The following is a 42,819-nucleotide window of genomic DNA, read 5'->3' as shown; positions in this document are numbered from 1 at the left end:
CTCGAGGCCACAGTGCAGGTCACCGCCACGTCGGTGACATTCGCGCTGCCTATCGTGCCGCTGCCATTGCTGACGTTGCAGACCTGGCCCGCAGGCTGGGTGCCCACCGTGACCGCATAGCTGGCACCGCCAGTCAGGCCGGTCGGGAAGGTGAACGCACCATCGGCCGCGACCGGCAGCGACTGCGCGCCGGCATTGAGCGAGAGCACCAGGCCCGCGCCGGTGAGACCGCTGACGTTGCCGCCGACGGTGTAAGTCGGTATCGCCGCGCAGCTTACCGCCACGTTGGTGACATTCGCGCTGCCGATCGTGCCGCTGCCATTGCTGACGCTGCAGAGCTGACCTGCGGGCTGGGTGCCCACCGTGACCGCGTAGTTCGCACCGCCAAGCAGACCGGTCGGGAACGTGAACGCGCCATTGGCCGACACCGGCAAGGACTGCGCGCCCGCATTGAGCCAGAGCACGAGGCCCGCGCCCGTGAGGCCACTGACATTGCCGCCCACGGAGTAGGTGGCCGGGCCGCCCGTGCAGGTCACATCGACATTGTTTACCGAAGCGCCATCGAGCGTGCCGTGATAGTTCGCCACGCTGCAGGACTGGGTCGGGCCGGAAGGCTGGCCGACCACGCGCACGTGATACGGGCTGCCATCGACGAGTGGCGGGAAGCTGTAGGGCCCGTTGCTCGACATCGGCACCGGGCTGCCGCCGTTGATCTGCAGGCTCAGGCCCGAGCCGAGCAGACCGCTGATCGTGCCGCCTACCGTATAGGTTGCCGCCGGCGTAGTGACGCAACTCACGTTGATGTTGAGCACGTTGGCCGAAGCGATCGTGCCACTGCCATCGCTGACCGCGCAGATCTGGCCCGGCAGGATCGGTTGGTTGCCGATTGTCACCGCATAGACCGCGCCAGTGGCAAGCGCCATCGGAAATGCATAGGCACCATTGCTCGCGACCGCCATCGGGTTGCCGTTGAGCGTGAGGCTCAAACCGCTGCCGACAAGCCCGCTGACGCTTCCGCCAACCGTGTAGGTACCGGCCGCTGCGGGAATCGTGAAGTTCGCGTCGGAGATGTCGAAGAAGATGTTGCTCGCGCAGGTCACCGCGACGCGCCCGCGCGTGGTTGCGATCATCGGCATGCTGACGCTGGCGCTGCCCGAGTTGGCGACACCACTGGCCAGCACGTACGGGAAGGTGTAGCCGCCATCGGCCGACAGGCTGATGTCGACATTGGCGCAGCTGACCGGGGCGGCGGTGGTGTTGGCGACATCCCAGGTCACCGTCTGCGCACTGCCCTGCGGCCAGCTCACCGCAGTATTGGGCGCGGTCACCTTGAAAGGCCCGGCCGCGCTCACGACGCCCACCGAAATGTCGGCGCTCGAGGAAGTGCCGCGGCCGTTGTGCATGTCGCGCGCGGTGAGGCGGAACTTGAGCGTGCGCGTCGTCGTCGGCAGGGTTTCGCCCTTGAGCGCGGGGCCGCCAAGAACCGTGGACAGACTCGGGAACACGCGCGTGCCGCTGTAGGTCGGCGAGAACGCACGGAAGATCGGACTGCTGCCGTTGTCACCCGCGCTCAGCGGTGCGGCGGCGCCCAGATCCCATTCTTCCCACGAATAGCGCACCGCATCACCGCTGTCGGCGTCGCTGGCCGAGCCGGTCAGCATGAATGGCGTGCGTGACGGAATCGTGTAACCGCTGGGCAGGCTGCCGCTGTCGATCATCGGCAACTGGTTGGCATTGGCAGTGTTGACCGAACAGTTGCCGCCGCCATTGGTGTAGTTGGTGATTTCCTGCAGGCTGATCGCGTGGAAATACGGATCGGAGTTGGGCTGCAGGTCGTCGGCGCCACAGATGCCGGCATAGGCCATGATGGTCGAGCCACTGCCCGGCTCATAGGCGGTCGAGCCATTGCGGTTGCCACCCGAGCAATTGCCGATGGTGCCGTTGAACGGATGGTTGCCACCAAACTGGTGGCCCATCTCGTGGGCGACGTAGTCGACATAGAACGCATCACCGGTCGGATTGCCCATGCCGGTGGTGCCGCGCCCCTTCGATCCTGACTTGCACACCACGCCGAGGCCGGCGACCCCACCGCTGCCGGTGCTGAAGACATGGCCGATATCGTAATTGCCGACGCCGATCACGCCGCTGATCGTCGCAGTCGCGGAATTGAGGAAACTGCCGTCATTGGCAGTGAACGGATCGCCCGAGGCGCTCGCGTACATGAGCAGATCGTTGTTGGGCACCAGCACGAGCTGGATCGACATCTCGTACTCGTAGATCTGGGTAACGCGATTCACCGCGACGATCGTCGCGGCCAGTCCACCCTCGACGGTGCCACCGCCGACCGCGGCGATGTATTGATGGTTGGCGGCCACCGCCGCACGATAGACGCGGCGGGTCACGCCAGTCTGCGTCATCGGCTGCGTGGCGCCCATCGTCTGGGCGAACGAATCAAGGTCACTGCCCTGCGTCCCGCATTGCCCGAAGCTGCGCGCGCTCTCCGGCAAGGCAGAACGGCGGTAACTCAGATAATGCGATCCGCTGCCGAAGATTTCCGGACGAACCACCCAGGTTCCCGCAGCATCGAATACCATCGCCTGCAGGCCCAGAGGAGACACGTCAAGGCGCAGCATGCGTCCCTGCGCATCGCTGCCCTTGAAGCTGCGGATCTCAGGGTACTTGCGCTGGAGTTCTTCGGGCATCGTGCCCGAATCGACCACGAGAAAGTCGGCGAATCCGCCTTCAGGCTGCGGCAATTCGATCGATGCGGCGATGCCCTGCGCATGCGCCTGCTTGAGGTAATCCGCGACCTGCGCCAGATCGAGATCGAGCGCGCGGAATTGACTTGGCTGTGGCGCTTGTTTGGCAAGCCCACGCCCGGCGTCCTCTTGCCAGAACGAACGCGATGGGCCTGCCCATGCGTTGCTCACCCACAGCAGGCACATGGCGGTCATGACCGCCTTGAGAGACGGAGCGATCGATGGATTCATGGCAGGTATTCCTGAAGTGTGTCGTGCGAATCACCCCGAACCGTTCGCGCGGGGCAGCTTCGAAGCCGGCGACTTTAGCCGACGCGGCCATTGATGCGCCATTGATTTCGCTGCGTTTCAGCGGGCAGCGGACGGGTGCGGCAATATAAGTCGATCACCGCATCGCGCGACCTTCCAGCCCGCCTGCTCCATGGCAGCGGCCTCGCTTTCGCTGCCGTAGTGATAGAGGCGCAGGCGCTCGCGCCATTCCCGCGGATACTCGCGTTCGAGGTCGTCGGTGCCACTGTGCGAGGGATTTCCATGCAGGCCGCAATCGTGCGCGATCAGACTGGGCGCGACCGCATGATGGGCGAGCATTTCCGGAATCGGTCGTGTATCGCCCGTCCACGCGAATGAGCCTGAAAGCGCCAGGCCGAATGAGGTATTGGGTGCATGGTGGCGGGTCGGAAACACATCGAACCACAAACCTTCGTGCCAAAAACCACGTGAAACCGGCTGCAACTGGAAGGCCTGCCAGAAATTGACGCCACCTTCGGCGAGCGGTTCGGGGAAATCCGCCACGCGCGCCTGCAGCAAGGGCACCAATTGCGCATGCGCGTAGATGCGCGGCGCCTGGCGTTGCCCGCGCTCGAACCAGGCGCGATAGAACAGCCGCTCGAGCCCGGCGACATGGTCCATGTGGGTGTGGGTGATGAACAGCGCATCGGGCAAGGCTCGGTAGTGCGCCAGATACGCACTCAAGGCCTCGGCGCCGCAGTCGATCATCAGCAGCGGTTCACCATCACGTTCGAGCACGCCACTGGATGAACCCAGTTCGGGGGACTGCGCGCCGCCGACACCGAGAAAATGCAGGGACAGATTCATGCGGGCGCCTTGGGCGTGACCTCGGGTTGCGCCATCTGCGCGTGATACGCCGCCAGCAGCGGATGCCAGAAGCGCCGGTCGAATTCGCTGATGCGCCGCGCACCGAGCTTGTCGAGCGAGCGACGCAGGCGACCGAGGTTGGCACGTTGCCACGCCAGCCGCGGTGGGCGCAGGCGCCCTCGATCGAAGTCGATGAGCCAGACCTTGCCTTCAGCGCCGATCAGGATGTTGTGCGCATTGAGATCGGCATGCCAGACACCGTGCTGATGAAAGCGTGCGAGCGTCGTGCCGATGGACTGTGCCAAGTCGTCATCGATTGCATTGACAGCAAGCCGCTGCGCCAGCGTCTGCGCATGCTCGATGCGCCGCATCAGCAGGTCGGCACGATAGTGCAGCCCCTTGCGATCGATGCGGGCTGCCACCGGCGCTGGCACCGGCAGCCCTGCATCGATCAGCCGTGCAAGCAGATGGAATTCGCGGAATGCGCGGCTGCGTTCATTGCCGGACCACAGGTATGCGTCGCGACTCAAGCGTGCGATCAGCCCGCCGCGATGGTAGTGACGCAGGACACAGGCGCCGACCGGTGTATCGACCAACAGCACGCCGCCACGTCCGCCAGCACCATCGTGCGATGACGCCGACCAATGCGCGCGCTCCAGCCAAGTCGGCTCCGGCACGGGCACAAGTGCGGCATCGAAGATGAATGCGCCGGCTTGCGTGGATTGGACCTGCGCGTGGATCATTCGCTTTCACGTTGCGCGCCCACCGCGCGTATCTCTTCGCCGATGGTAGCAGGCATCGCATGACTCCACGCCCCGAGCAAAACTCGCCCCCCGCCTCGCTGTGCATCCTGCGCACCTCGGCGATTGGCGATGTCACCCACGTGGTGCCGCTGGTGCATACGCTGCAAGCGGCCTGGCCGCAGACGCGCCTGAGCTGGATCATCGGCAAGCTCGAACATCGTCTGCTGGGCGACTTGCCAGGCGTCGAGTTCATAGTCTTCGACAAGGGCAGCGGTCGTCACGGCCATCGCGAGATTCGCCGGCAATTGCAAGGACGGCGCTTCGACGTGCTCTTGCACATGCAGGTTGCGCTGCGTTCGAACCTGCTCAGCCTCGCGGTGAAGTCGCCGCTGCGCATCGGCTACGACCGCGCGCGATCGAAAGACCTGCACGGCCTGTTCGTCAACTGCCGGATCCCGGCGCGCGTCGGCGATCACGTGCTCGACGCCATGGGCAGCTTCGTCGAGCCGCTCGGACTCAAGCAAACAAGCGTGCGCTGGAATCTGCCAATCCCCGATGCCGCACGTGAATTCGCGCAGCACCATCTGCCCGGCGATGCGCCGACCCTGATCGTGTGCCCTGTGTCCAGCCATCGCCTGCGCAACTGGCGCCCCGAACGCTATGCCGCCGCGATCGACCATGCCGCGCTCAGGCTGGGCTGGCGGGTGGCCTTGTGCGGCGGCCCGAGCGCGTTCGAGCGCGAGTTCGGCGACGCCGTGCTCGCCCATGCGCAATCGCGCCCACTCGACCTGATCGGCAAGGACACGCTCAAGCAACTGCTCGCGCTGCTCGAACGCGCCACCCTCGTGCTGTGTCCGGATTCCGGTCCGATGCACATGGCCAACGCGGTCGGCACGCCCGTGCTCGGCCTGCACGCGGCAAGCAATCCCGCGCGTTCAGGACCGTATTCGGATCGGCAGTGGTGTGTGGATCGCTATGACGCCGCGGCACGCAAGTTTCGTGGCAAGCCGGCCGATGCGTTGGCCTGGGGCACGAAACTCGAGTATCCGGACGTGATGGACCTGATCCGCGTCGACGACGTGATCGAGCGGCTCGATCACTTCGCATCCGTTCACAAGCTCGCGGAACGCTGAGGGCCGACCAGACTGCGCCATCAGGCCCGGTAATCGGCGTAGGACTTTTCCTCGACCAGGGTCGAACCAAGCTTGCTGTTGATCGCACGCTTGATCGCCGCGCGCTCGTCGTTGCGGAAATAGACCGAGCGTGCAAGCTCGATGAACTGCGCGTCGAAGGCCTGTGCCTTTTCCTTGAGGCGAATCTCGTCCTCGATTTCCCACAGTGCTTCGTTGACCGCACGCAAGGCCGCACGCTCGGCCGCGATGTCGCCGCGCGAGGCGGGATGCGCGGCCCAGGTCGTGTTGAGCAGATCGAGTTCGGTGCGCACATTGGCGACCTTGGCCGCATCGCCGATGCGCTCGGCCTTGATCTCGAGGATCGTGATCTTGTCGATCAGTTCGCCGTAGGACACCGGCGTGGCAATCGTGCTCATCCGACAGACTCCGAAAATGCACAAGGGGCCGCGGGGCCCCTTGCTGCTGAAACTGGCGGAGAGCTTGGGATGCACTCGGCGCCTCCTGCGCCTCGCCCTGCGGGCGGCTCCGCCGTGCAAATCGGCTCCTGCCGATTTGTCGAACCCACGTACTTGCAAGAACCCAGGTTGGCGGAGAGGGTGGGATTCGAACCCACGTTACGGCATAACCGTAAACCGGATTTCGAATCCGGCGCATTCGACCACTCTGCCACCTCTCCACATTCTCGACCGGCAGCGCAGAGTGCAGCTCTTGCCGGCGCATTGTTCGCATCATCCCTGATGCTCACCCCTCGCTCGCGCTCGGGGCCAGCCCTGAGGGCTGTCCCAATTCGCTCCCGGCGAATTGGTCGACCACTCTGCCACCTCTCCACATTCTCGACCGGCAGCGCAGAGTGCAGCTCTTGCCGGCGCATTGTTCTTGAAACCATCCATCCATGGAGCGCTTCCCATTCGGCATCCTGCCTCATCCTCGCGCCGCGTACGGCGCTCGACCGGCAGCGCAAGGTGCAGCCGGTCGGGGCCGCGCATGATACGTGCCGCGCGGCGTGCAGACAACCTCCGTCTACAGATCGCGGGCCACGCGGAAGCCGACGCGGGCACTGCGGGCATCAGCGGGGGCCGAGGTACGGAACGCCGAGCGTACCTGCAAGGGGTCGCTGCCCCATGAGCCGCCGCGCACCACATGCCGCTCGCAGCCGGGATTGACCCAGGCCGAGCTGTCGCGCGGGGCGCGCGTGTAGTTGTCATGCCAACAGTCCTCGACCCACTCCGACAGATTGCCATCGAGATCAAACAAGCCGAAGGCATTGGCGGGATAGGTGCGGACCGGTGCCGGCCCCCAGTAGCCATCGCTGTAGCGCGGAAAGTAATGCGACCACGCACGCTTGTTCGGCGAGCGATCGCCCTCACCGGTGAGATTGGCGACGATCTTCTCGGGATTGCCATCGCCCCAGGGATAGCGCGTGGTCGAACCGGCGCGCTCGGCATACTCGAATTCGGCTTCGCTGGGCAGGCGGTAGTGCTTGCCGGTGCGTTCGGACAACCACTGCAAATAGGCGATCGCATCGTTCCACGACACGTTGACGACCGGCAAGTCACCGCGCGCCTTGCTGCCGTCGTAGGCATTGCGCCAGCTCATGCCGCGCCGATCGGCAATGCGTCCACTGCCTTCGTCGTAGATCGCCGCGTTGCCGCGACGTTCGGCGTCGGTGACGAAGCGCGTCGCGCCGACGAACTCGGCGAACTCGGCAACCGTGACCTCGCTCTGGCCAAGCGCGAAGCCGGTGTCGATGCGCACGCGGCGTTGCGGTTCTTCGTTGTCGAGATGCCCCTCTTCGTCCGCCGCCGAACCCATCACGAATTGCCCGGTCGGCACCACCACCACAGGCGGCGCATTGCCGGCCATGTCGGCGAAGGGATCGCGGATCACCTGGCCCGGCTTGTAGCTTGCGTACAAGCGCGCGTTGCGCAGCCGCTGTTCGAACCGATCGATGCCGGCCAGATCGGGACTCGTAGCCTGCGCCTTGCGCGCCAGCTGCTCGGCGAGATCGGCATTGCCGGCATCGAGCGCCGAGCGCGCTTGCGCGAGCATCGTCTGGGCACGTTGCCGGCGCAGATCATCGATCCGTGTATGGGTTTCCAGCATTGCCTGCGAACCGGGGCGAATCGAGACCGCGGCCGCAAGCGTGGCATCGGCACCGGCAAAATCATCCTGCGCTGCCTGCGCCAGGGCGCGGTCGAGATGAGGTCGTTCTATCGCCGCAAGGCCGGCATCGGCAAGACGGTTGCCCGGATCGAGCTTGAGCACCTGTCGATAGACGGCGAGCGCGTTTTCGCCCCCGCCCACGCCGCGCCCCTTCTTGACCAGTTCGGCGGCATGCGCGAGCAAGGGCAGCGTCTGCTGCAGACGTTCCACCCGCTCGCGCACGCTGGCGATTTCCCGGTCCGAGTGCGGAAGTTCGTCGTAGACCGACAGAAAGCGCTGCGCGGCCCGTTCATCACCGCGGCCAACCGCAGCGAGCGTCCAGTCGCGCATCGCACCACCGATGCGCTCCAGCGCGACATGCGCCTCGAGGTTCCCCGGCGCGGCAGCCAGCACCTGCTTGTACAGCGCGATCGCTTCGCTCGGCTCGAGCAGGGCGCCGGCACCTTCGGCCTTGCGTGCCTTCTTGAGCAAGGCGGCGACTTCCTTGCTCACCGGCGCCGGCGGACCCATGCGCACGGCATCGGCAAAGCTCGTGCCGACTTCGAGCTCGTTGCCCTCGCCCACTACGGGCGCCGCATCGCCCTGCACGGCGCTCCAATTGGCGGGGCGGCCCGCGCGCGAGGTTTCCACGCCCGCCACGCCCTGCGTGGCCGGCTCGAGTGGCTGCAAATGCAGCGCATCGGGGAAGAAGCGATACAACAGCGCGAAGCCGAGCAGGGCCAGCCCGGCGGCGCCGCCCCAGGTGTGCTGCTTGCGTGTGACTTCGGTCCGCGGCATCGTCAGGGGATTATCGACGCTCGCCGCGCCCGATTGAAGCCGCCGGCGCCGCCCATCAACGAGGAGTTCATCTTGGCCGACTGGATTGCGCGTGACGACGCGCTCACGCAGCTGCTCGCGAACGCACCGGACACTCTTGGACTCGACACCGAATTCATGCGCACCAACACCTGGCTGCCGCGTTTGGCCCTGGTGCAAGTCGAGGTCAGCGGGCGCATCGCCCTGCTCGATCCGACTGCGCCGCTCGATTCCGGCCCACTCGCCCGGCTGCTTGCCGACCCTGACCGCACCATCGTCATGCACAGCGCGAGCGAAGACCTCGAAGCGCTCGCGACCTGGTCGTGTTCGATCGCAACCTTGTTTGACACCCAGATCGCCGCGGCCTTCGCCGGCCTCGGGCCAGGGCTCGGTTACCAGAAGCTCGTCGCGCAGATTGCCGAAGTCGAACTGCCCAAGGGCGAGACACGCTCGGACTGGCTGCAACGCCCCTTGAGCGAGCGCCAGCTCGAATATGCCGCGCAGGATGTGGTCTACCTGCCGCATCTGCATCGTGAATTGTCCGCGCGTGTGGCTGCGCGTGGCTACAGCGCATGGCTTGCGGCCGACTGCGCGCGCATGCTCGAACGGGCCCGCAACCGCGAGCCCGATCCGCAACCCCAGCTTGCGCTGCGTGGCGCTGCCGGCTGGCCAAGCGCACAACAGGCTCTGTTGCGTCGGTTGTTGCGCTGGCGCGATGCCACCGCGCGCGCAATCGACCGCCCGCGTGGCTGGCTGCTCGATGACGCCCATGCGCTCGATCTGGCCGCGCGCCCGCCGCGGGAAGCGGAGGAACTGGCCGAGCGCACGCGCGGGCTGCGCGCCTTGCGTTCAGCGCAACGCGCCGATCTGCTCGAACAACTCAAGGCACCGCTCGGCGAGGCGGATCGCGATACGCAGCCGATTCCGCAGGCCCTGAGCAATCGCGACAAGCAGACGCTCGCATCAATGAAGGATGTGGTGCTCGAACGCGCACGCGAGCTGGACCTGCCTGAAGGCCTGCTGTGTGCGCGCCGGCACCTGGAAAGCCTGCTCGCCACACGCCGGTGGCCGAGTGCTCTCGATGGCTGGCGGCGCGAACACCTGCACGATGCGCTGCTCGCGCGCCTGCCCTCTTGACAGCCCCCGGTGGGCGACCGGCACACTCCAACCCATGAGCACACGCAGCGCCCCGATCCCGTCGAACGTCGCCAGCGCGACGACGACGAGCATCACGACGACGTGGACGACGACGTCCACGCCGCGTGGGTGCGAGTGCGCGAAGAGATCCTGATCGATCCGAACGCAAACCTCGGCCCCGCCCCGCACAGGGAACGGGCCAATCGCCCGCCCCATGCGAGACGGGGTCTCCACACGGAGACCCACGATGTCCGCCCCACCCCTGATTGAGTCCGACGGCGCGCCGCGCGTGCACAAGTTCGGCGGCTCCAGTCTCGCCGATGCCGAGTGCCTGCGCCGCGTCGCTGCGATCCTGCGCGCCGAAGCGGGCGAGCACGCACTCATCGTCGTCTCGGCGATGCGCGGTACCACCGATGCGCTGATTGCGCTTGCCGAGCACGCCACGCGCGCGCAGCCGAGCTGGCCTGCGGAACTTGCCGCGCTGCGCGATCGTCATCTGCGCTGCGCTGCCGAGCTGCTCGGCGACCAGGATCAGGACGGTGCAGCCTGGTTGTCCGAGCAATTCGCCGATCTGCACGAATGGCTTTCGGCGCTCGCGGTGTTGCGCACACCCAATCGCGAAGCCGCTGAATACGTGCAGGGGCTGGGCGAGGTGTGGTCGTCCTTCCTGCTGGCTCAATACCTGCGCGCACAGGGTCATGCCTGCGCACGACTGGATGCGCGCGAGGTGCTGGTGATCGAACACGGCGAACTCGGCGCCGCGGTTGTTTGGGACACGAGCCGCGCCAATTTCGTGAGTTGGCGCGCCGCCAACACGCAGCCCTGGTGCGTGGTCACGGGTTTCATCGCGCGCACGACCGATGGTCGCAATACCGTGCTCGGACGCAATGGCAGCGACTACTCGGCAGCGATCTTCGCAGCGCTTTCCGATGCCCGCGACCTGACCTTGTGGGGCGACACCGATGGCGTGCTCTCGGCTGACCCGCGTCTGGTGCCCGAGGCGGTGCCGCTGGCAAGCCTGAGCTACGACGAGGCCTGCGAGCTCGCCTACTTCGGTGCCAAGGTGATCCATCCGCAGACGCTGACCCCGGCGATCGCGCGCGGCTTGCCAGTGCGTATCCGCAACACCTTCGCGCCCGAGCATCCAGGCACCGCGATCGGCAAGTCCGGAGTCGATGCAGCCTCGCCGGTCAAGGGTCTGTCGGCAGTGAGCAATCTGGCTGTGCTCACCCTCGAAGGCGCCGGCATGATCGGCGTGCCCGGTACCGCCGAGCGCGCATTCGGCGCCCTGCACGATGCCGGCGTCTCGGTGGTGATGATCTCGCAAGGTTCGTCCGAACATTCGATCTGTTGCGTGGTGCGCGAGGGTGACGCGCAGCGCGGCTGCACGGCATTCGAGCGCGCCTTTGCCGGTGAGCTTGCGCGCGGTGCGATCGCGCGCATCACCACACAAGGCGGGATCAGCGTGCTGGCTGCAGTCGGCGATGGCATGACCGGTCAGCCCGGCGTCGCCGCGCGACTGTTCGGCGCATTGGCACGCAGCGGCGTCAACATTCGCGCAATCGCCCAAGGCGCTTCCGAACGCAACATTTCGGTTGCGGTCGCCAGCGAAGATGCCGCACGTGCGGTGCGCGCTGCGCATGCCGCATTCTGGCTGTCGCCGCAGACGATTTCGATCGGTGTGATCGGACCGGGCAAGGTCGGCCGCGCCCTGCTCGCCCAACTCGAAGCCGCACGCGCGCGCCTTTTGCACGATCGCCAACTCGATCTGCGCGTGCGCGCGGTGGCGACGAGCCAGCGCATGTGGCTTGGCGAAGCCGCGCAGGCGTCGAGCTGGCACGCCAACGCCAGTGAAGGCAGCGATCTGGATGCCTTCGCGCGCCACGTCAAGGCCGAACATCTGCCGCATGCACTCATCATCGATTGCAGCGCGAGCGACGACGTCGCCGAGCACTATGCCGCGTGGCTCGCTGCCGGCATCCACGTGGTCACGCCCAACAAGCATGCCGGCGCCGGTCCGCGTGAACGCTGGCAACGCATAGTTACAGCCTGCGGCCACGGCGCGCGCTTTCGTTACGAAGCCACGGTCGGCGCAGGGCTGCCGGTGATCTCGACCTTGCGCGATCTCCTCGACACCGGCGACGAACTGCTCGCCGTGGATGGCATCCTCTCGGGCACGCTGGCCTGGCTGTTCAATCGTTATGACGGCAAGGCCCCGTTCTCGGCGCTCGTGCGCGAGGCCCATGCGCTCGGCTACACCGAGCCCGATCCACGCGATGACCTGTCCGGCACCGACGTCGCGCGCAAACTGGTGATCCTTGCGCGCGAAGCCGGCGTGCTGCTCGACCTGGCCGACATCGAGGTCGAAAGCCTCGTGCCCGCCGCACTGCGTGAGAGCGATCCGCAGTCCTTCCTCGATGGTCTCGATGCCTTCGACGCTGCAATTGCGGCGCGTCACGCCCAGGCGTGCGCGAAAGGCGCGGTGTTGCGCTACGTGGCGCGACTCGACCGCAGCGGCAAGGCCAGCGTCGGTCCGGTCGAATTGCCGCAGGCGCATGCTTTCGCGCATCTGCGCCTCACCGACAACATCGTGCAATTTACCACTCGCCGCTATCACGACAACCCATTGGTCGTGCAGGGCCCGGGCGCTGGCCCCGAAGTCACTGCCGCGGGCGTATTCGCCGATCTCCTGCGCGTGGTCGGTTCATGAACACGCACCCTGTCCAAACCATCATCGACGCCGTTTCGAGGATCTTCGCGTGAAAACCACCGCTACCGCATTCGCCCCCGCCAGCGTCGGCAACGTCGGCATCGGCTTCGACATCCTCGGTCATTCCATCGCGGGTCCCGGCGATCATGTCAGCGTGCGCCGCATCGATGCCGACGAGGTTCGCATCACGGCAATTCGCGGTGCGGCGATCCCCTTGCCCGAGGATCCACGCCGCAACACGGCCGGCGCGGCCTTGATCGCGATGCGTGCCGCGCTCGGCCTGCGCTTCGGTTTCGAGATCGAAATCGACAAGGGCATCGCCTTCGGTTCGGGCATGGGTGGCTCGGCCGCCTCCGCGGTCGCCGCGGTGGTGGCCGCCAATGCCCTGCTCGATGCACCCTTGCCGCCCGCTGCGCTGTATCCGTTCGCGCTCGACGGCGAGGCGGTCGCCAGCGATTCCCATCACGGCGACAACGTGGGGCCGATGCTCCTCGGCGGCCTCGTGCTCGCCACCGCCGATCGCCTCGTGCCGATTCCGGTACCCGCGCAACTGCACTGCGCGCTGGTGCATCCGCAGGCCACGCTCGAAACCAGACATGCGCGTGCCGCGCTTGCCGGCGCTTATGCACTGCGCGAATTCGTTCAGCAGAGCGCCAACCTCGCGCTCGTGCTCGCCGGCTGCCACGCAGATGATCTCGAACTGATCCGCGCAGGCTTGTCCGACGTGCTGGTCGAGCCGCGGCGTGCGCCACTGATTTCGGGCTACGCTGCAGTCAAGGCCGCGGCGCTCGAAGCCGGCGCATTGGGCGCGAGCATTTCCGGCGCCGGCCCGAGCCTGTTTGCCTGGTGCGATGGCGAGCTGGCCGCGCAGCGATGTGCGCAGGCAATGCGCGAAGCGTTTGCGCGCAGCGGACTGGACAGTGAATCATGGGTGTCGCCCGTGGCCGGGCCCGCCGCGAAGGTGGTCGCATGAAGTATCTGAGCACCCGCGGCCAATGCGCCGCCGTCGGCATCGACACCGCGCTCGCCGCCGGACTTGCGCCCGATGGCGGGCTCTACGTGCCGGAAAGCCTGCCGCAACTGTCGGCTGCGGACTTCGCCGGCCTCGTCAACCTGCCCGAGATCGCCGCACGCCTGCTGCAGCCCTTCTTCGTTGACAGTGCCTTGCAACCGGAACTGCCGACGCTCTGCAAGGAAGCCTTCGACTTTCCCGCGCCACTGCGCGAACTGGATGCGCAGACCGCCCTGCTCGAACTCTTTCACGGCCCGACCGCCGCGTTCAAGGATTTTGCCGCGCGGTTTCTCGCCGCTTGTCTCGCGCGCTTGCGCGCCGCCGATGCGCCCGTCACCACGGTGCTGGTCGCCACCTCAGGCGATACCGGCGCGGCGGTCGCCGCGGCCTTCCATCGTCGGCCCGGCTTTCGCGTCGTCGTGCTGTATCCCGATGGGCGCGTGTCGCCACGCCAGGCGCATCAACTGGGCTGCTTCGGTGACAACGCGCTGGCATTGCGTGTTGCCGGGTCGTTCGATGACTGTCAAGCGCTGGTCAAACGCGCGCTCAATGACCTGGACCTGCGACAACGCTGCGCCCTGACCTCGGCCAACAGCATCAGCCTCGGTCGCTGGTTGCCGCAGATGGGCTACTACGCCGCGAGCGCACTCGCCCACCAGCGCGTCCACCGCGAGCCACTCGACTTCATTGTCCCCACCGGCAACCTCGGCAATGCCCTCGCGGCCGTGCTCGCCAAGGCCTGCGGCATGCCGATCGGCGACATCGTGCTTGCCAGCAATGCCAATCGCGTGTTGCCCGAGTTCTTCGCCAACGGCCAGTACACGCCGCGCGCGAGCATCGCCACGCTCGCCAATGCGATGGACGTGGGCAGCCCGAGCAACTTCGAACGCCTGCGCTGGCTCTATCCCGACTTCAAGGACCTGCCGGCCTGGCTGCATGCCGACGCAGTCGACGATGACGCCATCCGCGCAACGATCCGCGCGACCTGGGCCGCGCGCGGCATTGCCGTGTGTCCGCATACCGCGACCGCGCTGTGCGTTGCCGAGCGTCTGCGCGCACAGGGCAACACACACCCGATGGCTATCGTCGCCACCGCGCATCCGGCCAAGTTCGAGCAGATCGTCGAGCCCTTGATCGACAGCGCGCTCGATGTGCCAGCCGCACTCGCGGCCCTGCTGGCCCGCCCTGCCCATGCCACACCGATCGCCGCGGATTTCAATGAGCTCGTGCGCGTCCTGCACACTGCGCAGGACTGACCAGCCTTCTGGCCTTGCGTGGTGGCGGTCGCGCCGGACCACGCGCCGGGCAGCACGCACAGCGCATTCCAATCCGGCACTGAGCCTGGCGAGCTCCAAGTCGGGGCATGCGGCGGTCGATTTGAAGTGTGTGGCGACGAGCCGCTCTCGGGCGCGAGTGACGGTGCGCAAACCCCGACCGACCGATTGCCTTCGAGATGGCCCGCAGATCGTCGAGCGCACGAAGGGGATCGATATCGAGGGACACGAGCATCCGCCAAGGATGCCCAGACCACGACCCGCTTCAGGCTCATGTGTCATTGGAAGCGGCCCGCACTTGGCGACTTGGCTGTCACACGTTATGATGCGCGCCCTTTCGCGGTTCCCAGACCCGAAGATCATGTGGGGCCATAGCTCAGCTGGGAGAGCGCGTCGTTCGCAATGACGAGGTCGGGAGTTCGATCCTCCCTGGCTCCACCAAACACCAAACGGCCACCCTAGCGGTGGCCGTTTTGCGTTTGGCGCGGGTGGTGTGGATGCGAAGCCCAGCGCACGCGCAGCGTGCCGCGGGTTCACTGCGCAGGCAGGACGCCGCAGCGGACAGCGCCGAAGGCGCTGGCCCCCGCGCAAGCCCGCGGGCGAGGATCGGGATGGTCCGAGCCATTCCTGCCGCCTCCACCAAACACCAAACGGCCACCGGAGCCGTTCTTATTGCACGGACGGATGTCGAAGAAGCAGCGTATCGCGTCGATTCAGGGGGGGGCGTCTGTAGCTGGCTTGAAGGGCAATGTCGGCTGGGCGGGATGCTGAAATGGGTGGGCAGACACTCTATGCCACTTAGTGGCACAATGAACCCGATGACGCGAGTATTCAAGACCCGCTCCTTCCAGCGATGGATGCGCAAGACGGAGCTTACCGATGCCGTCCTGTGCAAGGCCGTTCAGGAGATGGCAGCTGGCCTGATCGACGCTGACCTCGGCGGCAGCGTGGTGAAAAAACGCGTTGGTTTGGCGGGGCGCGGCAAGCGTGGCGGTGTGCGGACGCTGGTTGCCACCAACAAGGAAAACCGCTGGTTCTTCGTGTTCGGCTTCGAGAAGAACGAGCGGGCGAACATCAGCGACGAGGAGCTCGAAGGCTTGCAGCTCATCGCTGCCGACCTGCTGGCTCGAACAGGCCCGCAACTGGATGAAGCCGTTGCCGACGGCGCTTTGCAGGAGATTTGTCAATGACCACCAAGACCAAGAGCCGAATCCTCGAAGCCGTTCACGAATCAGCCAGCGATCTGCATCGCCTGGGATTCATCGACAAGCGCAAGATGCAGAAATACGACGCACTGTGCCTGGAGCCGGTGCAGGACTACGACGCCACGAAGGTCAAGGCGTTGCGCGAGAGGCTGCACCTGAGTCAGGCCGCGCTGGCCAGCGTGCTGAACACCAGCACGTCCACTGTCCGCAAGTGGGAGGTGGGCGACAAACGCCCCAGCGGGCCGTCGCAGAAGCTGCTGGACATCCTCGAGCGCAAGGGGCTTGAAGCCGTCCTTTGAGGCAGCCCCGCTCATTGCCGCTTGCGCCCGCTACGTTGCCATTTCAAGTGACAAAGACGGAATTGAACCCGTCAACCATCCGCCGCCATGCACAAGGGTCCGGATGCTCTCCGGGCCCTTCTTCTTGCCCGAAATCCTCGCGCTGTGCGGGGTTCCGGCCATCTGTGCTGCGGAGACATCCGCGAGCTGACGCCGTGCGTCTGGCGCAGGCCCCACGACCCGCTTGGATCTGCCGCATCAAGCCTGCGCGCAAATCCGCAGAAAGGTTTCGCGCCGCCAGTCAGAGCGGATGCACGGATGCAATGGCCCGGCCTTCCCCGCTCAGTTGCGCAAATCCGCGCTCCGGATGAACGCGAGCAGCCGCGCCTCGTCCCAGACCTCCACGCCCAGTTCGCGTGCCTTGTCGAGCTTGGAACCGGCTTCGCTGCCGGCGACGACGAAGCTCGTCTTCTTCGACACGCTGCCGGCCACCTTGGCGCCAAGCGCTTCGAGGCGGGCCTTTGCGTCATCGCGCGTGAGGCTTGCGAGGCTGCCGGTCAGGACGACGGTCTGCCCTTCCAGCGGCAGGCTGATGTCGCATTCTGCCGTGTCGACCAGCGCCTCACGCAGTTCGTGCAGCGATTGGACGCAACGGCGCAGCAGGGTGGCCTGCGCGGCCTGTTCGCGCCAGCTGGAGAAATTGGCCGCCACATCGTCTGGCAGACCGGCGGCAACGAGCTGCGCGTGCTGCGCGCCGAGCAGCGCTTCGACCTGCGGGAATGCCGCGGCCAGCATTTGTGCACGCCTTTCACTGAAGCCGGGCACGCCGAGAGCGGCGAGCACATTGGCGAGCCCAAGGCTGGCACGCAGCTTCGATGAGGGCGCATGCTCGTCGCTGATCGCGACCCCGCCTGCGAGCAAGTCGTCGATCACGCGCTGGTTGCCGGCCTGGGAGAAAAATGAATCGATCGCGTGGGCGACTTCGTCACCGATATCGGGCACGAGCTTGAGCAAGGGCCAGGGCAGATGCCGGATTCGTTCCAGACTGCCGAACCACAGCGCAAGTGCCTTGGCCGTGCCCTCACCCACATGGCCGATGCCCAGCGCAAACAGCAGACGCGCGAGCGTGGTGCGGCGGCTGTGGTCGATCGCGGTGATGAGGTTTTCGGCCCATTTGCTTGCAACCTTGCCCGCCTTGACCGTCTCGGGCGTGGTGCCATCCCGCTCGTCGGCACGCCGCTTCATCTCGAGCAGATCATCGAGCGTGAGCCGATAGAGATCGGCGACCGAGCGCAGATAGCCGAATTCGGCAAGGTCCTCGACGTAACGCTCACCCAGACCATCGATATCCATCGCGCGCCGCGAAGCGAAGTGCAGCAGGGCTTGCGCGCGTTGCGCGGCGCAGGTGAGCTCACCACTGCAGCGCGCCACCACTTCGCCCGCCTCGCGCACGATCGCCGAGCCGCAGATCGGGCAGACCGCGGGCATCTGCCAGGGCTGGGCGTGCGCGGGTCGCAATTCGGTCACCACGCGCACGACTTCTGGAATGACGTCGCCCGCGCGGCGCACGATCACGGTATCACCGATGCGCACGTCGAGCCGTGCAACCTGATCGGCGTTGTGCAGGGTCGCATTGGTCACGGTCACGCCACCGACCGACACCGGCGCCAAGCGTGCGGTCGGCGTCGCTGCGCCGGTGCGGCCGATCTGCACGTCGATGGCTTCCACCCGTGTCTGCTGCTCCTGCGCAGGAAACTTGTGCGCAATGGCCCAGCGCGGCGTACGCCCGACGAAGCCGATCTCGCGCTGGGCGACAAGATCGTCAAGCTTGTAGACCACACCGTCGATGTCGAAAGGCAGGGTGTCGCGTTGGGCGCCGATGCGGTTGAAGTAGGCCAGACAACCGCGCGCACCCTGCGCGCGATCGACCAGCGAGCTCACCGGAAAACCCCACTGACGCAGGCGCTGCAAGGTCGCCGCATGTGAAGTCGGCAAGTCGCCGCCCTCGACCACGCCGAGTGCGTACGCGTAGAACGCCAGGGGTCGCTGCGCGGTGATGCGTGGATCGAGTTGCCGCAGACTGCCGGCGGCGCCATTGCGAGGATTGGCGAGCGGCTTGATCTTGCCTGCCGATGCCAACGCCTTGGCATTCCAGGCCGCGAAACCCGCGCGCGGCATGTAGACCTCGCCGCGCACTTCCAATACCCGCGGCCAGTCACTGCCGCGCAGTCGCAGCGGAATCGCGCGGATCGTGCGCAGGTTCGCGCTCACATCCTCGCCGCGTTCACCATCGCCGCGAGTAGCGCCTTGCACGAACACGCCCTGCTCGTAGCGCAGGCTGATCGCAAGCCCGTCGAATTTTGGCTCAACCGAAAACAGCGGCTCGGCCATGCCCAGCCACTCGCCCACCTTGCGCACGAAGTCCTCGACTTCCTCGGCGCTGAAGGCGTTGGCGAGCGACAGCATCGGCACGGCATGGATCACTTCGGCAAATTCGCGCGAGGGCGCCGCACCGACGCGACGCGTGGGCGAGTCTGCGCTGGCCAATTCGGGATGCGCCGCTTCGATGGCCTCGAGCTCGCGCATCAGCCGGTCGTACTCGGCGTCGCTGATGTCGGGGTCGTCGAGCACGTGGTAGCGGTGGTTGGCGTCTTCGATGCGCGCGCGCAGCGCGGCGGCCTGTTCGGCGACGGGAATGGTGCGATTCATGATCAAAGTGTAGCCGGCTTGCCGCGAGCTGGCGGACAGGGCAATCTGCCGCGTGGCACACGGCATTCCGACCGCGAGGGCATGCACATGGCAAGCAAGGGCTGGGCAGCATTTCCGCATCCGAACAAGGCGTTCGACTATGCCGGCGACAAACTCGCCAAGGCCTGGAAGGATCTGCATGCGGGCGATCAGGAGCCGTTTCCCGACGACAAGCATGTCGCAGCTTTGCTCAAGGTCAACCCGAAGCTCGGCAAGGACGCGGGCGCGATCGCGCAGCAGTTGCAGGATGCCTGGCGGGCGTTTCATCGCGGCGATTTCCACGATGCCTTTGAACAGGGCGTGGCGCTCAAGGCACTCGGCGCCTCGGTCGCGATCAAGGCGGGCGGTATCCATGCCACCTATCTGCTCGACGGCGACAAGGCCAAGACCACGCGCTACGAAGCCTTGATCGCACTCGCCGAAGACGCGATCGCAGCCCTGCCCAAGCAGGCCAACAGCCACTATCGCCACGCCTTCGCGGTCGGCCGCCTGAGCCAGACGATTTCGATCACCAAGGCGCTCGCGCAGGGTCTTGCCGGCAAGGTGCGGCAATCACTCGATGCCACGCTCGAACTCGCGCCCAAGCATGCCGAAGCCGAGACTGCGCTCGGGCTTTACCACGCCGAGATCGTCGGCAAGGTCGGCGGCATGCTCGCCAAGCTCACCTATGGCGCAAGCGCCGGCGAATCCGAAAAGCACCTCAAGCAGGCGCTCAAGCTCACGCCCGCCTCGCCGATCGCATGGATCGAGTACGGCAACGGGCTGATGCTGCTGCATGGGGACAAGCGCGAGGACGAAGTCGCCGAAGCCTGGGACAAGGCCGCCAAGCTCAAACCGCGCGATGCGATGGAAGCGCTCGATGCGGGCTGGGCGAAGGAACAACTCGAATAGGCGCGCGTGATCCGCGGCCTTCGCCTCAGCGTCGGCTGCGGAAGAACTCGCGCAGCATCTCTCCGGCTTCGTCCGCGAGCAGCCCGCCTTCGACTGCGATACGGTGGTTGTGGCGATCACTGACCAAGGTGTCGAACACGCTGCCCGCCGCGCCGGTCTTGGGGTCACTCGCGGCAAAAACCACACGCGCCACGCGTGCATGCACCAGCGCACCCGCGCACATCACGCAAGGTTCGAGTGTCACGTACAGCGTGGCACCGGGCAGGCGGTAATTGCCCAGGCGCCGACCTGCATCGCGCATGGCTTCGATTTCGGCATGCGCGCTCGGGTCATTCGCGCCGATCATGCGGTTGCGCCCTTCGCCGACAATCTTCCCATCGAGCACGATCACCGCACCGACCGGCACCTCGGCATCCAGCGCCGCCGCCTCCCGCGCGAGCACGAGCGCACGGCGCATCCAGGCTTCATCGGTGTTCGCGTTCATGGGCCAGTCGTCGTCGAAAGTGCCAAGCTTGGATGATCCCGGGGCAGAACGCGATGCCTGCACTGGGCAGCGCATCGCCTCCTTGGTTCAGGGCCCGCAAATCCGCTGCGCGTCGTCCGCTCCGGAAAACATGCCAGGCACGCCTGGAGATTCCTGCCTTGTCGCATCAGGGCGGTAGCTGGCGTAGTACTTTTGCCGCAGCGCTTCGGCTTCGGCGCGGACAGCCGCGAGATCGATTTCCTGGCCGGGCTCTGGCGCAGGCACGGTCGATTTCATTTCGGGCCGCCCCGGATGCAGCAGGGTGGCAAGTTCGCGATAGACGAAATAGCGATGCGCATCAGGCAGGCGCAGGGGTACGCGCCCAGTGTGAATAACGGCATCGCGTGGTTGGTAGACGCCCGCCAGTACGTCCGGCGCATCCGGATCGCCCGCCTCCAGAGCCTGTTCCAGATAGTCGAGGGCGACCGCGCGGTAGCCTTGCCATGCATCAAGATCGGCGAGGAAATCCACGCGATCCAGTGCGGGGTCGGCGGCGTACCACAAACGCATGCGCGTACTGCCGCGTTCGGCGGCAATGCGCTGGTACACGATCGCTTCACGCATGTCCTTTTCGCCGATGCCTTCGCACAAGGCGACTGCACTTGCTGCTGCGTTATCCATCGATGCGAGCATGGAAACCGTGTCATCGGAAACGGTCTGCCCCGAGCGTGCGAGCGCCTGCTGCAACATGGCCGAGCTTGCCTTGGATGCCAGACTCGAGCGGCAACGCATCAGGTCGGCGCCGAGCCGGCAGGCAGCACGCGCGTCGCCCCGGCGCGCACGCGCGGCCAGCTCATCCTTGATTTGCGCCAGTGGCTCGCCCATCGCAGGCAAGGGTGCCTCAGCCGGCACTGAAAGCGCGGTCGAGTCCCTGGGCGAAGATTCCCGCCTCGACTCCGATGTGGTTCCGACAGCTCGAGGATTGGCCACTTCATGCTGTACCGAGCCGACACCCTGCACCGTCGCCGGCAGCGACGCGGACTCACGCCCCAACCAATACGACGCTGCGGCCAGCCCAAGCAGCACCAGGGCATACGCCCATGCACGCGTGCGCATCATTCCCACTCGATTGTCGCGGGCGGTTTGCCGGAGATGTCGTAGACCACGCGCGATACGCCACGCAGTTCGTTGATGATGCGGTTGCTGACTGCGCCGAGGAAGTCGTAGGGCAGATGCGCCCAGTGCGCGGTCATGAAGTCGATGGTCTCCACGGCGCGCAGCGCGATCACCCACTCATAGGCTCGCGCGTCGCCGACCACCCCAACGGATTTCACCGGCAGGAACACCGCGAAGGCTTGCGAAGTCTTGTCGTAGAGGTCCGCCTTGCGCAGTTCCTCGATGAAGATCGCATCCGCGCGCGCGAGCAGATCGGCATATTCACGCCTGACCTCGCCGAGGATGCGCACACCCAGGCCCGGGCCGGGAAACGGATGGCGGTAGACCATCGCATGCGGCAGTCCCAGTTCGACGCCGATGCGACGCACCTCATCCTTGAACAGTTCGCGCAGCGGTTCGACCAGGCCGAGCTTCATGTGCTCGGGCAGGCCGCCGACGTTGTGGTGACTCTTGATGACGTGCGCCTTGCCGGTCTTGCTGCCGGCCGATTCGATCACGTCGGGATAGATCGTGCCCTGCGCCAGCCATTTGGCGTTCTTCAGCCTGGCCGATTCCTCGTCGAAGATTTCGACGAACAACTTGCCGATGATCTTGCGCTTGGCCTCTGGATCGCCGACGCCTTCGAGCGCGGCGAAATAGCGATCCGCCGCATTGACGCGGATCACCTTGACGCCCATGTGCTGCGCCATCGTCGCCATCACCTGATCGCCTTCCTTGAAGCGCAGCAGGCCGGTATCGACGAACACGCAGGTGAGCTGACTGCCGATAGCGCGATGCAGGAGGGCGGCGACAACCGAGGAATCCACGCCACCGGAGAGTCCGAGAATGACTTCGTCGCTGCCGACCTGAGCCTGCACGCGCGCGATCTGATCCTCGATGATCCGCGCCGGCGTCCACAAGGTGGCGCAACCGCAGATTTCGACGACGAAGCGACGCAGCAGCGCCTCTCCCGCGGCGGTGTGCGTGACTTCGGGGTGGAACTGCACGCCGTAGATCCGCTTTGCATCATCGGAAAACGCAGCGATTCCGAGCCGATCGGTGCGGGCGGTGATGGTGAAACCCGGTGGCGCCCGCGACACATGGTCACCATGGCTCATCCACACTTCACGCAACGCAGGCGTGGTCGCGACCGGCGCCAGCAAGGCATCGCTGGCGATCACGTCGATCGTGGCATGGCCGAACTCGCGCTGATTGCCGGCCTCGGTAGCGCCGCCGAGCTGCACGGCCAGCGTCTGCATGCCATAGCAGATGCCAAGTATGGGCACGCCGGCAGTGAAGACCTCGCGCGGCGCGGATGGACAATCGGGCCGGGTGGTCGATTCCGGCCCGCCGGAGAGAACAATACCCTTGGCACCCCATGCGGAGATCTCGGCCGGATCGTGGTCCCAAGCCCAGATTTCACAGTAGATGCCGATCTCGCGAATGCGTCGCGCGATCAACTGCGTGTACTGCGCGCCGAAATCGAGGATGAGAATCTTGTCTTGATGCAAATCTTGCATGTCGATTGGTTCGGCTCGGTGATGCTTCGGAAAATCACGGGAAACGCTCGCTAAAACTCCAGCGTTTCGGTCAGGTGCGTGCGCATATCCACGTACTCGCTGCTGTGCTTGCCGTCGTCACCAAGTGCATCCTGCAGCACCAGCAGCCAGGACCGCTCCCCCTTGCCCAGGGCAAAAGCTTCCATGCTCATCCGGGTCGTGGCGATCGTGTAGCGCATGCCAAGTCCGCGCAGGGTTCCGACTTTGGCGGTCTTCATCGCCTGGTCAACGCGCTCCATCGTGCCGTTGCCTTTGAATATTCTCTCGAAACCCTTGGCAAAGTCGTCCAGACTTTGCTGCTCGCCCGGGTTTTCGATCAGCATGATCGTTGCATCGTTGCCGTCCAGGGTCCATGTGCGCGGCGGGCTGGCGTCGAACTCCCAAGGGAAATGCCGCGGGTATTCGAACTTCAGACTGCCCTGCACGAACTGCCTCCACGGCAGTTCCTCGACACGCATCGTCACCTTGCGCCCGCCGACCTCGAACTCGGCCTTGGCGCCCATCGTGGTGATCACTTGCTTGCCATCAAGCGTAATGCGCAGTTGCGTCGGCGGCTCCTGTTCGGCAGCCGCGCAGGCAACGGACAGCAGCATCGTCAGCGACAACAGCAGTGCGCGCATCGTCAGTCCAACCGGTAGTTGGGTGCTTCCTTGGTGATCGCCACGTCGTGAACGTGCGACTCGCGAATGCCGGCGGTGGTGATCTTCACCAGTTGCGGCTTGCTGCGCATCTCGTCGATCGAGGCGCAACCCACATAGCCCATCGATGCGCGCAGGCCGCCGGCAAGCTGGTGCACGATGTTGCGCAACGGACCGCGATACGGCACACGACCTTCGATGCCTTCGGGCACGAGTTTGTCGGCATCGGTGCTGTCCTGGAAATAGCGGTCCTTCGAGCCCTTCTCCATCGCGCCGAGCGAACCCATGCCGCGATAACTCTTGTAGCTGCGGCCCTGGTACAGCTCGACTTCACCGGGCGATTCCTCGGTGCCCGCGAACATGCCGCCGATCATCACGCAATCGGCGCCCGCGGCGATCGCCTTGGCGACGTCGCCCGAATAGCGGATGCCGCCATCGGCAATCAGACCGACTTCGCTGCCCTTGAGCGCCTCGGCGACCATGTCGATCGCGGTGATCTGCGGCACGCCGACACCGGCGACGATGCGCGTGGTGCAGATCGAGCCAGGGCCGACCCCGACCTTGACCGCGTCGACGCCGGCATCGACCAGTGCGCGCGCGGCATCGCCGGTGACGATGTTGCCGGCGATCAGCGAAATCTCCGGGAAGCTCTTGCGCACCCAGCGCACACGCTCGATCACGCCTTGCGAATGGCCGTGCGCGGTATCGACGACGATCGCATCGACGCCCGCCTCGACCAGAGCCGCGACGCGCTGCTCGGTGTCGCCCGCCACGCCGACCGCCGCACCCACGCGCAGGCGCTCGTGGTCGTCCTTGCAGGAATCGGGATTGTCGCGTGCCTTCTGGATGTCCTTGACGGTGATCAGGCCGCGCAGGCGGAACGCCTCGTCGACCACCAGCACCTTCTCGATGCGGAACTTGTGCAGCAGCGCGAGGACTTCGTCATCGCCTGCGCCCTCGCGCACGGTGACCAGACGATCCTTGCGCGTCATCACGTTGCGCACCGGATCTTCGGGGCGGGTCTCGAAACGCAGATCGCGGTTGGTGACAATGCCCACGAGTTGCTCGCCCTCGACCACCGGCACACCGGAAATGTTGTGCGCGCGCGTGAGCTTGCTGACTTCGCCGATCGAGGTGTAGGGATCGACCGTGATCGGATCGCGGATCACGCCGGCCTCGAACTTCTTGACCAAGCGCACTTCGGCCGCCTGACGTTCGAGCGTCATGTTCTTGTGGATGATGCCCATGCCGCCGCATTGGGCCATCGTGATCGCCAGGCGCGCTTCGGTGACCGTGTCCATCGCCGCCGAAATGATCGGCAGATTGAGCCGAATCCTGCGCGTGAGCCGGGTGGCGAGGGAGACGTCGCGCGGCAGCACGTGCGAGTGCGCCGGAACCAGCAGGACGTCGTCGAAGGTGAGAGCGTGAGTGAGGATGCGCATGCCCTATTTTACAGACCCGCGCGGCTGCCGCAAATACGCCTGTCCAATCACGGCTCGAGCACATCCATCGGCCAGCCGAATGCAGCCATGAGCTTGTGCCACTGCGCATCGACGCGCGACTCGACCAACAACGGCTTGCCACTGGCGGGATGAACAATGCTCAGGCGCCAGGCGTGCAGGAACAGCCGATGCACGCCGAAATGCTGGCGGATCAGCCGATTGTGATCGCCCCGCCCATGACTGGTGTCGCCGAGCAAGTGGTGCGAGACATGGTGAAAATGACGCCGGATCTGCCGGTAACGCCCGGTTTCGGGCGATACCTCGAGCAAGGCATAGCGCTGCTGCGGGTAGCGGCCCATCTCGATCGGGACTTCCACGCTTGCCATCCGGCGCCACCGGGTGAGCGCGGGTTTGGGTTCACCCTGCAGGCTCGCACCCGACAGCGGATAGTCGATCTCGCCGGTCTCGGCCGGCCAGCCGCGCACGATAGCCAGATAGACTTTTTTCACTGTGCGAGCCATGAGCTGGCGACCGAGGTCGCCCGCAACCTCGGCGGAGCGCCCGATCAGGAGCACGCCACTGGTCGCGCGGTCGAGCCGATGCGCAAGATGCAGGGGACCATCGACCTGCGTACGCAGGCGATCGATCAGATAGTCCTCATCGGCGCCGACCAGACGGCTGCGGTGCACGGCCAATCCAGCGGGTTTGTCGACCACGAGCAGGTGCTCGTCCTCGTGCAGCAGCGTGAGCGGCTCGGCTATCGTCATCCGCACAGTGTAGCCTGCCCACCCGTGCACGCTTGCTGCCAGAATGCAGGCACCCTGCCCGCTGCCCACCCATGCGCGTATTGATTGTCGAGGACTCGCAACCGCTCGCCGCCGCGCTGACCCGTGGCCTGGCGAGTCAGGGTTATGCCTGCGATCACGCGGCCGACGGCGAGCGCGCGCTCGCCTTCCTCGACACGGTCGACTACGAACTCGTCGTACTCGACCTCATGCTGCCCGGGATCGGCGGTCTCGCCGTGCTGCGCCATTTGCGCCAGCGCAGTGATGCGACGCGCGTGCTGGTGCTGTCGGCACGCGATCAAGTCAGCGATCGCGTGACCGCACTCGATGCCGGCGCCGACGACTACCTCACCAAGCCCTTCGTGTTCGAGGAACTGCTGGCGCGCTTGCGCGCGCTCAAGCGTCGCCCGCTCGAGCGTGCCGAACCGGTGCTGCGCCATGAGGGCATCGAACTCGATCCACGCACGCGCAGTGTGCATAGTGGCAAGCAACGACTCGAGCTCACGCCCAAGGAATTCGCCCTGCTCGAACTCATGCTGCGCGAACGCGGACGGGTGCTGTCACGCACGCAGATCTTCGAACGCATCTATCACGGCGCCAGTGAAACCTCCGACAAGGCCGTCGAAGTGATCGTGAGCACGCTGCGCGCCAAACTCGCGCGCTGCGCTGCGAGTGATCTGATCCAAACCCGCCGCGGGTTCGGCTATGTCATCGACTGAACGCCCTGCGCCATCCCTGCAGCGCCGGCTCGCGCTTGAACTCGTTCTCGCGCTCGGCCTGATCCTCGGCGCCCTGTTCCTGATCCTTGACCATCTCGTCGATCGTGAGCTCTACGCACGACTCGATGCCGGCCTGCTCGAGCGCTCGCACACGATTGCAGCGTTTCTGCAGGCCCATCCCGAACCCGCTGAACTCGCCGAACTCGGGCGCCTCATGCCCGAGTACGAAGTACCGGGACACACTGATTTTTTCGAGGTCTGGGCTGCCGACGGCCGCAGCCAGGTGCGCTCGCCCTCGAGCGGCGGCATGCCGTTGTCACGACCGCCGCGCCTGCCCGGACCCGACAGCCCCGTGAACTTCGACCTGCCTCTCCCGGACCAGCATGCTGGCCGCGCGGTTGCCGTCCGGCTGACGACGCCTCCGGGCAGCGTCGCGCATCCCGCCCTGCTGGTGGTCGCATCCGAACGCGCACCGCACGACAAGCTCGAAGGGCGTATCCACAAGTTGCTGCTCGCCGGCATCGCCTTGAGTTTCATTGCCGCGGTTCTGATCGCCCTGCTCGCCGTGCGGCGCGGACTCGCACCGCTGCAACGCTTCGGCGCAGCGCTCGCCGGCTCCGAGTCTGGCGCACTCTCCGCGCCGCTGTCCGCGCTCGATTTGCCGCAAGAACTGCAGCCATTTTCGCAAGCGCTCGACGAAGCCTTCACGCGCCTGGTTGCGCTGGTTGATGCCGAACGCCGCTTCTCGGCCGACGTCGCCCATGAATTGCGCACCCCGCTGGCCGAAATCCGCGCATCGATCGAGAGCGCTCAAGGCGCGCCCGCCGATACCGACGCGACCCGCGACGCCTTCAACGCCTCGATCCTTGCAGTGGAACGCATGCAGCGCGCGATCGATGCACTGCTCATGCTCGCGCGGCAGGAATCGGGACTCGCGCCGCCCGCGGTCGATCCGCTCGACCTGCCGCCGCTGCTCGATGATCTGCTCAACGCCCTGGAGGCCGTGGCACGCGAACGCGGTATTCACCTGCAACGGCGATGGCCAGCACACCAGTGGATACGTTGCGACGTTGGTGCACTGGAACGCATCGTCTCGAATCTGGTTCGCAACGCGATCGAGTACGCGCCCGCCGGCAGCGATGTCACCGTCACGCTGAAGGACTCGGACACAGGCCTGCATCTGCAGGTGAGCAATCCCGCTCCCGATCTGAACGATGCCGACATCGCTCAACTGGGCCAACGCTTCTGGCGCAAGTCCGCCGCGGGTGGCACCGCCACCCACGCCGGACTTGGTCTTGCGCTGTCCAGGGCATTGGCGCGCAATCTTGCGCTTGACCTCGAATTCCATCTCGAAGACGGGCAGCTCGTTGCGCGACTGGGCCGGCTGCCGGCGCTGTGAGCCGCCCGGAGGCATTGCCAGGCCACGCCGCAAAAAGGAAGCCACTCGATGTCGAGCATCCGCCCTGAGGCATCCGTTGATGCGGCCGCGATCGACTTGCCGGGTGTTTCGTCATGGCGGCGCGCACCGCAGCTGGGCAATACTGCCCACGACACAGTCATGCGCAGGAGGTGAGCCATGAAACGGGTGACCGGCATCGGTGGGATTTTCTTCAAGTCGAAGGATCCGGCGCGTCTGTGCGCGTGGTATCGCGAACATCTCGGGATCGACGTCACCGACTGGGGTGGTGCCATCTTTCAGTGGGGCGGCGAAGGCAGCAAGGCGGGCATGACGATCTGGAGCACATTTTCGCAGGACACCGACAAGATGCTGCCGGGCTCAGCACCCTTCATGATCAACTACCGCGTCGCCGACCTCGACGCCCTCCTCGCCGCCCTGCGCAGCGAGGGTTGTCAGGTTCTGGAACAAACGGAGTCGTCAGAATTCGGCAAGTTCGGCTGGGTGATCGATCCGGACGGCAACAAGCTCGAACTGTGGGAACCTCCAGCCGGTCAATGACCGCGCCGGCATTCCCGGGGCTGCGCTGATCCAGTCGGAACGCGAGACTGCCCCCACGTCGACACCATTCTCCACCCGGGAGATCCTCATGCGCCGATTGCTGACCGTCCTGCTGTTGCTCGCAAGCCCCCCTGCACTGGCACAGATTCAGCGCGAACCTGTTGTCGGCCTTCCCTGCGAAGGTTGCGAAGCCGTGTTCGACGGCATGCCGGGCAAGATCGATTCCCATGCCCGAATTGCTCCGACAACCGAACCCGGCGTTCCCATGAAAGTCTCAGGTACCGTTTTCGGCACGGATGGGCGGCCTCGGGCGGGCATCGTCATTTACGCCTACCAGACCAATCGCGATGGGATCTATCCACAATCCGCCGTGGTACGGGATCCCGAGACGCGCAGGCAGGGCAGCTTGCGCTCCTGGGCCAGGACCGATGCGGGGGGCCGGTACGCCTTCGACACCATCCGGCCCGGCAGCTATCCGGCGCAGGATGTTCCCGAGCACATTCACATGCATGTGCTTGAACCCGGTTGCGCGACGTACTACGTCGACGACATCATGTTCACGGACGATCCCAAGCTCACGCCGGTCCAGATCAGGCGAATCGCGCGCAACCGCGGCGGCAACGGCATATCCACGCCCGTCCTGCGCGCCGGCACATGGCAGGTACAACGCGACATCCACCTGGGCGAGAACATCCCGGGCTATCGGGATTGCCGAAGCTGAAGTCCCGGCAGCGTCCCGGTCTCGACTGGCTGGTGACTACCGTAGGGTGGGTTCGGCACGGCGCACGATCAGGCCCCACATCCAAAGCGTGACCAAAGATCGACCCGGCAGCATCGCGGCATTGCCACCACCGCATGCCCGCCATGATTCCCCACGCTGCCCGCATCTTCGCGCTGGGCTTGATCTGCCTGCTTGCCACCCGGACGCACGCCCAATCGGAACCGGTGATCGAACTCGACGCGCGCCAGATCGCCGCGCTCAAGATCACGACCATTGCAGCCGTTGCAGCCGAGACCTTGCCGCTGTCGCGCCTGCCAGCCGAGATCATTGCGCCGCTCGATGCCACGCGCACGGTGAGCACGCCGTTTGCCGGCGTGGTCGCCAGCATCAGCGCCGACGAAGGCGCGCAGGTGCGTGCCGGTACGCCGCTCGCACGCGTGCACAGCCGCGATTTCCTCGCTGCACGCGCCGAACTGCAGCGCAGTCGCAGCGACGCTGAGCTCGCGCAGAGCCAGGCGCGCCGCGATGCGAGCCTTCTCGACGAGGGCATCATCGCGCGCTCGCGTGCCGACGCGAGCAAGGCCCGCGCGGCCGATGCGCAGGCGCGCCTGCAGCAGGCACGGGAGTCGCTCGCCGCAGCGGTGACACCCAAGGACGGCGCGCCGGGTGAATACGAACTGCGCGCGCCGATCGATGGTCGCATCCTGCAGCGCGCGATCGTGCCCGGACAAAGTGTGGCCGCGTTCGAAGCGGCATTCACGATCGCCGCCGGAAACGAGGTCGACCTGCTGGTGCAGGCGCCGCTTGACCATGCCGCCGACTACGCACCGGGCCTTGGCGTGATCCTCGACGATGGCGCGCGAGCTGAAGTGGTCGCGGTCGCACACGCAACCACCAGCGGCGGCCAGAGCATCCGCCTGCGTGCGCGTCTGGCCGATGCGGGGCGCTGGCACATCGGTCAGCGCAGCCAGGTGCGACTGGAATTGCGCGCGCCCGCCGATGCCGTGCAGGTACCGACTTCCGCTCTCATCGCCAGCGGCAGCACGCTCGAACTCTTCATCGCCCACGGCCAGCGCTACCACGCGGTCAGCGTCGAACGCATTGGCGGAGATGAGCGCCATGCCATCGTCCGCGGCGCACTCGAGGATGGCGACCTGGTCGTGAACAGCGGCGCCAGCGCACTCAAATCCCTGCGTGGCGAGTAAGGCAGCATGCTCGACCGTCTGATTCGCTTCTCGCTCGGCCAGCGCCTGCTGGTACTGGCCGCCACCGTCGGTCTGGTGATCGCTGGCGTGCTGGCCTGGCGCGCACTGCCGGTCGATGCCTATCCGGACATCGCGCCCACCCAGGTCAAACTGATCCTCAAGGCGCCGGGCATGACGCCCGAGGAAGTCGAGTCGCGCGTGGTGCAACCGCTGGAAATGGAACTGCTGGGTCTGCCCAAGGCCAGCATCCTGCGCTCGGTCGCCAAGTACGCGATCGCCGATATCACCATCGACTTCGCTGAAGGCACCGACATCTACTGGGCGCGCCAGCAGGTGGGCGAGCGCTTCGCTGATGCGCAGGCCGATTTGCCGGCCGGCGTGGAAGGCGGCATCGCGCCGATCGCGACACCGCTCTCGGACCTGTTGATGTTCACGATCGAGGGCGGCGGCCTGAGTCTGGGTGAACGGCGCAGCCTGCTCGACTGGACCTTGCGCCCGGCGCTGCGCACGATCGCGGGCGTCGCCGACGTCAACGCCCTCGGTGGCGAGGTGCAGAGCCTCACCGTGATTCCCGATCGTGGCAGGCTGGCCGCCGCAGGCCTCAATTTCCACGACGTGGTCGAGGCGATCGAGCGCAACAACCGCAATGACGGCGCGGGTCGTCTGCTCGCGGGCGAGCTGGCCCTGATCGTGCGCGTCGAAGGCGCGTTGCACGGCGCAAGCGACCTGGGCGAAATCGTGATTGCCACGCGCGACGGGCAGGTATTGCGCGTGCGCGATGTCGCGCACGTGCGCACCGAAGCACTGACGCGCTACGGCGCGGTCACGCGCGACGGCACGGGCGAAGCCGTGCAGGGCATCGTCGTCGGCCTGCGTGGCGCCGACGCCGGACATCTGGTGACGGCGGTGCGCGCGCGCCTCGCCGAACTCGCACCGAGCCTGCCGCCGGGCGTGCGCATCGAGACCTTCTACGATCGCAGTGCCCTGATCGATCGCGCGGTGGGCACGGTGCGCAATGCCCTGCTCGAAGCGACCTTGCTCGTGGTGCTGCTGCTGTTCGTGTTTCTCGGCGAGGTCCGCGCCGCGCTGGTGGTGTCGTTGATCCTCCCCTTGGCCGCGCTGTTCACCTTCCTGGCCATGCATCTGTTCGGGATGAGCGCCAATCTCATGAGCCTGGGCGGGCTCGCGATCGCGGTCGGCATGCTGGTCGATGCCGCGGTGGTGGTGGTCGAGAACAGCGTCAGCCGTCTCGACCCGGCCGCGCCCGATTCGCACCTGCCACGCCTGCAACGTATCGGTGCGGCCGCACGCGAAGTCGCGCTTCCCGTCGCCGCGGGCATCCTCATCATCTGCCTCGTGTTCCTGCCGCTGCTCACCCTGCAGGGGCTGGAAGGGCGCATGTTCGCACCGGTCGCACTCACCATCGTGTTCGCGCTCGGCGGCTCCCTGCTGCTGTCGCTGACCGTGGTGCCCGTGCTCGCCTCGCTCTTGCTCAAGGATCATGGCCATGCGCAGCCCTGGCTGATGCGCCTGCTCGATCGCCACTACGCGCGCTTGCTCGATCGCGTGCTGCGTCGGCCGCGCATCGTGGTGATCGCGGCTTCGATCCTGCTCGCACTCGGCGCACTCGCCTGGTTCGCCACCGGCAAGACCTTCCTGCCGACGATGGACGAGGGCGACATCTCGATGCAAGTGGTCAAGCTGCCGTCGATCAACCTGCCCCACTCGCGCGATCTCGATCTGCAACTGCAGCGCGAAATCCTCAAGCAGGTGCCCGAAGTCGAACATGCGGTCGCACGCGTTGGCGCGGACGAACTCGGCCTCGATCCGATGGGTCTCAACGAAACCGACCTGTTTCTGCAGCTCAAGCCCAAGTCGCAATGGCGCGTGCGCGACAAGCAGTGGCTGATCGGTGAATTGCGCAAGGTCGCCGAGGGCTTTCCGGGGCTTGAAGTCGGCTTCACCCAGCCGATCGAGATGCGCATTTCGGAAATGCTCACCGGCAGCCGCGGCGATGTCGCGATCAAGATCTTCGGTCCGGACCTGAGCGAGCTTGCGCAGCTGGGCACGCGCGTTGCCGAGGTGGTGGGCAAGCTGCGCGGCGCGCAGGACGTGATAGCGCAGACTGCCGAAGGTGCGCAATTCCTGCGCGTCGCCATCGATGCGCAGGCAGCCAGTCGCGCAGGCCTCGATGTCAGCGCGATTCAGGATGAACTGCGCGCCCAGCTCGAAGGCTTGCGCGCGGGCGAGGTGATCGTGCCAGGTCGGCGCATTCCGATCCTCGTGCGTGGCGACTCGCTTCAACGCGGCGATGCCGACAGCTTTGCGCGTCTGAGTCTGGCCGGCCATGACGGCGGACAGATCCCGCTCAACGCGGTCGCCACGCTTGAACCCACCGCCGGTCCGGTGCGCGTGGATCACGAGAACGGCTCGCGCTTCGTGCTCGTGCAAAGCGCCGTCGATGGCCGCGATCTGGTCGGTTTCGTCGAGGAGGCGCGCGCGGCGGTGGCGCGCGCGGTGCAACTGCCAGCCGGTTATCGCATCGAATGGGGCGGCCAGTTCGAGAACCAGCAGCGCGCGTCCGCACGCCTTGCCCTGGTCGTGCCGATCGCGCTGGGTTTGATTTTTCTCGTGATGTTTTCGACCTTCGGCTCGCTGCGCCAGTCACTGCTGATCCTCGGCAACGTGCCATTCGCATTGGTCGGCGGCATCCTCGCGCTCTGGCTCAGTGGTGAGTACTTGTCGGTACCGGCTTCGGTGGGCTTCATCGCCCTGCTCGGCATCGCCGTGCTCAATGGACTGGTCTTGATCGACTGCTTCAACCAGTTGCATGCGCAGGGCCTGGATGCCGACCACGTCGTACGCGAAGGCGCGCGTCGGCGCCTGCGTCCGGTGCTGATGACCGCAAGCATCACCGCGCTGGGCCTTGTCCCCTTGCTGTTTGCCAGCGGTCCCGGCTCGGAAATCCAGCGTCCGCTCGCGATCGTCGTGATCGGTGGTTTGGTCAGCTCCACGATCCTGACCTTGTTCCTGCTGCCCCTGCTCCACCTTCGCTACGGACACGCGGAGACCCACGCATGAATCGCCTCGTCCGCCGCATCACCTGCATGAGCCTGCTGCTTGCCGGCAGCGCTGCCGCGCAGGACTTCCTGCCGCCGGCCGACCGTGCCCATGCGGCGATCGCCGCCCACGCACAGGTGGAGGCAGCGCAGGCGCGCGTGGACGAAGCGCGCGAGAACGCCCACGCACTCGCCGCGAGCCCGCACGACATCAGCCTGTCGATTGCGCCGCTGCGACGCACCGTGCGCGATGCACCGACCGCCGATGGTCGCGCCCGCTACGGCGAATGGAATGCCCAGCTCACGCGCGCGATTCGCTTGCCCGGCAAGGCTGCATTGGATCGTGAGGCTGGCGCGCATGGACTGGCCGCCGCTGAACTGCTGCAGGGCGACGCCGAACACCAGACCGCCCTCACCCTGCTCGATGACTGGATCGACTGGCTGCGCGCGGATGCCGCCGCGCGCGTAGCGCAGGCACGCCGCCAATCACTGCAACGCGAGCAGGCCGCGCTTGCGCGTCGGGTGGAACTGGGCGACGCGGCGCAACGCGAACTCGAACAGATCGCTGCCGAATCGGCCGTCGCCGAAGCCCAGGCACGGCAGGCGCAAGCCGAACTGGATGCAAGCCGGCTGAGACTCACTGCCGACTTCGCGCAGATTCCGCTGCCCGAACGCACCCCGCTCCTGCCGGAGCCGCAAGCCCTCGATGTGGCGCCGCAGGTGTGGATTGATCGCATCATCGAGCGCAGCCACGAGATTCGCGCCGCGGAAGAATTGGCGGCGCAACAGCAAGTGCTCGCACAGCGCGCCAATGCCGATCGCCTGCCCGATCCAAGCATCGGCATCCAGACCTTCTCCGAGCGCGGCGGCATGGAACGCGGCATCGGCCTGGTGTTCGAGATTCCGTTCGGTGGCGCGCGCCGCTCGGCACAGGCGCGTGCCGCGAGCGCCTCGGCCGACGCGCTGACTGCACAGGCGAGAGGCATGCGCCGCGAGGTCGCTCGCGATGCACGCTTGCGTGTCGCGCAGGTGCAATCCACGCTGGCCGTGTGGCAGGCTGCGCAGCAGGCACGCGAGGCCAATGCGCGCAGTTTTGCGCGCCAGAAGCGTGCTTACGAACTCGGCGAAATCGACCTCGCGCAGCGGCTGCAGGCCGAACGCCTCGACGCCGGCGCCACACTCGATGAACTGCGCAAGCGCGCGGACGCGCACGAAGCCTATCTGCGCATGCTCATCGACAGCCATGAACTTTGGCACGAGCGCGACGACACCGAAGGCCACGCGCAGCACTGATCGCGGACCGGCGTCCTCAGCGAATCAAGGCAAGGGACAAGGCCGGCCAATAGGTGATGATCAGCACCGCGATCAACAGGATCAGGAAGAACGGTACGCCGGCCCGCACCAGAGTGAGCACCGGTTTGCCGAAACGCATGCTGGCGATGAACAGATTCATGCCCACCGGCGGCAGGAAGATGCCAAGCTGCAGATTGGCGAGAAAGAGAATCCCCAGATGCACCGGATCGATGCCGTAGCGCAGCGCCACCGGCAGCACCAGCGGCACCAGCAGGATGATCGCCGGGAAGCCTTCAAGCAGCATTCCGAACACCAGCAGGAACAGGTTGAGAATAAGCAGGAAGGCGCCGCGGCTGCTGATGTGTGACTGGATTGCCGTGAACAGCTTCTCGGGCACTTCGGCATCGATCAACCAATTGGTGAGTGCGAGCGAGAAGCCGAGAATCAACAGCAAGGCGCCGACCAGCAGCATCGCCTCGCGTGCAACGTGTGGCAGCTTGCGCCACGGGATCTCGCGGCGGATCAGCACGGTGACGATGAACACGTACAGCGCGGTTGCGGCAGCGGCTTCGGAAGCGGCGAGCTTGCCCGAGTAGATACCGCCGAGTATCACGAACGGCAGCGGCAGGTCCCACAAGGCATCGCGCAAGGCCGCGCGCAACTCCGGCGCGGTGGTCTTCTCGCGCGCCACGCCGACCCGCCGTGCATGCCAGATGCTGTAGACCGACAGCATCACCACCATCAGCGCGCACGGCAACAGCCCGGCGAGGAACAAATCATCGATCGTCACCGGTGGCGTGGTGTGGAATTGCTGCGCCACCACGCCGTACAGGATCAACGGCATCGACGGCACGAGGATCAGGCCGAGACTGCCAGCCGAGGTGAGCAGACCCAGAGAGAAGCGCTCGCCGTATTTCTGCTGCAGCAAGGCCGGATAGAGCACCGCGCCGAGTGCGACGATGGTGACGCCGGTGGCGCCGGTGAAGGCGGTAAACATCGCGCAGGCCAGCACCGCGACCACGGCAAGGCCACCGGGCAACCAGCCGAGCAGTGCATTGGTCAGACGCACGAGGCGCTGCGGCGCGCGGCTTTCGGCGAGCAGGTACCCGGCCAGCGTGAACAGCGGAATCGCGATCAGCGCGGGCATGTCGGCGAGCCGATAGAACTCGACCGCAACCGCGATGCCATCTTGTCCTGCAAGGTGGAAACCCAGCAGCGCGACGGCACCGATGATCGCGTACAGCGGCGCACCGAGCGCCGCCAGCAGCAGCAAGGCGATGATGGCCAGAACGATCACGGCAGCTCCGGCGCCAATACCGGCATCTGTTCATTGCGTGGCGGCAGGAAGGCATGCACGCACAGGCGCAGCGCCAGCAGGCCAAAGCCGAGCGGAATGATTGCTTCGACCAGCCAGGTCGGTATCCCCGCGATCTTCGCATGGCCGCCGTAGTCGAGCATGACCAGGCCATAGCCGTACCAGGCCATCGCCGCCGACAGCGCGGCGGCGAACAGCAAGGTGATCGCCTTGATCACGCGCCGCGGCTTGCCGTGGACGAAATGAGCGAGGATGTCGATGCCGATGTGCTTGTCATCGCGTGCCGCGGCAAGCGCGCCGAGCATCGCCGCCCACAGCACCATCGCGCGCAACAGCGGATCGGCCCATTCCAGACCCGTGTCGAAAAAATTGCGCAACACGATCTGGGCACCGGCCAGCACCACCATCGCCAACACCAGCAGCGCAATCAGTCCGGTCTCGATGCGGTCGATCCAGCGCAGCAAGGCAGCCGGCAATACGCTCACTTGGCGGCGCTGCCATGCAGGGTCGCGAGCACTTCACCGAGCGCCTGGCCCATCTCGGGCGAAAGTTCACTCTTGAGCGCCTTCTGGTAGACCTCGGCGCCCAGTCCTTCCCAGTTCTTGCGGTCGGCCTCGCTGGGCGGATCGATCGAAATACCCTGTGCCTTGAGTGCCTCGCGCGCGGAGTCGTTGTCCTTGCGATTGATGTCCTCGAGGCGCGCAAAGCTCGCCGCGAAGGCAGACTCGACCGCCTTGCGATCGGCCTCCGAGAGCGCGTCGAAGGGCTTCTTGTCGACCACCACGATGCCGACCACATAACTGAGCGGCAGATCGACGATGTGCTTGATCCTGGTGTGCCACTGGAAGGCCAGTGCGCCCGAGAGCGTGTTGGCGGCGGTATCGATGAGTCCGGTCTGCAAACTGGTGTAGACATCGGCAAGCGGCAGCGGAATCGGCGAAACCCCGGCCGCGGAGAACGACATTTCGGCGACCTTGTCGCCTTGCGGCACCCACACCTTGGCCGACTTGAGATCGTCGCGTGACTTGATCGGCCGCGTGCTCATCAGGTAGGCAAAGCCGCCGCCGCTGATGCCGAGCAGTTCATAGCCGGCCTTGGCGAAGGACTGCTTGAGCAACGGGTCGAGCCTGGTGCGCGCCTTGGCGATCTCGTTGAAATTGCGGAATGCGAACGGCAAGCTGTAGACCTGCGCATCCTTGGTGAGGATCGAGGCCTCGCCACCGGTGAAGGCGCCACCCTGGAGCTGGCCGATCTTCATCTTGCGCAGCACCGTGGCATCGTCGCCCATCACGCCACCGGGATAGAACTTGATCTCGACGCGCCCCTCGGTTGCGCTCTTGACCGCATCACCCGCCGCACGCATCTCGCGCATCCACGCGGTGCCATCGGGCGCGATCGTGGCGATCTTGAGCGTGGCGGCATCGGTGAGCGTGGCGCAGCAAGCGAGCGCGCAGGCAAGCAGGGTCTGGTACAGCTTCATCGTCTTGACTCCGGTCGGGCCGTGCGGCCCATCACTGTGAGAATGATGCGAGACACTCAGAAATAATCCTTGCCCGAAGCGAGCAATTTGCGCGCACGCACCTGTGCCAGCACGTTGATCAGGGTGAGTTTGTCCGCGTGCGGATCGGCCGCGAGCACTTCACCCAACAGGCGATCGTGCAGCGCCTGATCGAATACGAGTCGCGCGTAGTGCTGGGCATAAAGCACGCGCACCATCTGGTTCTTGCCGCCCGACAGCGCGAGCGCCTTGTCGAAATCGGCCTTGCCCTGCTCGGGCTTGCCGCCCAGGGATGCCGGCCGCAAGGTCGCGAGCACGCCCAGATACATGTAGGGCTCGCCGTCGGCGAAATCCGGCTGCAGCGCGACCACCCGATCGAGCAGGGCCTGCACCCGCGGAATGTCGGCGATGGCCTTCCAGTCTTCGCTGTTGGCCTGGATGCGACCCGCCCAGGCCGCAGCCAGGGCATAGACGACCGGTACATCGGCAACGCGCAATTGGGTGACTTCGGACTCGAAGGTTTCGAATGGCGCCTCCAGTTTCGCGCACAGATCCGCGCGCCGCACGCACAAGGCGCGCCGCGCATAGTCGAAACTTCGCGCCGACAGGCGCTTGGCGCGCGCCGCGTCATCGACGAAACCGCCGGCATAGGCGCCGTAGAGCTTGCTGCCAGCCAGCAGCAAGCCGACGTTTTTCGGATCGCTGTGAATCATGCCGTCGACGAGCAGCAGCCAGGCCGGAATCCCGTCACGCGCAGTGGCGATGTCGTCCTGCTCGAGAATCCCGGCGCTGAGACTGTCGGACAGGCGTTGGCTCGCCTTGTTGGCGATGCTCGCGCAGCCGGCGAGCAGCACGAACGCGAGCGCCGCGAGCAGCCAACGTGTCATCTTGAGCTTGTGCATCACCCGCTCAGCCATGGAAATCCTCGGCCGCTTCCAATGTGTTTTCGATCAGCGTCGCCACCGTCATCGGCCCGACACCACCGGGCACCGGCGTGATCCACGAGGCGCGCTCGGCCGCTGATTCGAACTCCACATCACCGACCAGCCGTCCATCGTCGAGTCGGTTGATGCCGACGTCGATGACGACCGCACCCGGCTTGATCCACGCGCCCTTGACGATACCGGGTCGACCCACCGCAACCACCACGATATCTGCCGCGCGCACCTCATTCTCCAGATCGGCGGTGAACTTGTGGCAACCGGTGGTGGTGCAGCCCGCGAGCAGCAGTTCGAGAATCAGCGGCCGGCCGACGTGGTTGGACACGCCGAGCACCACCGCCTTGCGGCCGCGCACCGGCTGATCGGTATGCGCGAGCAAAGTCATCACGCCCTTGGGCGTGCACGGGCGCAAGCCGCGCTGACGCAGCGCGAGACGGCCGACATTGGCGGCCTGGAAGCCATCGACATCCTTGTGCACGTCGATGCGATCGATCAGTGCGGTTGCCTCGATGCCCGGCGGCAGTGGCAATTGCAGCAGGATCCCGTGCACCGCCGGGTCGGCGTTTAGACGGTCAATCAAGGCCACCAGCTCGGCCTGCGGCGTCTTCGCCGGCAAATCGAAATCAAACGACCGAAAGCCGACCTGCTTGCAGGCGCGGCGCTTGTTACGCACGTAGACCGCCGAAGCCGGGTCACTGCCCACCATCACCACGGCCAGACCGGGCGGCGGCAGTCCTGCGGCGTTGCGCGCGCGCACGCGCGCAGCCACCCCCGCGAGCACGCTCTCGGCAATTTGGCGACCATCGAGCAGGCGTGCGTGCATCGTCCATCCGCTGAAAAGATCGCATTATCCATGCCCGCGCGATGCGGCTCAAACCCGAAGCGATGGATTCCCCTGTCCTGGCGCGCGTCGAAGCTCAGGTGGAGGCGCAGGCGTGCACCAGATCCTCGTAGCCGCCGAACACGGCATGCTGGCCGCAGCCTGGACAGCGGGGATCGCGCGACACCCGCAATTCGTGAGTGCGTGCTGCGAGCGCGTCGTAGTTGAGCAGGCGACCGACCAGAACCTCGCCGATCCCGAGCACGAGCTTGAGCGCCTCGGTCGCCTGCAGCATCCCGATCGTGCCCGGCAGCACGCCGAGCACGCCGGCCTCGCTGCAGTTGGGCACTTCATCAGCAGCCGGCGGCCAGGGAAACAGGCAGCGATAGCAGGGCGAATCGGCACGCCGCGCATCGAACACGCTGACCTGCCCGTTGAAGCGATGCACCGCGCCATGCACCAGCGGAATGCGCAGGCGCCGGCAGGCCGCATCGAGCAGGTAACGCGTGGCGAAATTGTCGGCGCCGTCGATCACCACGTCATGGCCACCCAGCAGGTCTTCGACGTTGGCTGCGCACAGGCGCTTTTCGTGCACGGCCACCTGCACGGCAGGGTTGAGCGCGACGAGCGCGATGCGCGCGGAAACGACCTTGGGCATGCCCACGCGCGCATCGGCGTGGATGATCTGGCGCTGCAGGTTCGAGCGCTCGACCCGGTCGTCATCAATGAGCGTCAGATTCCCGACACCCGCCGCGGCGAGATACAGCGCAGCCGGCGCGCCCAGTCCGCCCGCACCGACCAAGGCGATGCGCGCGTGCGACAGGCGACGCTGACCTTCCAATCCGACCTCAGGCAAGAGCAGATGCCGCGAATAGCGCTCGGCAGCGTCGGCATCGAGCTCGCCTTTCGCCAACGGCCTGCCCTCGGTCTGCCAGCGTGCAAGGCCACCACAGACCGAATGGCAGCGTCGATAGCCCAGCCCGCGCAGGATGCGCGCGGCTTCGAGCGAGCGCTGTCCGGCCGCGCAAAGGATGAGGAGCTCCCGCTCGGGTGCGGCGAGCGCGGCGATGCCCTGCGCGACCTGCCCGAGCGGCAGGTGCAGCGAACCCGCGGCGAAACCCGCGGCCCGTTCACCCGCCTCGCGCACGTCGATCAGCAAGGCGCCCGCGCGCTGGCGGCGCAATGCTTCCAGAGGTTCCAATTCGAGATCGCGATCAGACATCGACCACTCCACTTGCGGCCAGCGACACGCTGCGCGCGGCGAGCATCGAAATCAAGCGCGATTCCGGCCCGTTGCGGTTCCTTCACTCATCGGCTTCAGGACTTGCCGCGCCGGGCATTGCGGATCATGCGCGTGCGGCGGCGCTGCTGACCTTCGGTGAGCTCGTTGCGCTTGCCCGCATAGGGATTCTCGCCATCGCGGAACTCGATGCGGATCGGGGTGCCTTCAAGCCGATAGCGTTTGCGAAAGAAGTTTTCCAGATAGCGGCGGTAGCTGTCGGCAATGTGCTTGGTGCGTGCGCCGTGGATCACGATCTGCGGAGGATTGGTGCCTGCGGGATGAGCGAATTTCAGGCGCGGGGCGTGGCCACGCACCAGCGGCGGTTGATAGGCGCTGACTGCTGCCTCGACCGCGCGCGTGAGTTCGGAAGTCGTGAACTTGTGGTTGGACGAGGCCCAGGCACGGTTGATAGCCTTCATCAGTTCACCGATGCCACTGCCATGCAGGGCCGAGATGAACACCTGGCGTGCCCAGACGACGAAATCCAGCTTGCGCGAAAGAGAGGCCACGCACTGCTCGCGCTGGTACTTGTCCATGCCATCCCATTTGTTGACGGCAATCACCAGGGCGCGCCCCGATTCGAGAATGTGTCCAAGCAGGGTTGCATCCTGCTCGGACACGCCTTCGCGCGCATCGAGCATGAATACCGTCACATGCGCGGCCTCGACCGATTGCAGCGCCTTGATGACACTGAACTTTTCCAGCACGTCTTCGATGCGCGCACGACGCCGCACGCCCGCAGTGTCAATCAGGGTGTAGCGCTTGCCATCGCGTTCGAGCGGAACCGAAATCGCATCGCGCGTGGTACCCGGAACCTCCGAGGCAATCATGCGCTCTTCGCCGAGCAGGCGATTGACGAGGGTCGACTTGCCGGCGTTGGGGCGACCGATGATGGCAATACGGATGCCTTGATCCGGTTGTTCGACGAGGGACTCGGGATCGACCTCGGGCAAGTGCGTGGCGATCGCATCGAGCAGCGGCAACATGCCGCGCCCATGCGCCGCTGATACACCGAAGGTCCCGGCGATTCCAAGTGAGGCGAATTCCGCGAGCGCGCCGTGCTCGTCGAGCCCATCGGTCTTGTTGACCACCAGCAAGGTCGGCTTGCCGCTCTTGCGCAGGCGGGCAAGGATCGAGCGGTCGGTCGGCATCAGGCCATCGCGCGCATCAACGACCAGCAACACCAGATCGGCCTCGTCCATCGCCAGCTGCGCCTGTCGCGCAGTGTGAACGTCGAGACCGCTGGCGTCATCGATGAGGCCACCGGTGTCGATCAAGGCGAAGGCTTGCTCGGGCAGCAGGCGACACACGCCGTAATGGCGATCACGCGTCACGCCGGGAAGGTCGTGCACGAGGGCGTCGCGCGTGCGCGTGAGCACATTGAACAGGGTCGACTTGCCGACGTTCGGACGCCCGACCAGGGCAACTACGGGAAGCATGAGGAGCCCCGGATGGGTGGGAAAACGGATCGCGCCCACGCGCGCCCGAGACGCCAGCCCCGCGTGGACTCAGTCAGATATTGATGCCGCGACCCGACGCCTTCAAGGCACCGGGTCTTGCGGCATCGCCGCGCGCTCACTGACGCGCACGGTAGGCGGCAAAATGGCCGCGGATGTCCTCGACGAAAACGGTATCGCCGGAAACCACCGGTGGCGCCTCGATCGGCTGCTTGCCCAGGCGTTCGCGCGCGGCGAACTTGCCTTCGGCCAGCGTCAGCCAATGCACGTAGCCTTCGCTGTCACCGACCACGACCAGGCTGCCCTGGATTGCCGGCGCGCTCAACCAGCGGTACTTGAGTTGATCCTGCTTCCACAGGTTGGCGCCGGTGCTGCGGTCGAAGGCCCACACGTTGCCGTCGGCATCCACCGCCACCACACTGTCGCCCCCGACCGCGACTCCGGCGTAGCTCGACAGATCGCGCTGCCACTGCGGCCGACCGCTGTCGAACGCGAGCGCTGCAATCTGGCCGCGATAGCCTGCCGCATAGAGGGTCGAGCCATCGCTGACGAGGTTGCCGTCGACAT

The 42,819-nt window shown here is 66.0% G+C and carries 35 protein-coding genes and 2 tRNA genes (1 of these 37 cut by a window edge); 16 read left to right on the top strand and 21 right to left on the bottom strand.

Going from position 1 to position 42,819, the window contains the following annotated elements:
- The 3 genes from KF759_RS02390 to KF759_RS02380 all read right to left on the bottom strand — a co-directional run.
- On the bottom strand, positions 1-2,990 hold a 2,990-nt coding region (locus KF759_RS02390; protein ID WP_291222803.1), incomplete at its 3' end, for a reprolysin-like metallopeptidase.
- A gap of 117 nt (positions 2,991-3,107) precedes the next feature.
- A complete protein-coding gene (locus KF759_RS02385; RefSeq protein ID WP_291222802.1) occupies positions 3,108-3,854 on the bottom strand; it encodes an MBL fold metallo-hydrolase in 747 nt (248 codons plus the stop codon).
- The gene (locus KF759_RS02380) at positions 3,851-4,597 is read right to left on the bottom strand and encodes a 3-deoxy-D-manno-octulosonic acid kinase (RefSeq protein ID WP_291222801.1); all 747 of its coding nucleotides are present in this window, start codon (positions 4,595-4,597) and stop codon (positions 3,851-3,853) included. The genes KF759_RS02385 and KF759_RS02380 overlap by 4 nt, the downstream gene beginning before the upstream one ends.
- Before the next feature lie 59 nt (positions 4,598-4,656).
- Here KF759_RS02380 and KF759_RS02375 point away from each other — a divergent pair, with 59 nt between their 5' ends.
- A complete protein-coding gene (locus tag KF759_RS02375) occupies positions 4,657-5,730 on the top strand; it encodes a glycosyltransferase family 9 protein (RefSeq protein ID WP_291222800.1) in 1,074 nt (357 codons plus the stop codon).
- Positions 5,731-5,750: 20 nt separating this feature from the next.
- Here the strand turns inward: KF759_RS02375 and KF759_RS02370 are convergent, their stop codons facing one another.
- The 3 genes from KF759_RS02370 to KF759_RS02360 form a co-directional block, all read right to left on the bottom strand.
- Positions 5,751-6,146: a DUF6165 family protein gene (locus KF759_RS02370; RefSeq protein WP_291222799.1), complete on the bottom strand. Its 396-nt coding sequence runs from the start codon at positions 6,144-6,146 to the stop codon at positions 5,751-5,753.
- A 169-nt stretch (positions 6,147-6,315) separates the two neighbouring features.
- Positions 6,316-6,406, bottom strand: a tRNA-Ser gene (locus KF759_RS02365).
- 344 nt (positions 6,407-6,750) lie between these two features.
- Positions 6,751-8,670, bottom strand: a complete 1,920-nt coding sequence (locus KF759_RS02360) for an SUMF1/EgtB/PvdO family nonheme iron enzyme (protein WP_291222798.1) — start codon at positions 8,668-8,670, stop codon at positions 6,751-6,753.
- Between the two features lie 72 nt (positions 8,671-8,742).
- Here KF759_RS02360 and rnd point away from each other — a divergent pair, with 72 nt between their 5' ends.
- The 7 genes from rnd (at position 8,743) to KF759_RS02325 (ending at position 16,325) form a co-directional block, all read left to right on the top strand.
- Complete coding sequence (gene rnd / locus KF759_RS02355) at positions 8,743-9,825, top strand: ribonuclease D (RefSeq protein ID WP_291222797.1); 1,083 nt, start codon at positions 8,743-8,745, stop codon at positions 9,823-9,825.
- Positions 9,826-10,072: 247 nt separating this feature from the next.
- On the top strand, positions 10,073-12,535 hold the full coding sequence (gene thrA / locus KF759_RS02350; RefSeq protein ID WP_291222796.1) for a bifunctional aspartate kinase/homoserine dehydrogenase I: 2,463 nt from the start codon (positions 10,073-10,075) through the stop codon (positions 12,533-12,535).
- Positions 12,536-12,584: 49 nt separating this feature from the next.
- On the top strand, positions 12,585-13,508 hold the full coding sequence (locus KF759_RS02345; RefSeq protein WP_291222795.1) for a homoserine kinase: 924 nt from the start codon (positions 12,585-12,587) through the stop codon (positions 13,506-13,508).
- Positions 13,505-14,803: a threonine synthase gene (thrC, locus tag KF759_RS02340; protein ID WP_291222794.1), complete on the top strand. Its 1,299-nt coding sequence runs from the start codon at positions 13,505-13,507 to the stop codon at positions 14,801-14,803. Before KF759_RS02345 ends, thrC begins: the two co-directional genes overlap by 4 nt.
- Positions 14,804-15,186: 383 nt before the next feature.
- Positions 15,187-15,262, top strand: a tRNA-Ala gene (locus KF759_RS02335).
- 377 nt (positions 15,263-15,639) lie between these two features.
- Positions 15,640-16,011 carry a type II toxin-antitoxin system RelE/ParE family toxin gene (locus tag KF759_RS02330; protein ID WP_291222793.1) on the top strand — a complete coding sequence of 124 codons (372 nt, stop codon included), beginning with the start codon at positions 15,640-15,642 and terminating at the stop codon, positions 16,009-16,011.
- A complete protein-coding gene (locus KF759_RS02325; RefSeq protein WP_291222792.1) occupies positions 16,008-16,325 on the top strand; it encodes a DNA-binding transcriptional regulator in 318 nt (105 codons plus the stop codon). The genes KF759_RS02330 and KF759_RS02325 overlap by 4 nt, the downstream gene beginning before the upstream one ends.
- Positions 16,326-16,646: 321 nt before the next feature.
- Here the strand turns inward: KF759_RS02325 and ligA are convergent, their stop codons facing one another.
- The gene (gene ligA / locus KF759_RS02320) at positions 16,647-19,013 is read right to left on the bottom strand and encodes an NAD-dependent DNA ligase LigA (RefSeq protein WP_291222791.1); all 2,367 of its coding nucleotides are present in this window, start codon (positions 19,011-19,013) and stop codon (positions 16,647-16,649) included.
- Positions 19,014-19,100: 87 nt separating this feature from the next.
- On the opposite strand from ligA, the gene KF759_RS02315 reads away from it, so the two are divergent.
- Positions 19,101-19,943 (top strand): hypothetical protein, encoded by an 843-nt coding sequence (locus KF759_RS02315; protein ID WP_291222790.1) that lies wholly within the window; start codon positions 19,101-19,103, stop codon positions 19,941-19,943.
- A 25-nt stretch (positions 19,944-19,968) separates the two neighbouring features.
- Here KF759_RS02315 and tadA read toward each other — a convergent pair whose 3' ends face one another.
- From tadA to KF759_RS02285, 6 genes are all read right to left on the bottom strand, one after another.
- Entirely contained in the window at positions 19,969-20,427 is a 459-nt protein-coding gene (tadA, locus tag KF759_RS02310; protein ID WP_291222789.1) for a tRNA adenosine(34) deaminase TadA, read from the bottom strand.
- 87 nt (positions 20,428-20,514) lie between these two features.
- A complete protein-coding gene (locus KF759_RS02305; RefSeq protein WP_291222788.1) occupies positions 20,515-21,291 on the bottom strand; it encodes a hypothetical protein in 777 nt (258 codons plus the stop codon).
- 230 nt (positions 21,292-21,521) lie between these two features.
- Positions 21,522-23,081, bottom strand: coding sequence for a glutamine-hydrolyzing GMP synthase (guaA, locus tag KF759_RS02300; RefSeq protein WP_291222787.1), 1,560 nt, complete (start codon positions 23,079-23,081; stop codon positions 21,522-21,524).
- 50 nt (positions 23,082-23,131) lie between these two features.
- Entirely contained in the window at positions 23,132-23,740 is a 609-nt protein-coding gene (locus tag KF759_RS02295; RefSeq protein WP_291222786.1) for a hypothetical protein, read from the bottom strand.
- Between the two features lie 2 nt (positions 23,741-23,742).
- Positions 23,743-25,200, bottom strand: coding sequence for an IMP dehydrogenase (guaB, locus tag KF759_RS02290; protein ID WP_291222785.1), 1,458 nt, complete (start codon positions 25,198-25,200; stop codon positions 23,743-23,745).
- 47 nt (positions 25,201-25,247) lie between these two features.
- Positions 25,248-25,967: a pseudouridine synthase gene (locus KF759_RS02285; RefSeq protein ID WP_291222784.1), complete on the bottom strand. Its 720-nt coding sequence runs from the start codon at positions 25,965-25,967 to the stop codon at positions 25,248-25,250.
- A gap of 71 nt (positions 25,968-26,038) precedes the next feature.
- Between KF759_RS02285 and KF759_RS02280 the strand changes: the two genes are divergently transcribed.
- The 7 genes from KF759_RS02280 (at position 26,039) to KF759_RS02250 (ending at position 34,939) form a co-directional block, all read left to right on the top strand.
- Positions 26,039-26,704, top strand: a complete 666-nt coding sequence (locus KF759_RS02280; RefSeq protein ID WP_291222783.1) for a response regulator transcription factor — start codon at positions 26,039-26,041, stop codon at positions 26,702-26,704.
- Entirely contained in the window at positions 26,691-28,103 is a 1,413-nt protein-coding gene (locus KF759_RS02275; RefSeq protein WP_291222782.1) for an ATP-binding protein, read from the top strand. Before KF759_RS02280 ends, KF759_RS02275 begins: the two co-directional genes overlap by 14 nt.
- 177 nt (positions 28,104-28,280) lie before the next feature.
- On the top strand, positions 28,281-28,661 hold the full coding sequence (locus KF759_RS02270) for a VOC family protein (protein ID WP_291222781.1): 381 nt from the start codon (positions 28,281-28,283) through the stop codon (positions 28,659-28,661).
- A gap of 88 nt (positions 28,662-28,749) precedes the next feature.
- Positions 28,750-29,382: a hypothetical protein gene (locus tag KF759_RS02265; protein ID WP_291222780.1), complete on the top strand. Its 633-nt coding sequence runs from the start codon at positions 28,750-28,752 to the stop codon at positions 29,380-29,382.
- A gap of 143 nt (positions 29,383-29,525) precedes the next feature.
- Positions 29,526-30,587: an efflux RND transporter periplasmic adaptor subunit gene (locus KF759_RS02260; RefSeq protein WP_291222779.1), complete on the top strand. Its 1,062-nt coding sequence runs from the start codon at positions 29,526-29,528 to the stop codon at positions 30,585-30,587.
- A gap of 6 nt (positions 30,588-30,593) precedes the next feature.
- Entirely contained in the window at positions 30,594-33,668 is a 3,075-nt protein-coding gene (locus tag KF759_RS02255) for a CusA/CzcA family heavy metal efflux RND transporter (RefSeq protein ID WP_291222778.1), read from the top strand.
- The gene (locus KF759_RS02250) at positions 33,665-34,939 is read left to right on the top strand and encodes a TolC family protein (protein ID WP_291222777.1); all 1,275 of its coding nucleotides are present in this window, start codon (positions 33,665-33,667) and stop codon (positions 34,937-34,939) included. The genes KF759_RS02255 and KF759_RS02250 overlap by 4 nt, the downstream gene beginning before the upstream one ends.
- A 16-nt stretch (positions 34,940-34,955) precedes the next feature.
- On the opposite strand, the gene KF759_RS02245 is transcribed toward KF759_RS02250, so the two are convergent.
- The 8 genes from KF759_RS02245 to bamB all read right to left on the bottom strand — a co-directional run.
- On the bottom strand, positions 34,956-36,236 hold the full coding sequence (locus tag KF759_RS02245) for a TRAP transporter large permease subunit (RefSeq protein ID WP_291222775.1): 1,281 nt from the start codon (positions 36,234-36,236) through the stop codon (positions 34,956-34,958).
- Complete coding sequence (locus KF759_RS02240) at positions 36,233-36,739, bottom strand: TRAP transporter small permease subunit (protein ID WP_291222774.1); 507 nt, start codon at positions 36,737-36,739, stop codon at positions 36,233-36,235. Before KF759_RS02240 ends, KF759_RS02245 begins: the two co-directional genes overlap by 4 nt.
- Positions 36,736-37,734 carry a TRAP transporter substrate-binding protein DctP gene (gene dctP, locus KF759_RS02235; protein WP_291222773.1) on the bottom strand — a complete coding sequence of 333 codons (999 nt, stop codon included), beginning with the start codon at positions 37,732-37,734 and terminating at the stop codon, positions 36,736-36,738. The genes KF759_RS02240 and dctP overlap by 4 nt, the downstream gene beginning before the upstream one ends.
- A 56-nt stretch (positions 37,735-37,790) precedes the next feature.
- Positions 37,791-38,669: a TRAP transporter TatT component family protein gene (locus tag KF759_RS02230; protein WP_291222771.1), complete on the bottom strand. Its 879-nt coding sequence runs from the start codon at positions 38,667-38,669 to the stop codon at positions 37,791-37,793.
- Positions 38,662-39,516 carry a bifunctional methylenetetrahydrofolate dehydrogenase/methenyltetrahydrofolate cyclohydrolase FolD gene (gene folD / locus KF759_RS02225; protein ID WP_291222770.1) on the bottom strand — a complete coding sequence of 285 codons (855 nt, stop codon included), beginning with the start codon at positions 39,514-39,516 and terminating at the stop codon, positions 38,662-38,664. The genes KF759_RS02230 and folD overlap by 8 nt, the downstream gene beginning before the upstream one ends.
- A gap of 94 nt (positions 39,517-39,610) precedes the next feature.
- On the bottom strand, positions 39,611-40,735 hold the full coding sequence (moeB, locus tag KF759_RS02220) for a molybdopterin-synthase adenylyltransferase MoeB (RefSeq protein WP_291222769.1): 1,125 nt from the start codon (positions 40,733-40,735) through the stop codon (positions 39,611-39,613).
- A 95-nt stretch (positions 40,736-40,830) separates the two neighbouring features.
- Complete coding sequence (gene der / locus KF759_RS02215) at positions 40,831-42,234, bottom strand: ribosome biogenesis GTPase Der (RefSeq protein WP_291222767.1); 1,404 nt, start codon at positions 42,232-42,234, stop codon at positions 40,831-40,833.
- 136 nt (positions 42,235-42,370) lie between these two features.
- A protein-coding gene (gene bamB, locus KF759_RS02210) for an outer membrane protein assembly factor BamB (RefSeq protein WP_291222765.1) crosses the window boundary here: on the bottom strand, positions 42,371-42,819 show its end. It continues 751 nt past the right edge of the window; 449 of the gene's 1,200 nt are visible here — the last part of the coding sequence; its start codon lies off the right edge, out of view; it ends in the stop codon at positions 42,371-42,373.

It is taken from the genome of Dokdonella sp. (assembly GCF_019634815.1).
Lineage (GTDB): Bacteria > Pseudomonadota > Gammaproteobacteria > Xanthomonadales > Rhodanobacteraceae > Dokdonella_A.
Note: the sequence above shows the minus strand (reverse complement) of the source record. Positions and strands in the feature narration are given on the sequence as shown.

What these genes read in the sequence shown, in the direction of transcription:
- KF759_RS02385 (WP_291222802.1), bottom strand. Translation starts at nt 3,854, where the DNA reads ATGAATCTGTCCCTGCATTTTCTCGGTGTCGGCGGCGCGCAGTCCCCC.
- KF759_RS02260 (WP_291222779.1), top strand. Translation starts at nt 29,526, where the DNA reads ATGATTCCCCACGCTGCCCGCATCTTCGCGCTGGGCTTGATCTGCCTG.
- KF759_RS02275 (WP_291222782.1), top strand. Translation starts at nt 26,691, where the DNA reads ATGTCATCGACTGAACGCCCTGCGCCATCCCTGCAGCGCCGGCTCGCG.
- guaB (WP_291222785.1), bottom strand. Translation starts at nt 25,200, where the DNA reads ATGCGCATCCTCACTCACGCTCTCACCTTCGACGACGTCCTGCTGGTT.
- KF759_RS02370 (WP_291222799.1), bottom strand. Translation starts at nt 6,146, where the DNA reads ATGAGCACGATTGCCACGCCGGTGTCCTACGGCGAACTGATCGACAAG.
- KF759_RS02305 (WP_291222788.1), bottom strand. Translation starts at nt 21,291, where the DNA reads ATGGGCGAGCCACTGGCGCAAATCAAGGATGAGCTGGCCGCGCGTGCG.
- KF759_RS02270 (WP_291222781.1), top strand. Translation starts at nt 28,281, where the DNA reads ATGAAACGGGTGACCGGCATCGGTGGGATTTTCTTCAAGTCGAAGGAT.
- KF759_RS02375 (WP_291222800.1), top strand. Translation starts at nt 4,657, where the DNA reads ATGACTCCACGCCCCGAGCAAAACTCGCCCCCCGCCTCGCTGTGCATC.
- KF759_RS02330 (WP_291222793.1), top strand. Translation starts at nt 15,640, where the DNA reads ATGACGCGAGTATTCAAGACCCGCTCCTTCCAGCGATGGATGCGCAAG.
- KF759_RS02255 (WP_291222778.1), top strand. Translation starts at nt 30,594, where the DNA reads ATGCTCGACCGTCTGATTCGCTTCTCGCTCGGCCAGCGCCTGCTGGTA.
- KF759_RS02280 (WP_291222783.1), top strand. Translation starts at nt 26,039, where the DNA reads ATGCGCGTATTGATTGTCGAGGACTCGCAACCGCTCGCCGCCGCGCTG.
- der (WP_291222767.1), bottom strand. Translation starts at nt 42,234, where the DNA reads ATGCTTCCCGTAGTTGCCCTGGTCGGGCGTCCGAACGTCGGCAAGTCG.
- KF759_RS02250 (WP_291222777.1), top strand. Translation starts at nt 33,665, where the DNA reads ATGAATCGCCTCGTCCGCCGCATCACCTGCATGAGCCTGCTGCTTGCC.
- KF759_RS02380 (WP_291222801.1), bottom strand. Translation starts at nt 4,597, where the DNA reads ATGATCCACGCGCAGGTCCAATCCACGCAAGCCGGCGCATTCATCTTC.
- KF759_RS02285 (WP_291222784.1), bottom strand. Translation starts at nt 25,967, where the DNA reads ATGACGATAGCCGAGCCGCTCACGCTGCTGCACGAGGACGAGCACCTG.
- thrC (WP_291222794.1), top strand. Translation starts at nt 13,505, where the DNA reads ATGAAGTATCTGAGCACCCGCGGCCAATGCGCCGCCGTCGGCATCGAC.
- KF759_RS02360 (WP_291222798.1), bottom strand. Translation starts at nt 8,670, where the DNA reads ATGCCGCGGACCGAAGTCACACGCAAGCAGCACACCTGGGGCGGCGCC.
- thrA (WP_291222796.1), top strand. Translation starts at nt 10,073, where the DNA reads ATGTCCGCCCCACCCCTGATTGAGTCCGACGGCGCGCCGCGCGTGCAC.
- folD (WP_291222770.1), bottom strand. Translation starts at nt 39,516, where the DNA reads ATGCACGCACGCCTGCTCGATGGTCGCCAAATTGCCGAGAGCGTGCTC.
- dctP (WP_291222773.1), bottom strand. Translation starts at nt 37,734, where the DNA reads ATGAAGCTGTACCAGACCCTGCTTGCCTGCGCGCTCGCTTGCTGCGCC.
- ligA (WP_291222791.1), bottom strand. Translation starts at nt 19,013, where the DNA reads ATGAATCGCACCATTCCCGTCGCCGAACAGGCCGCCGCGCTGCGCGCG.
- KF759_RS02325 (WP_291222792.1), top strand. Translation starts at nt 16,008, where the DNA reads ATGACCACCAAGACCAAGAGCCGAATCCTCGAAGCCGTTCACGAATCA.
- KF759_RS02230 (WP_291222771.1), bottom strand. Translation starts at nt 38,669, where the DNA reads ATGGCTGAGCGGGTGATGCACAAGCTCAAGATGACACGTTGGCTGCTC.
- tadA (WP_291222789.1), bottom strand. Translation starts at nt 20,427, where the DNA reads ATGAACGCGAACACCGATGAAGCCTGGATGCGCCGTGCGCTCGTGCTC.
- KF759_RS02265 (WP_291222780.1), top strand. Translation starts at nt 28,750, where the DNA reads ATGCGCCGATTGCTGACCGTCCTGCTGTTGCTCGCAAGCCCCCCTGCA.
- guaA (WP_291222787.1), bottom strand. Translation starts at nt 23,081, where the DNA reads ATGCAAGATTTGCATCAAGACAAGATTCTCATCCTCGATTTCGGCGCG.
- KF759_RS02295 (WP_291222786.1), bottom strand. Translation starts at nt 23,740, where the DNA reads ATGCGCGCACTGCTGTTGTCGCTGACGATGCTGCTGTCCGTTGCCTGC.
- KF759_RS02315 (WP_291222790.1), top strand. Translation starts at nt 19,101, where the DNA reads ATGGCAAGCAAGGGCTGGGCAGCATTTCCGCATCCGAACAAGGCGTTC.
- moeB (WP_291222769.1), bottom strand. Translation starts at nt 40,735, where the DNA reads ATGTCTGATCGCGATCTCGAATTGGAACCTCTGGAAGCATTGCGCCGC.